Genomic DNA, 57,671 nt, shown 5'->3' with positions numbered 1-57,671 from the left:
CATATAATTCTCCTCTAAAATTAACAAATACATAGTTTAAACTTTTTGTTTATATTACATTATATCATAATTAAATTAGAATAATCTTATAAAATGTGAATTAGAATTTGATAATATTACAATACTATGTTATGATAGGATTTGTTTTGTAATATAAAAAAGAAAGAGGAGTTTTAATGAGTAATATGAATTTCAGCAATTTAAATTTGGAGCCTAAAATACTTCAGTCAATAGATGCTTTAGGATTTGAAGAACCTTCTCAAATTCAAGCAGAATCCATTCCTGTAATATTGGAAGGACACGATGTAATAGGTCAGGCACAAACAGGTACTGGAAAAACTCTGGCATTTGGCGCTCCGATGCTAAGTAAAATAGATCATAATAGCAATCATATATCTACGCTTATACTCACACCTACAAGAGAACTTGCAATTCAAGTAAATGATGAATTAAGTAAACTAGTTAAATTCAGCAAAATACGTCTTATGCCAATATATGGCGGTCAACCTATTGATAGACAAATAAGATCATTAAAAAAAGGAATAGATGTAGTAGTTGGTACTCCTGGTAGAATAATAGACCACATACGAAGACACACAATAGATTTGAGTAAAATACAATTTTTAATAATGGATGAAGCTGACGAAATGTTGGATATGGGTTTCATAGATGATATAGAAAGTATAATAAAAAATACCAATCCTAACAGACAAACCTTATTATTTTCCGCAACTATGCCAAATCAAATAAAAAAATTAGCATCCAAATATATGAGTAAAGACACTAAATATATTAAAATAGAAAAAAATACATTAACTGTTGAAAAAATAAAACAATATTATTATGAAATTAAACACAAAGACAGATTTGAATCTTTGTGCAGGATACTGGACGTAGATGAACCTTCCAGTGCTATAATATTCTGCAAGACAAAAAGAGGTGTTGATGAACTTGTAGAATCCATGCAGGCAAGAGGCTATAATGTAGAGGGTATGCATGGAGATATGAATCAAAATCAAAGAATGAACACTCTTAGAAAATTCAAAGATGGAAGTTTAGAATTTTTAATTGCAACAGATGTAGCTGCAAGAGGTATAGATGTAGAAAATGTATCCCACGTTATAAACTATGACCTGCCTCAAGATACAGAATATTATGTACACAGAATAGGAAGAACCGGAAGAGCAAATAAGGAAGGTATTGCCTACTCCCTTGTAACTCCAAGAGAATATATACTTTTAAAACAAATAGAAAAATATACAAAGAGCAAAATAAAAAGGAAAGAAGTACCTACAGTTGATGACATATTTGAAGCTAAATATAAACATATTGCAGAAAAAATAAAAACTACATTAAGTGAAAATAATTTTAAAAACTTTATTCCTATAGCAACTGAATTAGATGAGGAATATAATCTAGTTGATGTAGCAGCTGCACTTATGAAAATAGTTTTCGACAATGAAATAAGTTTTGACTATAAAGAAAACTCTATAAATAAAAATATAGATGAAGAAATAAGATTGTTTTTGTCCATAGGAAGAATGGATAATATAACTCCAAGAAAGCTAATTAAATTCATAACTGAAACATCATCCGTTGAAGCGCATGAAATCGGTGATATAGATATATTAAACAAATTTACATTTATAAACGTATCTGAAAGTATTGCTTCAATTATATTAAAAAAGACCAACGGGAAAAAATTCCAGGGAAGAAGAGTTTCTGTGGAAGTCGCAAAGAGCAAAAAATCTAAAAACAGATAATTATTCAATACCCACAAATGCATTTTGTGGGCTTGTTATTATAAAGAATTTAAAAAAGGATAGTGAATTTATGAATAAAATTGCTTTTAAGGGAAGCTGCATGCTAAATCCTGTTCCTGCAGTACTTGTAACCTCAAGAAATAAGTCTGGAAAAGTAAATGTATTTACCGCAGCCTGGGTTGGAACTGTGTGTACAAAGCCTCCAATGATTTCAATATCCATAAGACCTGATAGACTTTCATATGAATATATAAAAGAGACTAAGGAATTTTCAGTAAATCTTCCTAGTTCGTCAATGACACGGGTATTAGATTTTTGTGGAGTTAAATCTGGAAGGAATACAGATAAAATAAAGGCTTGTAAATTTAATTTAAAAGATAGTACAAAAATCAATGTACCTTATATTGAAAACTGTCCTGTAAATTTAGAATGTAAAGTAAAAAATATAATTCCTCTAGGTAGTCACCATCTTTTTTTATCTAATATATTGTCCGTTAATGTAGATGAAAATGTTATCTCAAAAAATGGAAAAATACATTTAGAAAAAGCTAACCTTATCTGCTATTCTCATGGAGAATATTTTAAAATTTCTTCAAAACCAAGTGGTAAATTTGGCTACTCAGTGAAAAGAAAAAAATAAAATTATTGTAGAATACGTTATTCTACAATAATTTTTCTACTTTAACATCATAATTTCCATCAGGAGAATCAACTGTAGCCTTTTGACCTACCTTTAGTTTAAATAAAGCCTTACCTAAAGGAGAATCTATACTTATCCTCATATTTTTAACATCAGCTTCTACAGAACTTACCAAAGTAACTTCTTCTGTATCATCTATGTCATAAAATCTTACCAGTGCAGTCTTATTAACATCAAATACATCTGCAGCATCGGAACTTTTTATTATAATAGCATTTTTAAGCTGTTCCTCAAGTTCCTGTATTCTCGTTTCAGTCATAGATTGGTCATCTTTTGCAGCACTATAATCTGCATTTTCACTCAAATCACCCTGTGCACGTGCAGACTTAAGAGCAGCCTTAATTTCAACTCTTTTAACTGTTTTTAAATATTCAAGTTCCTCTTCTAATTTTTTCTTGCCTGATTCTGTTAATGTTAAATTCTGCATAAAACCACCTACTATTCTAAATTTATGATATATTATTCTTAAAAATATGTATACAAATCATCTTACTATATTATAATATTACTATTAAAATAATACAAGGAATTTACTTATGTGTTTAAATTTTGACAGTACTGTACTTTGTTATAATTTAAATTATTGTAAATTTATCCATTATGATATAATCATGTTAATAGCAGCAATTATTATTTTAACTTTTTGGGGGGATTAATATGAGAAAAGAATTTTATCTAAACAATGGAAAAATAATGATAAATTTCACTGAAAAATACTGTGACACATCGGAAAAGTTATTAGAAAGTTCAGCATTTAAAACTGTTTTAGAAAAATATTTAAAAAAATCACAGAGAAAAAACACTTCCATATATAAATATATTAAAAATGCATCTACTATTACTGAGATAAATAAGCTTATCCAGAGTATAACAAACTTGTTTAAATTGCTAATGGTATTTAAATTAGAAGATATTAAAGAAATAGATACAAATTTTAAATCTATTTTTGACAATAAAGACAAACTTATATTATTTATAGAAGACTTATATAAATTTTGGAGGAAAATTGAAAGATATACAATTATACATGACAATAAACCAGGTGATGGATTTCAGGATGCAAGTTTTATAGATTCAAATATTGCATTTTCTCAATTAATATTGGATACTTATAGAAAAATCGAGGAAAATATTATATCACACAAGCCTCAAATATATAGACAACTTCCCGCTGGTGGAAATGCAGGGCTATTATTAAATGATTTGCCACATTTGTATTCAGAAGATTATAAATGTCTTCAAAACATTCCTTTTATTAAATCAATTATGTTAGATCCTCCATTTATAACTTATCCTAAAATGAATACCCGAACAGGTATGTTTACTGAATGCTTTGAAAATCCTTTGAAACAATGCACTATAAAATATGACCACTGGTTTTGTTATCCTGCCAAAGTCGGCGACCTGCTAGCCTATATATATTTTCATAGGAATTTTATGGCTCATGGCATAACCCTTTGTAATCTCTTTGAAATAGCAAGGGAAAGTGAATATAAAAATAAAAAGCCCGATATCGTCTATGTATTTGGGGCAAGGGATTCTTTCAAACAAATGAGAACGATTTTTTATGATGATAAGAAAAACAATATAATGCTTGGGTATATAAATTATAATGAGTCCATAGATTATTTTGGCTATATGAAAAAAATGACTCTTACACTTCACAATCTTATAATGATAAAAAGAGGATACCTTCCTATTCATGGAGCCATGGTCAATATAGTCACAAAAGGCAACAAAACTGCAAATATAATTATAATGGGTGATAGTGGTGCTGGAAAGTCTGAAACTCTTGAAGCATTCAGACAACTTGGGGATGAATATATAAGTGACATGAAAATAATATTCGATGATATGGGAACTGTCAGACTTGATGAAAAGGGTTGCATATCAGCTTATGGTACTGAAATAGGTGCCTTTGTAAGATTAGATGATCTAGATAGCGGATATGCTTTTAAAGAAATAGACAGAAGTATTTTCATGAATCCAGATAAAATAAATGCACGATTAGTTATTCCTGTATCCAGCTATACTGAGATAACTACCGGATATCCTTTTAATTTATTTTTATATGCCAATAATTATGAAGATAAGGGCTCTGAACTAGAATTTTTTAATAATTGTGATACTGCTATAAAAGTATTTAAAGATGGTGCCCGAATAGCCAAAGGAACTACATCGGAAAAAGGCCTTGTTAAAACTTATTTTGCAAATCCTTTTGGTCCTGCTCAAAAATCTAAAGATACAGACAAACTTTTAAATATATATTTCAATCAGTTTTTTAAGTCTGGTATAAAAGTTGGACAAATTAGAACACGCCTTGGTATATCTGGCAAAGAAAAAACAGGTCCTAGAAAAGCTGCCTTAGTACTTCTTGAAGAAATAAAGCATTTACAAAATTGACCAGCTTAATATATTGACATAATCTAATTGTAAACTATATAATATTTTTGTACTAATAAAAAGAAATTCATGCAATGTTTAATTTGTATGTAATTGGAGCATATATAAATCTGAGAAGGATTTTTACTTGGGTTTTTGTATGCTCTTTTAGTTTTGCATAGAAAATTATATAAGGAGGAATTATATGTGATTAAAAATTTAAAAGATATATTCATGCTGCTTTTCGGTTGTCTTCTAGTCGCTTTTGGAACTTATTTTTTTCTGGCACCTAGTCATATAGCTGCAGGTGGAATTAGTGGTGCAGGTATAATTGTTAATACCTTTTTTCCAAATATACCCATAGGACTATTTATGATTTGTGTAGAAATACTTTTATTTATAATAGGGTTCATAATAATAGGACCTATTTTCGGTGGTAAGACAATATTTTGCAGTTTTTCTATATCACTGATGATATTATTGATGGAAAAGATATATCCCACTGTTAAGCCTTTTAGTTCGGATACTCTAATGCAGCTTATATTTGGAGTATTAATATGTGGTGCAGGTATGGGAATAGTCTTTAATAAAAATGCATCTACAGGTGGAACTGATATAATAGCTAAAATAATTAATAAGTATACAAAAATAAGCATAGGTAAGTGCATACTTATACCCGATATTGTTGTAGCTATTGCTGCCTGTGCCGTTCTTGGAATAGACAAAGGTATGTACGCAATGCTTGGAATACTATTAAATGCAACAATTATAGATAGAGTAATTATAAACTTAAATACTTACAAGCAAGTAGCTATAATAAGCTCAAATGGCAAAAAGATAAAAGATTATATAGTTGAAGTTCTAGATCGAAGTGCAACTATATACTATGCAAAAGGTGCTTATAATAATAACAATAATGAAGTTATAACAACTATACTGGATAGAAAACAATTTCTCAAACTTAAAGAATATATAGTAAAAATAGATGCTAAGGCATTTATCACTGTAAATGAAGTAAATGAAGTACTTGGAGAAGGTTTTTCAAGTATAATATAAGCATATTGCCAAATATGGACTTTCGATATTATTGGAAAGTCCATATTTATTTAATTAGTTGTTTATTATATAATATATTATTAAGTGCATTTTACAGATATATACCCACATAAGTATTTTAGAATAACAATTTAATTTTGGGGTATAATTAGAGTTATCATATATAAAGGGGGACAATTTATGAGAATTCCAAAACACATAGGTATAATCCCAGATGGAAATAGACGATGGGCTGCCAAGAATGGAATGAGTAAAGAAAAAGGTTATGAAGCCGGTTTAAAACCAGGCATAGAATTATTCAAGCTCTGTAAAAACCTAGGTGTTAATGAATTAACATATTATGGCTTTACAGTAGATAATACAAAACGGCCTAAAATACAGACCCAGGCTTTTACTGAAGCTTGTATTAATGCGGTGGACATATTGTTAAAAGAAAATGCATCTCTTCTAGTAGTTGGTAATTCAAATTCACCAATGTTTCCAAAGGTGCTTCTCCCCTATACTGAGAGAAAAGATATTGGAAAAGGTGGAATTAGAATAAATTTTCTTGTGAACTATGGATGGGATTGGGATTTAAATAATTTAAGCAATTCACATTCAAAAAACAGAAATTCAATCATATCAAGTTTAAACTCTCATGATATAAGTAGAATGGACCTAATAATACGTTGGGGTGGCAGAAGAAGATTAAGTGGATTTCTTCCAGTACAATCAGTGTATTCCGACTTTTATGTAGTAGATGATTACTGGCCGGATTTCAAGGAGCAGCATCTTTTAGATGCATTAAAATGGTATGACAATCAAGATGTAACACTAGGAGGCTGAATCTTATTTAACCTAACATAAACTTCTTTATAAGTGCATATTTATGTGCTATAATTTATTTTAGCAATTCATAATTAAAAAAAGAATTCTTTAACATATAAGGTGCTTTTACTCATTTGTAAAAGATAATAGGGAATCAAGTTATAATCTTGAGCAGCACCCACTACTGTAATTTGGACGAAAGTTTCTAAACCACTGTTTGTATACGGGAAGGGAAACAATTAGGATGAAGATAAGCCAGGAGACCTGCCTTTTATGTAAAACTGAATCTTTGGGATTGAAGATAAGGAGGAAAATTAAATGAACAAATCAACTATCGTAGGTTACCCTAGAATAGGTGTTAATCGAGAACTAAAATTTGCAGTGGAATCATATTTTAAGGGAAATATAGATTCAAATGAACTATTTTCTACAGGAAAAAAATTGAGGGATGAATACTGGTCCAAACAAAAAGAAAGTGGATTGGATATTATACCGTCAAATGACTTTTCATACTATGACAATATGCTGGATATGGCATTTCTATTAAACATTATACCCCAAAAATACAAGGATCTTGGTCTTTCACCATTGGATACATATTTCGCAATGGCCAGAGGTTATCAAAATAACTCTAAAGATATAAGGGCCTTGCCGATGAAAAAATGGTTTAACACAAACTACCATTATATTGTACCTGAAATAGATCAAAATACCATCTTTTCAATTAATGATACTAAACCTTTTGATCTCTATAGAGAATCAAAAGAATTGAATATAGAAACCAAACCGGTAATAATAGGTATCTTCACTTTTCTCAAACTCTCAAATTTAAAAGGTAATACTACATTTGAACACTGTTTGAATAAACTTGCAAATATATATATAGATATATTAGACAAGTTTCAACAAGAAGGCATCAAATATCTGCAAATTGATGAACCAATTCTAGTAACAGATTTAACTGAATATGAAATAGAACTATTTAAAAATGTATATGATAAGATCTTAAATAAAAAATATAGTTTTAAAACATTGCTCCAAACATACTTTGGAGATATAAGAGATATATACGAAAATTTACAAAACCTAAAATTTAATGGAATAGGATTGGATTTTGTGGAAGGTAAAAAAAACTTAACACTTCTACAAAAATATGGATTTCCCGACAACAAGATATTAATAGCTGGAATAGTCAATGGAAAAAACATATGGAGAAACGACTACAAACACAGTATTCAATTAATGAATAATATTGGTAAATATATTGATACAAATAAAATTTATATAAGTACCTCATGTTCTCTTCTGCATGTACCTTATACTGTGAAACCTGAAGGCCATATTGATGACAAAAATATAGGAAAAGTAGATAACCTTATAAACATGTCAGAATATATAGAGAGCTTATCTTTTGCAGAAGAAAAATTAAATGAACTTTCAGAAATAAAAGAACTATTGAAATGCAAAGATTATGAAAAACAGAGCAAATATATAAAAAATCAGGATATATTAAAAAGAAAAAGGCAAAATCCACTATGCTATAATAAAGAAATTAGAACGAATATAAATAATTTAAAACCAGAAGATTTTACAAGAAAAGACTCTTTAGAATTTAGAAAAAAAGTTCAAAATAATACTTTTAAACTGCCTTTATTACCTACAACTACCATAGGATCTTTTCCGCAAACTCATGAAATTAAAAAACTTAGAAAAGATTTAAGGGGAAATACTATTACCAAGGAAAATTATGAAAATCAGATAATGGAAAAAATTAAAGAAGTACTTAAGCTCCAAGAGGATATTGGTTTAGATGTATTGGTTCACGGAGAATATGAACGTGCTGACATGGTTGAATACTTTGGAAGATTGTTAGATGGTTTTCTGTTTACCAAAAATGGTTGGGTTCAATCTTATGGAACAAGAGCAGTAAAACCACCGATAATATATGGAGATGTAAAGCGCACTGCTCCTATGACATTAGATTGGATTAAATTTGCCCAAGATCAAACTGACAAGCCTGTAAAAGGTATGTTAACAGGTCCCATTACAATTTTAAACTGGTCATTTCCAAGAGAAGATCTTGACTTAAAGCAAATAGCCTATCAAATAGGTTTGGCAATTGGAGAAGAAGTTTTGGATTTAGAATCTGAAGGAATAAAAATAATACAAATTGATGAAGCTGCTTTAAGAGAAAAACTTCCCCTTAGAACTAAAGATTGGCATAAAAAATATTTAGATTGGGCAATATCTGCTTTTCGTTTAACAAACTCAAAAGTTAAGAGTGAAACTCAAATTCATACCCATATGTGCTATAGTGAATTTTCAAGTATAGTACAAGAGATTAAAGATATGGATGCAGATGTATATTCAATAGAAGCTGCACGTTCAGACTTTTCAATACTTGATTTTTTAAAAAATAATAATTTTAAATCTCAAATAGGGCCTGGAATATACGATATTCATTCTCCAAGAATTCCATCCATTGAGGAACTTGAAAAATCAATAAAAATTATGCTGGATAAAATTGATTGTGACAAGCTTTGGATAAATCCTGATTGTGGATTAAAAACAAGAGGCATTGATGAAGTCAAAAAAAGTTTAATAGACATGGTATTGGCAACAAAAAATATTCGAAAAAAACTTAATTAAATTTTTCCACTTATATATTAAGGGTATTTTGAAAATAATATTTATAGAGGTGATTATAAATGTTAGACAACAAAAAATCCCATAAAAAAATACCTATTGAAAATCACGAAACAGCTGCCTGGGCAAATATAAAGAAAACAAAACCTGTATCAAATGTACCTATTGGAGATATAGTAGATATAGATAATGCCAAAAACTGGGTAGAAGAAAATCAAAAATAACTTTTATTAATAAAACAAACCTTGTGTCCAATACAGACACAAGGTTTGTTTTTTATATTTCTAACCTTTTTTCTTATTTTCATAATTTATTTCTGATAATCTCTTATATATAGTATATCTATCTTTTGCATTCTCTTCTGACACCTTATATAATTGCTCGGCTTTCTGAGGAAATATCTTTTTAAGAGATGAAAATCTTATTTCACCATCTATATGTTCCCTAAATGAGGTCTTTGGTTCTTTTGAATCCAACAAGAATGGATTCTTACCTTCAAGTTTTAATACAGGATTAAATCTATATAGTTGCCAATATCCGGCATCTACAGCTTTTTTCTCCTGTGCTATACTAGTTCCCATTCCAGTTTTTATACCATGATTTATGCACGGAGCATATGCTATTATGAGAGATGGGCCTCTATAATTTTCAGCTTCTACTATGGCTTTCAATGCATGATTCATATTGGCTCCAAGAGCTATCTGTGCCACATATACATATCCATAGCTCATAGCCATGAGCCCTAGATCTTTTTTCTTTACTTGTTTCCCAAGTGCAGCAAACTTTGCTACTGCTCCTGTTTGTGTGGATTTAGAAGACTGTCCTCCTGTATTTGAATATACCTCAGTATCCATTACAAACAAATTCACATCCTCACCTGAAGCAAGTACGTGGTCTACTCCTCCAAATCCAATATCATAAGCCCATCCATCTCCACCTAGTATCCACTGAGACTTCTTAACTAGAAAATCTTTTTTCGCTATTATCTCTTTTAATATACTGTCGGTTTCATAAGCATTGGACTGCATGATTGAATCTACAACTTTTTTTGATGATGTTTTAGAAAGACTTCCATCATCCATAGTATTTATCCATTCATTAAAGGATTTTATTATATCATTTTCTTCACTTTTTTCCCTGGAATTTTCAATATAATGCAGCATGAGTTTTCTTATTCCATCTCTCATGTACTTTACGGCCAGATACATTCCATAACCATACTCAGCATTGTCCTCAAATAGTGAATTTCCCCATGAAGGCCCTTTTCCTTCGCAATTTTTTGTATAGGCTATAGAAGGTGCACTAGCAGCCCATATAGATGAGCATCCAGTTGCATTGGCTATCATCATTCTTTCACCAAACAATTGAGTCAGAAGCCTTATATAAGGAGTTTCACCGCATCCAGGGCAAGCACCATTGAATTCAAGCAGCGGAGTTATAAACTGGCTTCCCTTTAATGTATTTCTATTGATTAAGTCTTCCTTTCTAGTTAGACTTATAGCATAATTCCAATTTTCACATTCAGCATCTACTTGTTCTTCCCATGGCTTCATAATAAGAGCCTTGCCTGGGGCAGGACATATATCTGCACAATTTCCACAGCCCGTGCAATCCATAGGACTTATTTGAATCTTAAAATTCAAGTTTTCAAGTCCCTTTCCCAGTGCCTTTTTGCTCTTGAAGCTTTCTGGTGAATTGTTTATCTCATCTTCATTTAGAAGAAATGACCTTATAGTTGCATGAGGGCATACATATGAGCACTGATTACACTGTATGCATTTATCAATCTGCCATTCGGGTACCATTACAGCTATTCCTCTTTTTTCATATGCTGAAGTTCCTACAGGATAAGTCCCATCCTCCATATTTAAAAATGCACTTACAGGAAGATTATCCCCCTCGTTTTTCTCCATTGGTCTCTGAATATTTTTAACAAAATCAGGTTCCTCTATATTATCATTGTATTTCTGTGATTTTTGTTCTGCATTTTTCCACGAATCAGGTATATCTACCTTTTTGACCAACTCTATACCTTTATCTACAGCCTGCCTGTTCATTTCAACAATCTTTTCACCTTTTCTTCCATAGGTCTTCTCTATAGAATCTTTCAAATATCTCACAGCATCATCTATAGGTATTACCTTTGCCAGTTTGAAGAATGCAGACTGCATTACCATATTGATTCTTCCACCTAAACCTATATCCCTGGCAATTTTCACCCCGTCTAGTATATAAAAATTTACATTGTTTTCTGCCATATATCTCTTCATTCCTGCAGGCAATTTATCATTAAGTTCATCTTCACTCCAATGGCAATTCAATAGAAATGTTCCACCTTTTTTAAGTCCTTTTAAAATATCATAATTATATATAAAAGATCTATTATGACAAGCTATATAATCCGCACTATTTACTAGATAAGGTGATTTAATAGGCTTTTTTCCAAATCTCAGATGAGATACTGTAGTTCCTCCTGATTTTTTACTATCATAAGAAAAATACGCTTGTGCATATAAATCAGTATTATCTCCAATTATCTTTACTGCAGATTTATTTGCTCCTACAGTTCCATCTGAACCAAGTCCCCAAAATTTACAACTTATAGTACCTGCAGGAGTAGTTTCTATTTCTTCACCTTGTTTAAGTGACATGTGTGTTACATCATCTTCTATGCCTATAGTAAAATACTTTTTTGGATTATTGCATTTCATATTTTCAAATACTGACAATATATGTGAAGGTGTAGTATCTTTTGAGCCTAAACCGTATCTTCCGGCAAATATTTCAGGTCTCTTATCTGATTCATAGAATATTTTACATACATCCAGGTAAAGAGGTTCACCAACTGAGCCTGGTTCTTTAGTCCTATCCAAAACTGATATCTTCTTTACTGTATCCGGCATGACATTGAAGAAATATCTTTCTGAAAATGGTCTGTAAAGATGTACTTTTATAGTTCCTACCTTTTCACCTTTATCCATAAGATAGTCTACAGTTTCATCTATTGTGTCACAGATAGAACCCATTGCAACTATGATGTTCTCCGCATCTTTGCATCCGTAATATTCAAAAGGTTTGTAGTCTTTTCCTGTTATATTGTTTATTTCATTCATATATTGATCTACTATATCCGGAACCTTGTCGTAAAACTTATTGGATACTTCTCTTCCCTGGAAATATATATCAGGATTTTGAGCAGTTCCCTTGACAGTTGGATGTTCAGGATTTAGTGCTCTACTTCTGAATTCATTTATTGCATCATAATCTACAAGTTTTTTGACTTCACTGTAGTCAATTACATTTATTTTCTGATATTCATGAGAAGTTCTGAATCCATCAAAAAAATGAAGAAAAGGTACTCTTGACTTAATAGCACTTAAATGTGATACAAATCCTAAATCCATTGCTTCCTGAACATTGGATGATGCCAACAGTGCAAAACCTGTCTGTCTGCATGCCATAACATCCTGATGATCTCCAAATATGGAAAGTGCATGAGTAGCAAGTGCACGTGCACTTACGTGAAATACTGTTGGAAGATGTTCTCCTGCTATCTTATACATATTGGGAATCATCAAAAGAAGCCCTTGAGAAGCTGTATATGTTGTTGTTAATGCACCTGCTGATAATGAACCATGTACAGCACCTGCAGCACCTGCTTCCGACTGCATCTCGCTAATTTTAACGGTATCACCAAATATATTTTTTTTCCCCTGGGATGACCATTCATCCACTGCTTCTGCCATAGGTGTAGATGGTGTAATAGGATATATTGCAGCTACTTCAGTAAATGCATAAGAGGCATACGCAGCCGCCTGATTTCCATCCATGGTTTTCATCTTTTTTTCCATTTTAATTCACTCCCTCAATCAAATTTCAAAATATATATCTTTATTTATTATTTGAAATATATAGATTCTCATACACTATAGTTAAAAATAAATTTTTAATAAGCATAAATGTGTCACAAAATCTTAATAAAGGCTCTATTATAATCATGTAAAATAAATTTAATTTACAATTGATTTTTATATTAATTTTCTTTATCAACTGATAATACATATCATATCTGATTTCTATTGACTTATATAGATTATTAGACTATTATAATAATTGTTATACTTTATCAAATGATAAAGTTTGAATTTTATGGGAGATGTTATTATGAATCAAAAAATAAAAACTGCCAGTCTTTCTATTCTTTCCAACAGCAGTTTGATAATAATGAAATTAATAGTAGGTATATCAACAGGATCTGTAAGTATTATTTCTGAAGCTATTCACTCAACTATAGATTTAATTGCTTCTTTAATATCATTTGTTTCTGTTAAGATATCCTCAAAACCTGCAGATACAGAGCATCCCTATGGACATGGTAAATTCGAAGATGTATCTGGAGTAATTGAAGCATTGCTAATTTTTGCTGCTTCCATATGGATAATTATAGCAGCCCTAGATAAACTTATTTTTCCAAAGCAGATTCACCCATCCAGTATTGGATTTTTAGTCATGTTTATATCATCAGCTATAAATTTCTTCGTATCTATGAAGTTATCTAAAGTGGCTAAAAAAGAAGATTCAATGGCTCTTGAAGCAGACGCTCTTCACTTAAGAACTGACGTATATACTTCTCTAGGCGTAGGTATTGGACTTTTCTTAATCTGGATTACTAAGTTAGAAGCATTAGATCCAGTAATAGCTATAGTGGTCTCCATATTTATTTTAAAAGAGGCATTTAATTTGTTGAAAAAAGCATTTGAACCTTTAGTAGATGTAAAATTGTCAGATACAGAAATTGAGACTATAAAAAATATAATATCAAAATATGATTCTGTGTTTTGTGGGTTTCATAAACTTAGAACAAGAAAATCAGGAAACAAGAGATATACAGACCTTCATCTTGTGTTTCCCGGAGATACCCATGTAAAAGATGCACATCATATATGTGATGAAATAGAAGATGAAATATCCAAAAAACTGAAGAGTACAGAAACAATGATTCATATAGAATCTTGTGATAATAATTGCAAGGACTGTAATCTGAGTCATAATGTACAACATAAGGATGAAAAATATTGTGTAGATATGATAAAAAAAATTGATGGACTACTGCAGTAGCCCATCAATTTTTTATTTTTCAACAGCTTCTGAATTCAATGTTTCTATCAGTGCATTAACATCTATGCCATGTACCATAGCAGCTTCTTCTACAGTTTCCGCTAAAGATGCTGGGCATCCAATGCATCCCATTCCGAAACTCATCAATGTCTCTCCATATGCAGGATTGATTTTAAGAACTTCTCCAATAGTCATATCCTTAGTGACTTTAGTCATAATATACAACCTCATTTCCATTTAATATTATATTCTAAATTATGAGATTTAGCTAATATAAATATAACTACTAAATCACATTTATAGATATATAGTATATGATAATACTAAAATTATTACATATCAAGTGGCAACTACCTAGTTTTTTACTGTTATAAATGGATTATTATTGAATACCTCTAAACTATACTATATTACTACATTATATAATAATTTATATCAATTCATCAATTTGTAATCGGAATCTATTATCTTAAAATTATCCTTTAATCCCTTAGTTATATATACTTTTTTATCTTTAGTTATAAATATTCCCTGTAATCCACTTATACTATTTATATAATCAAGGCCCTTGTTAATCCCTAGATAAAATGCATTTTTAGTCATAGCATCTGCATTTATGGAAGTATTTGTAATTAAAGTTACACTAGCCAAATTGTTGTCCATAGGATATCCTGTAAATGGATTTAATATATGATGATATATCTTGCCATCTTTTTTAAAATATCTCTCATATATTCCTGAAGTAACTACAGTTTTGTTGGTTACCTCAAGTGAAGCTACTACATTTCCTCTGCTTTGGAAAGGATCTTGTACACCTATTTTCCATGGTTTACCTTGAGGATTACTATTTAAAGCCAATACATTTCCTCCTAAGTTTATGATAGCATGTTTGACTCCATTTTCCTTAAGTACCCTTGCAGCTTCATCTGCAGCATATCCTTTGGCTATTCCTCCTAAATCAAGAGACATACCTGTTCTAGCAAGCATAACTTTTTTATTTTTTTTATCCAGTAATAAGTCCTTATAATTTACAAGAGCCCTTTTAGCTTGAATTTCCTTATATTCTGGCAGCCTTGCATGATCTGTGCCAATTCCCCAAAGCTTTACAAGAGGTCCAACTGTTATATCAAAACTTCCTCCTGATTGCTGAGAATAATATTTTCCCTTTTCAAGCACATAAAAAGTATCATCTGATACTTTAACATACTTTTTCCCTGAACCTTCCGCTATTGCATCCAATTCTGTACCAGACTTGTTTACACTCATCTTGTCTTCAATTTGTTTAACTCTATTAAAAGCCTTATCGATAACAGATTCAGGTTTATCATCATATAGAGTTATAGTACATATAGTTCCAAGCATATATTCTGTTTTTGAAATTGGTTCTGTATCCCTTTTATATGCACATCCATATAAAGGAATTATACTTAAAATTAAAATACCAATAATAAATTTTCTCATTGTTTAATCCTCTTATAATTTAATAATTAATTAACATCTTTCTTAATATAATACTACACTAGAATAATATTAAAAACTATATTATGCTTAAATACATTACTTTAATTTTAATGGAATTCCACAAAATGATATATATACTTCATCACTATTTTCTGCTATAATTTGATTTACCCGTCCAAGTATATCAGAAAATATTCGACCTAATCTATATTCAGGTACCAAACTCAATCCAACCTCATTTGTAATAATTATTATATCTCCAGTATTTTTTTTGGACTCTGAAATTATATTGTTTATTTCATTCAATATATCATTTTCTAACTCATTTATTTCACTAGAATTCAATTTGTCAAAGTCACTAGAACTTTCAAACATTATATTAGCAACAAGTGTACCAATACACTCCAAAAAAATGTATTTAAAACTGCTCTTTTTTATTATATTGCCGATATTTCTATATCCTTCATAGGTATTCCATCTAGGGTTTCTACGTTCTCTATGTATTCTTATTCTTTCCTCCATATCTTTATCTGTAGCTATAGATGTCGCTATATAGAGAACCTCATCTTCATTTGAAAGCATCTCTTCGGCAAAACTGCTCTTGCCACTTCTGCTTCCCCCCGTTACCAAAGTTATTTTTCCCATACATTTTCACCCCTATTATAAATTGACTATTGCGGCCATAATTATGAACATGAATATCTCCATAATCTCATTATTGGCTCCAAGCAAGTCTCCAGTCAACCCATTAATTTTTTTATTACAGTATAAATTAAAAATATATGACGTAATAATAGATGATAAAGTCAATATACCTGAATATAAAGGATTTATCCTAAGTACAAATAATAATATTACTGCAGTAATTACTATACTTATTAAAAATTGAGGTAATTTTACCGTGCCTATAAAAAGATTTCCCGTTCCCGTATCCTTAGCCGTCTTACCAATAGTAACAATAAATACAGTAGATAATCTGGACAATACAGGGGCTGATATTATGGCCATAGAAAATCTAGGCACTATAAAACACAAAAGACCGTATTTAAAAATCAAATCCAGCACAACAGCTATGCAAGAGTAGGTGCCTACCCTACTGTCTTTCATAATTTCTATTATTTTATCTTTCCCTTTAAATGCAAAAAAGCCGTCACACATATCTCCAAGTCCATCTATATGCATGGCTCCAGTCAACATTATGCCAATCAACAAAACTATTACTACACATACATTAACAGGCAGTACATTTATTAAAATTTTATAGGCAATCCACTGTATTCCACCTATTAAAAAACCTATAACGGGCATAAATACAGCGCCCCACTTAAAATTTTCTTCTCTGCAATCAAGATTTTTATTAATATTAATTCTAGTCAAAAATTGTATCATCAACAAAAAATTATTTGCTATGCTTTTCACTTCTCTAACCTCTTCCACTTATCTATTGAATCCATACATACAATATTATCAATATATAGATTATTGTATTCATATTTTATAAGAGATACTTCCCCATTATGAGAAGAAAACTTCCAGAAAAAATCTATATTTCCACCGAGCACATAACAATAAATAGATCTTATAACCCCAGAATGTGTTACTATCAATACATTTTCACAGTTTAATGTTTTTAAATAATCCATGAAGCTTTTGACTCTTAAATAAAACTGGGTATAACTTTCCCCTCCAGGTGGTATAACATTTTTCCAATCACTGCACCACATCTTCCATTCCCTTGGATAACATTTTTCTATATCTTGATAACTCTTTCCTTCAAAATCCCCCATATCCATTTCATTAATTCTTTTGTCAACTATTATCCTTTTTTCAACATCCTTTACAATTATTCTAGCAGTTTTCAAAGCTCTTTTTTTTTCGCTTGTGTATATCATGTCAAAATCTATACTTCCAAGCAAACCTGATAATCTTTCTGCTTGACATTTACCTTTTTGGGTTAAATTTATATCCATTCTTCCATAATATAATTTTTTTGAATTTGCTTTAGTCTCTCCATGTCTTACAAAATATAAATTCACTAATATCCTCCATGAGTTTGTTAATTTGCTTTTAATGTCCACATTAATTATAATATTTTTATTGAAAAAAAACTATAAAAATAAGAGCAGTTGTTCTGCTCTTAAAATGAATGAGAAACGAATATATTGTTAATTTATTAACATATTAATTTTATCACAATACGCATATAAATCAAGTAGTTTATTAAAAAAAACTAAAAAATAGTATGTTTTAAAATAACTACTATAAAATTACTTTTGACAGTTAATAATATCTATTATATAGTTATAATTGAACAATAAATATTAAGGATGGTGTATATGGATAACTTAACAGGTATATTTAAAGATAAGAAACTGAAGTTAACCCCCCAGCGTATTGCCGTATACAAATATCTAAAATCTACTAATGAGCATCCTTCTGCGGAAACAATATACAAGTCTCTTCTATCAGACTATCCCACAATGAGCTTAGCTACTGTTTATAAAGCACTCAAAACTTTAGTAGAAGTGGACCTTATACAAGAGATAAATGTAGGTGAAGGTAATTTTAGATATGATGGTAATACTGCGGTTCATTCCCATATTCAATGTTTGGAATGTGGGAGGGTAGATGATGTAACTGGTATTTGCTTTTTTGATTTAAATGACAAAATTAAAGATAAAGTTGACTATAAGGTTATGAGTAATCAAGTATATTTCTATGGAATATGCCATGACTGTCAGAACAAACTAAATAATTAGCAATTTAGAGCAGTAATTACTGCTCTAAATTATTATATTGATTTAATAATCATTATTTATTATATCTTTCCACTCATTTCCTGTATACTTTCCAGATAGTATATCATCTATCTTTGAAGATATGCTGCTTACTATTTTTTTAGGAATATTATACACAATAGATATATTGTCATCAGTACTATTTTTTATATGAGATGAAACAATTTGTCTTATACCTGTATTTTTGCTATTTATTTTTTTGTTTCCAGTAATATACCCCATTTTTAATAATTTATTCTGCATATTATCGCCAAAAACAAATTTTATAAAATCACTTATCGCTTCTACATTGGATGCATTAGTTGGAATACTTATCAAAGTATTGGATACTACTGGGACCTTAATATTTTTCATATTTTCATATATGAAATATACATCCTGTGATTTTATATCTTTAATATAATAAGAAGATAGTAAAATCATGGGTATCTCCCCTCTATTAAACTTTTCCAATGTACTTTCATTTCCTATCTCGAATGTATTTTTATTTATAACTTTGTTTCTAACTAGATTATTTATATCACTAAATATGTCTTGCATATATTTTAACTTTTCATATTTCTCCTTATTGCTGCCATATATATTCTCCAAATTTATCATAGAAATAGACTTTTTGCTACCAAGTAAAGAAAATACAGCACTATTTATATCCATATCTTCATTTAACAATACTGGTATTTTTTTAGAACTATTATTAAATGTTTTTAAAATATTTTCAAATTGTCCCATAGTCATTGGTGCCTTTATATTTGCCTCAGTAAAATACTTTTTATTATATAAAAATTCTAAATTATATGGAATTATAGGTATTCCATAATACTTATCGTTAAATCTACCATAAGCTTTTACTACTGAATAATATCTATTTGTAATATTATCTTCTTTATAATAATTTTTCATATCTGAGATAAGGCCTTTTGGTGCTAGATTAAGTAAATCTGATCTATTTATAAAAACTATATCAGTTCCATTAATAATATTATCATCTACTTTATTTCCTATAATATTATTTATATTGATTTTTACATCAGGGTTATTTTTTCTATATTCATCTGTTAATATTTTTATTGTATTTAAAGATTCCTTGTCCTTTACACCTATATACATATTAAGCTGTTTCTCATTGGACTTTTGAGTATTAAAAGAGCATGCAACAAAATTTAATGGAAGAATTAGTATTAAAAAAAATGCTGCTATCTTCTTGCAGTTCATATTACTAACCTCCTTATATAGAACTAAAATTTATTTCATATAAATTTATTTTGTGCATATTAATTAAATATATAATTGTTTTATATAATTTATTGGAGGTGAAATTTATGAAATTAAGAGTAATATTTCTAAAAAAGAAATATTTGTTTTTTTTGATGCCGTTAATTTTGTTCTTGATAATTTTGGTACTCATAATATACAGGAATTATACGACTTCCTCAACTTTCACTACTATATCAAAGGACACAATTTTAAAATCAGATTTAAATGGAGATGGAATAAAAGATTCTCTGTATGTAAAACAAGCCAATAATAAATACCTAATAAAGGTCAAAATAAAGGATAAGATATTTGATATAAACACAGATGATAAAAGCTCCATATTAAGTAACTACTATACATACTGGCCTCTTAGAGTTACTTTAATGGATATATCCAGAGACAGAATCCCTGAAATATTTCTTCAGGGATCTCTTGGTAAAAATTCAGTTCAAAGAATTTTTGTTTTTGATGGCAATAATTTCAAAAATATAATTTCAAATTCAAATAATATATTGGGTTTTATAGATTGTACAAATAATAGAACTCCTAAAGTTATAACAGGTAGATTTCAAGGAGATATTATGCTTCTCACAAATTACATATTCTCAAATTCTAAATTTAAAAACTATAATTTAGAAGATAATCCTGGTTTTCTCGGAAAAGACACTGTCTGTTCATTTATAAATTTTATTCAAACACTACCATCTAGCAGACCATATGAACCTAACAATATATTTTCTTCCAATATATCCAACGATGATATGTATGTATTGGATAAGTTAGCCAAGAGTGATACTGCGTATACATTTCAAGATGCTATATTCAAAGAAAGAAAGTCTGATAAAAACGGAAACAGTGCAGAAGTGCAATGGACATTAAATTTCAAAGGAGTTTCAAACTCTGACACTTCAATAATAAAAAATTATTCTATCAATATAATCCTTGATGCTGATAAAAACAGCAGCTCATCTAATTATTTCAAAATAGTATCTATATATTAATATAATATAAAAGGGACCGCTTATACGGTCCCAAGGGGGATGGGGGGTTATTGTATCAAATAAATAATTATTTGATACTAGGAGAATGTATCTCCGGTTACAATTATTATGCTCTCCAATTTTAAATAATTTATACATAATCTTTAAAATATTTTTCTTTTGTGTCAAATAATATGATATTGAATAATATATAGTATATATGTCTATTATCGAATAGAAAATTATACACATAAAGATGAGAAAATAAAAATCTTAAGGAGGTTTTTAAATGTCCAAACATCATCGTAAATATGAAAATAACGGTTTTAATTTAAGTGATCTGTTGAAAAATATAGATATATCACAACTTATGTCCATCTTATCATCAATGGGTGGAATAGGTGGGCTCGGAGGCGGATCAAGAAATGATAACATTGGTTCAATTTTAAATAACTTAAATCTTGGAGATTTAGGCAATGGTGGAAATAGTGATGATGGTAACTTTAATGATTCCAATATAAAATCTAAACTTTCTTCTTTAGAAAAAAGGCTTTCAAGTTTAGAAAACAGAAATCAAATGCAAAATGACCTACTGGAAAAAGTTAGAGAATTACAAAAATCACCTGATGCTGCCAAATATTTAAATGATTTTATCTCAAACAATAATAAGAGACATAGATGATCTAATAATTCTCAAAAGGCACTGTCTTAATATCCTCAGTGCCTTTATTTTGTTATATTAAAAATTGAATATTATATTTTGGAATAAATAAGAGAAATCATAGTCACAGAGTTAAATACTGCATGATTAATCACAGCATACCAATACCCTTTCTTATGAATCAGATAACAATTATATATCCCTATCCAAAGTATTATAAAAAATACATTTATGTTAAAATGAACTAATGAAAACATCAAACTGCTTAAGAGTGCTGCTCCCAATACTCCCAACCTGCTCTTGAATATTTTTTCAAAAAATATCCATCTGAATACGAATTCTTCAAGCACCGGTGCAAATATTACAACTACAGGAACCATGAAAACAAGTTTATTTAATGACATATTTGTCATATTAGTTACAATCTCCTGCTGATCCAATTTTATCTTTAAACTATTTTCTATTGCATTCTGCAATAAAAGTATTATTATAACGACTAAATATGATATTGCAGCCAATCTTAATGCATCAATAATATTAAATTTTTTAATATCAAATTTATAAAAATCATCTGTAAATCTCATGTATACTATATTTATTATTACAAATATAAATGGAACTATATTTTGGGTATACATGGAAAGACCTATAAATAAAATATTTATAATAAACAAAACCACTTTGTTTCTTTTATCACGAATCCAGTACTTATCAAATACTACAATTGGTGGAATATATGCTATTAAAAATACTATTATATTCTTAATTAAATTAAGATTAATCAATTAATCACCTTCTACTACATGCTCAATTTCATTTAAGAGATCCTCTTTTCCCTGTTTTTTCAAAGAAGAAAATGTTAAAATTTTATAATCCGGTTTTAATCCAAATGAATTTCTTATAATATCCAAATTTTTGTTTAACTGATTTTTAGATATTTTATCTATTTTAGTAGCTACAATTAAAATTTTATATTTATAATACTCTATCCATTTATACATCATAATATCGTCATTAGTTGGTTTATGTCTCGAATCTACAAGTAACACTATAGCTTTTAGTTGATGTCTGCCAACAAGATACGTTTCTATTATCTTGCTCCATTTATCCTTTTCTGATTTTGAAACCTTAGCATATCCATAGCCTGGTAAATCCACAAAATAGAATTCATTATTTATCATGAAAAAATTTACAAGTCTCGTCTTACCTGGGCTAGAACTGACTTTAACAAGCTTTCTTCTGTTTACAATAGTATTTATAAGTGATGATTTTCCAACATTGGATCGACCTACAAATGCTATTTCTTTAAAATTATCATTGGGATACTGATTTTTTTTGACAGCTGATATTATAAATTCAGCCTGTTTTATTTCCACAATCAATCACCTCTTCTTTAAATAATACGTACTATTATATTATGTTATGTTATAAATTTACATTATAATATTAAAATAAATATTTTCCTAACTTCCATTAGAAAAATATTTATTTTAATCAATCAACTAAAGCATTTTCCAATACTGTATCTATATCATCTGCTAGTATATACTGCATTTTATTTTTAATACTTCTAGGTATTTTCATTATATCTTTTGCATTGTCTTTAGGAATTATAACTGTATCTATTCCAGCTCTATAGGCGGCCAAACTTTTTTCTTTAAGTCCTCCAATCGGCAGAACTCTTCCTGTTAAGGTTATTTCACCAGTCATAGCCACATTATGTTTTACTTTTTTATTGCTAAGTGCTGAAACTATAGCTGTAATCATAGTAACTCCAGCTGATGGTCCATCCTTTGGAATAGCACCTTCAGGTACATGTATATGTAAATCACAATTTTTATAGAAATCCTCTCTTATATTGCTATATTTTTTATAATTTGCTCTTACATAACTATATCCCGCCTTGGCAGACTCCTGCATAACATCTCCAAGTTGCCCCGTAAGCTCAAGTTTTCCTTTTCCTTGCATAACTACTGCTTCAACAGGAAGGGTATCTCCACCATAAGCTGTCCATGCCATTCCCATTACCACTCCTACCTTATCATCTTTGTCGGCTTTATCATAAACAAAAATATCAGATCCTAAATAAGATTTAACTTTGGTAGTATTTATAAATATATTTTTTTTATTTTTTTCTATAATCTCTGTAATTGATTTTCTTATTATAGATGATACTTTTCTCTCTAAACTTCTAACACCTGATTCCCTAGTATAATTGTCTATTATAGTATATATGGATGAATCAGAAAATTTAATTTTATCATCTTTTATTCCATTTTCTATTAATTGTCTAGGTATTATGTACTTTTTGCATATATTAAATTTTTCTTCACTAGTATAACCAGATACTTGTATTATTTCCATTCTGTCCATAAGCGGTCTTGGTATATTATCAAGACTATTAGCTGTAGTTATAAATAGTACTTTTGATAAATCAAAATTCAATTCTAGATAATGATCTCTAAATGTATTATTCTGTTCACTATCCAATACTTCCAAAAGTGCATCTGCAGGGTTTCCTCTAAAATCTACACCCATTTTATCAATTTCATCTAATAAAAATAGTGGATTAATAGATTTGGCCTGTTTTATGCTATATATTATCCTTCCTGGAATAGCACCTACATAAGTTCTCCTGTGTCCTCTAATATCTGCTTCATCTCTTATTCCGCCTAATGACATTCTAACAAAATTTCGGTTTAATGCCTTGGCTATTGACTTTGCTATTGAAGTTTTACCTACACCAGGAGGACCTACAAGGCATAAGATGGGGCCCTTTAAAGATTTATTTGTGCTTTTAACTGCAAGATATTCAATTATTCTATCTTTAACATCTTTTAATCCATAGTGATTTTCATCCAATACTTCTCTAGCCTTTTTTATATCCAAATTATCTTTAGTTTTAATATTCCATGGTATATCCAGTATCCAATCAAGATATGTCTTTATTATTCCATTTTCTGTTGAATAACTTCCTAAACTCTTTAATTTGTCCAATTCATAAAGGACCTTATCTTTTACGTATTTTGGCAATTTCTTTTTTGCCATTTTATTTTTATATTTTTTTATTTCTTTGCTGTTTTCACCATCTTCCCCCAGCTGTTCCTGTATAATTTTAAGCTGTTCTTTTAAATAATACTCCTTTTGGGATTTGTCTATATCCTTCTTTATTTCTGATTCTATTTTCTTCTCTACTTTTAAAATTTCCAGTTCATTGATAAGTATAGACAATAGCTTATTTAATCTGTCCTCAACTTTATAACAATCTAGGAGTTCCTGTTTTTTATCTTGTTCTATAAATATATATGAACTTATAATATCAGCTAATCTTCCTGGATTTTTGGTATCATTTTCAGTTACTATAGATTCCCTGGTGGATTCTCCTGATAACTTTAAATATTCCTCAAAATTTTTCATTACTGATTTTATAAGAGCATTGTAAGTAATATCTTCACAAACTTCCTTATTGTCATCAATTAACTCTATATTTACTTTAAAGAAAGGTTTTTCCTGAATATATTCTCTTAATATACCCCTAGTTTCACCTTCTACAAGTACTCTTACTGTATCACCAGGTAATTTTAATATTTGTTTTATATTACAAACTGTACCTATACTATGTATATCTTCTTTATTAGGTTCCTCAACCATATACTCTATCTGGGATGATAAGAATATCTTTTGTCCATTGAGCATTGCATCTTCCAATGCAGTCTTTGATTTTTCTCTACCTACATCAAAGTGCAAAACCATATATGGAAATACAGTGATACCTCTTAATGGGATTAGAGGAATAACCTTTAAATTTTTATCCATATCTTTCTCCTTACTTAAAAAGTTTAAATTCTACAAGAATTATCTATAATATAATCAGACTAGTATATTATAACTATAAAACATGCTTTTTTCAATTATTGAGTTTTTATGATTCATATATAAAAAGGAGCACTGAAATTCAGTACTCCCTTTACACCTATGCAGTTTCAGGCCCTTTTCTAGTTCTTGGTTTTTTAACTTTTATAGGAGTCCTTTTCCCATTTTCAACAGTTATAAGTTCCGGCTTTTTATCTGCTATGGTATTTTTATTTATTATTACCTTTGATATCTCTTCTTTTGAAGGTATGTCAAACATTATATCCTTCATAGTTTCTTCTATAATAGCTCTAAGTCCTCTTGCTCCCGTATTTCTCTTTAAGGCTTCATCTGCAATTGCTTCTAAGGCTTCATCTTTAAATTCCAATTCTACATTGTCAAGTTCAAAGAGCTTTTTGTATTGCTTAACAAGTGCATTTTTAGGCTTTTCAAGTATACTAATAAGCGCCTTTTTATCCAATGCATCTAGTGTAACAACAATAGGAATTCTTCCTGTAAATTCTGGTATAAGACCAAATTTCATAAGATCTCCAGGCATTATATTTTTAAGAAGCTTTCCAATGTCCTTATCCTTTTTGGATTGTATTTGTGCTCCAAACCCTAAGGTACTTACTCTTGTTCTTCTTTCTATTATATTATCTATTCCATCAAAAGCTCCTCCACAGATAAATAATATATTTGTAGTATTTATCTGAATAAATTCTTGATGAGGATGTTTTCTACCACCCTGTGGTGGAACTGAAGCAACTGTTCCCTCCAATATCTTCAAGAGTGCCTGTTGTACTCCTTCACCAGAAACATCTCTGGTGATAGATGGATTCTCAGATTTTCTTGCTATTTTATCTATCTCATCTATATAGACTATTCCATGTTCAGCCTTTTCTATATCATAGTCAGCATTTTGTATAAGTTTTAAAAGTATATTTTCAACATCTTCTCCTACATATCCGGCTTCTGTCAATGTAGTTGCATCGGCAATAGCAAATGGTACATTCAGGAATTTAGCAAGAGTCTGTGCTAAAAGAGTTTTACCTGAACCTGTAGGACCAAGCAAAAGTATATTACTTTTCTGTAATTCTACATCATCATTTTTACTATTTGAATTTATTCTCTTATAGTGATTATAAACTGCTACTGATAATGATTTTTTAGCATCATCCTGACCAATTACATACTGATCAAGATAGTTTTTAATTTCCAAAGGCTTTGGAAGAGACGTTAGATCTGTCTGAACATCATCTTCAAATTCATCGCTTATTATTTCGGAACAAAGTTCTATACATTCATCACAAATATATACTCCAGGTCCTGCTATTAATCTTTTAACCTGGTCTTGTGTTTTACCACAAAATGAACACTTGAGTTGTTTTCTATCATCATTTTTGGCCATATCTACACCTCACCTAAGGTTATTGTTTCTTTTCAATAACCCCATCTATTAATCCATAATTTTTAGCTTCTTCTGCTGACATAAAGTTATCTCTTTCTGTGTCTTTTTCAATTACTTCCAAAGGTTGACCTGATCTATCACTAATTATCTTATTCAATTTTTTCTTTATGTTAAGTATCCTATTTGCATGAATCCCAATATCAGTTGCCTGACCTTGAAAGCCGCCTAAAGGTTGGTGTATCATTATTTCAGCATTTGGCAGTGCAAATCTTTTTCCCTTTGCACCTGCTGTAAGTAAAAATGCTCCCATGGAAGCAGCCATACCTATGCATATAGTAGATACATCTGATTTTATATATTGCATTGTATCATAAATTGCCATACCGGAGGTTATTGAGCCTCCTGGACTATTTATGTATAAATGTATATCCTTGTCAGGATCTTCTGCCTCTAGGAACAATAATTGAGCTACTATAAGACTTGCTGAAACATCATTAACTTCTTCACTCAACATTATTACTCTATCTTTTAGAAGCCTTGAATAAATATCGTAGGATCTTTCCCCTCTATTAGTCTGTTCAACAACTACTGGTACTAAGCTCATAAACTATCTCCTCCTTTTTATAACCATTTTAAATGATTATTATACATAAAATTTAGTTTCTACAAAACATAAAAATATTATTATTTAAAATTAATTGCCGGAAAATTCCAGCAATTAATTCTTACACATTATATTATGCCACTGCTTTACTATTGTCAACTAACATTTTAACAACTTTTTCATTTATCACATCAGTCTCAAGATAGCCTTTTTGACTATCAAGAATTAATTTAGCTGTCTTTTCTGGCTCATTATTTCCATATTGTTTAGCCATTTCAGTAGCTCTATTCAATAATTCCTCATCTTCTGCCTTTATGTTCTCCACTTCGCCAATTTTAGAAATTACCAAATCTGTTCTGACTTTCTTTTGTGCAGTTTCTCTCATATATTCTCTAACTTTTTCTTCTGTATTATTTGTGTATTTATAATATGACTTAAGATCTAGTCCTTGATATTTCAATCTCATTTCCAAATCTTTAAGCATAGCATCAATTTCCTTATCTACCATTATGTCTGGGATATCAATTTTAGCGTTTGAACTAACTGCATCTATAACTGCATCTTCATATTCTCTCTTAGCTCTTAGTTCATTTTCCTCCTGTTTCTTTTTCTTTATATCTGCTTTTACTTCATCTAATGTATCAAATTCAGAAATTTCCTTAGCAAATTCATCGTCTAATTCTGGAAGTTCCTTTATCTTTATTGCCTTAATTGCAACTTTGAATAATGCCTTTTTACCATTTAATTCTTCACTGCCATATTCCTCTGGAAATGTAACTTCTACATCTTTTTGGTCTCCAACTTTTAGTCCTATAAGTTGATCCTCAAAATTATCTATAAATGTTCCAGAGCCTATTTCAAGTTCATAGTCTTTTCCTTCTCCGCCTTGGAACGCTTTGTCATCTACATATCCTTTAAAATCTATTACTGCTATATTTCCCTTTTCAACAGTTCCATCCTCTTTTGTTTCTATTCTAGCATTCTTTTCCTGTCTTGATTTTAATTCCTGTTCTACTTCTTCATCTGTTACTTCATATGTATTTTTCTTAACTTCTACACCTTTGTATTCACCAAGTTCAACTTCAGGTACTACTGTAACATCAGCTGAATATATAAAATCCTTGTTTTCACCAATTTGTACTATATCGATTTTAGGATAATCAACTGGTTTAATATCATTTTCCTTTAAAGCTGTTGGATATGTCTCATCGCAGCAAAAGTTTATAGCATCTTCATAAAATACTCCTTCACCATAATATTTCTTTATTATGTTCATAGGAGCCTTGCCTTTTCTAAATCCAGGTATATTAAACTTTTTAGCATTTTTAGCAAATGCCTTTTTAACTGCTTCATTAAATTTTTCCGATTCTACTGTTATTTCCATTTTTACTACATTGTTTTCTATTTTTTCCACTTTAACGTTCATTATTCATTTCCTCCTAAATTACACTATACACTTATATTAACATTAACCATGATATTATATCATATATTATTATACATTCATACAAATTAACCATCAGTAATTTTTTAAATTATACCTTAAATTATAATTATATCGTCTAAAAACTATATATTATAATTATATACCAAAAATCACAAATTTTATAGCCGATTTTTAGTTTTTCAATATTTTTGCCTATCAAGATATTTTTTAGCCTTTATAAGTTCAGTGTATTCATTATAATTTTCTTTGTATACTTCAATTATGCCTATTCCATTATACCCTATTTCCTTTAATTTACAAAATATTTTTTTATAATTTACATTTCCCTGACCAGGGAGCAGACATATACTATTTTTAGTTCTATCATTTATATGAAAATTAGCTAACTGATCTTTCATTACTTCTATATAATCATCTGGTAATTTTCCAGATTTATATGCTTGTTTTATGTCTAAAGTAAAATATAGAGGTCCTTTACACTTTTCTTTAATTTTATATAAGAATTCAATACTATTTGACATACACCAAAATACGTTTTCCTGACATAGTTTTATTCCATACTCTGCAGCAGTATATGTAAGTTTATCATATACATCAATGATCATATTCATATTAATAGAATCCATATTGCAATAACGCATTCCATGGAAAGTATAGCAATGTGCTCCTACTTTTCTTGCTACTTTACATATCTTTTTAAATAATATAAAACAATCATCTCTTCTTCTTTTGTAGCTGTCAAATAAATATGGTTCAAAAGAAACTGAAAATGCATGTACAGAATTTACTCTAAAATCATTTATCAATTCTTGTTCTAAAATTAATTTTCCAAAATCATCTTCATACTCACTAATACTGTTTAAAAACAATTCCCCTGTATTAAATCCGATGGTTTTCATCAATTCTATACTGTTTTCCGTCCTTACATCAGGATAAAAACAAGCTGATGACATACCTATTATCATAAGAACCTCCTATAAATTACTGTTTTTGCTCTTTGTAATTTTTTGCATTGAAAAAGCCAATAAACCTTAAGTTTTATTGGCTAACTTCACCTGCTGCTGTTAGATACACAGTTGTTCCATCTGAAATAACTGTAAGTCCTTTATCTGTAACATCTCCAAACTTTATGCTTTCTCCTTCTATGGACTGGACCATAACATTGCTCTTATTTTGCAAATTCCGAATCCACACATATTTAGAAGTCTTGCCAATCCATGGAAGCTGGCTTATATATGCAATATTATCATTATCTATAAATTTTGGAGAACTGCACCATATATAACTTGGATTTGATGATAACTGAGATTTCTTTGCTACAACTGTACCATTAGTAGATACATATTGAGAATTAGTTATATCCTGCTTATTTCCATTAATATCAAACAACAGTATACTCTGCGATTTATCATCAAATAAAACTATATTTTTCTTTGAAGGACTTATGCTATAGGCTACATTAGCATCTTTAGGGGTAACATCTTTAAAAGTCTTGTTGTTATTGTTGTTTTCATATGTTAAATTTACACTTTTCCCACTACTTAATTTAACTTCATATTTCAAGTCATTACTTTTATTTTCAGCTTTAGACTCTGTACTCTTAGTTGGCTGTTTTTTAGATACATCTTTTGTATTATTATTCTTTATAGATATACTTTGTTTTTCATTCTTTACATCTTTTAAAGCAGTTTTAAAAGCACCTGTTAAATAAATGCAGAGCAATGCTATAACAACTATACAAATAATAGTTATGGCAAAAATTCGTATTCTTCTCTGCTTCATTTTCTTCTCATATTCCTTACTAAAAATACTTGGCTTTTTTCTCACTATATTTCCGCTGTTTCAGTTTAACAGCAGTACCTCCCTTCTTTTTACTTTATTAATATAATTCATAATGATTAGCATTACTATCACAAAACTCAGTTTTTATTATAACTCAAATACTCATGAAATAATACTAACTTTTTATGAATTTATAGAAGTCAATAAAAAAATAATTCCAGGCGTTCTATTAATTGTCTGGAATTATTAACTTCAATATAGAATTAATATAATTACTTGAATACTCTGCTGCCAGGTTTTTCATAGGCCAAACCTTTTTTACAAAGTGGACAATTGTCTGAATCATATGTATTTATATTCAATTTTACAGCACTGTAAACCGGATATGGTATCTCTACACCATCTGCCCTTCTATCTACTATACAACAAAATGCTACTACTTTTCCTCCAAGTGACTCTATAACCCTGGCAACTTCAAGAGATGATTTTCCTGTAGTAATAACGTCTTCTGATATTATCACCTTTTCACCTTTCTTTATTTCAAAACCCCTTCTTACAGTCATATTTCCATTTTGTCTTTCTGCAAATATTCCAGGCTTTTTAAGTTGTCTTGCCAATTCATATGACACTACTACTCCACCCATTGCTGGTCCAACTATCTTATCAAAATCAACTTCTTTTAATTTATCCGCTACTATACTCAATACTTCACAAGCCTTATCTGGATACTGAAGCAATTTGGCACACTGACAGTATCTATCACTATGTTTACCTGAAGATAGTAAAAAATGTCCTTCCAACAATGCTCCAACCTCTTTTAATTTATCTACAACTATATTATCCATATTTTCCTCCTAATATTCATATAATTTATATTATACCTGTTATTTCTTTCAAACTCTTTATATTTTGATTTCTCATGTAATTTTCCAATCCGTCTATTATATCCAAACATATTGTGGGATTAATAAAATTTGCAGTTCCAACCTGTATAAGACTTGCCCCTGCCATTATAAATTCTACTGCATCCTGCCATGAGCATATTCCTCCAAGTCCGATTACAGGCACATCCACAGCTTTTGAAACCTCATATACCATTCTAAGTGCTATTGGCTTTATAGCAGGTCCTGAAAGTCCTGCTGTTATATTTTCGAATATTGGTTTTCTTCTCTTTATATCAATAGCCATGGCTTTAAATGTGTTTACAAGTGAGACCGCATCCGCTCCAGCTTCACAGCATTTAACCGCCATATCTACAATATTTTCTGCATTTGGAGACAACTTTACTACCAATGGTTTATTACTGCAATGTTTTTTTACACTATTTACAATTTCATAGGCAGTAGAAGATTTTATTCCAAATGCCATTCCTCCACTTTTAACATTAGGACATGATATATTCAATTCAATCATATCTACACTTGAATCACAAAGCAATTCAACTCCACCTATATAATCTTCTAAAGTCCCCCCCCCTAAATTTGCTATTGACACAGTATTAAATTTTTTCATTTCAGGAAGTTCATACTTTAGAAAGTGTTTTACTCCCGGATTCTGAAGTCCTACACTATTTAACATTCCAGATGCAGTTTCAAGGACCCTTTCCCCGTCATTACCAGCTTTTTCACGTAAAGTTAGTCCCTTTGAGCATATACCTCCAAGTTTTGAAACATCAAAGAATCTATTATATTCCTTTCCAAATCCAAAAGTACCTGAAGCTGCCAATACCGGGTTTTTAAAATGCACTCCGCATATATCCATAAATCTCCTCCTTATGCATTAAAGAACTAAATCTTCACCTGAAAATACAGGTCCATCACAACAAGTTCTCTTATTACCATGTTTAGTCTTACAAGTACACACTAAACATGCACCAACCCCACATGCCATGTGATTCTCCATAGAAACATATAAAGGCACCTTCTTGTCCCCACACATGTTTACAACCTTTTTCATCATTGGTTCAGGTCCACAGCATAATACCATATCATAATTTTCCGGGTGAAAAATATCAGTTATATATCCTACTGTTTCTTCACCTTTGCCAACTTCTACGGAATAATAGATATTATCTACAAATTGTTCAAATCTATCCAATATATAAGTATCCTTTTTAAATCCTGCATAAAGGTCTATTTGAATATTTCCTTTATTTAAAGTTTCCTTTATATTTTTTACTAGATACAGCATAGGTGCAATGCCTATTCCCCCTGATACTATTGAAATCTTTCCATTCATTTTATCAATATCAAATCCATTTCCAAGGGGACCTGTTAATTTAACTTCATCACCTTGATGTAATAAAGATAATTTTTTAGTTCCATTTCCAACTACCTGATATAAAAAAGTTATCTTATTTTCATCCAAATAACATATACTTATAGGCCTTGAGAGAAGTGGATACATATTCCAGGATCTCAACATATAAAATTGTCCCGGCTTTCCATTAAAATTACCTTTAAATTCAATTTCATATATATTATCTTTAATTTTAGTGTTTTTATCTACTCTACAGGCAATATACTCTAATTTATCTTCCAAATGCATCTTCTCCATTTCTATAATATAAAAATATATTATAAACTTTTATTTACTTCTTCTAATATACTGTCTCTCATCTTAATTACTTCTAATCTTGCACACTCTGCATAGTCTGTGTAATTATCATACTTTTTATATGCCATTAAAATTCCTCGAGAAGAATTTACTACACCACCATTACCGTCTTTCAAATATACGGCAACATCTTTGGCAGCTCCGCCCTGTGCTCCATATCCCGGTATTAGAAAAAACATACTGTCTAAACTTTTTCTAAGCTCTTTACCTTCTTCAAGATGAGTACATCCCATAACTCCTCCAATGGAACTATATCCACATTGGCCAAGATATTTGTCTCCCAATTCTTTAACTTTTTGTCCTAAAACATTATAAACTTTTCCATTTAGTTTTGTATCTATGTATTGAATATCTCTTGCTCCATCATTGGATGTTCTTATAAGGACAAATACTCCTTTGTCTTTCTTTTGTATATAAGACAAATATGGATCTATGGTATCAAGTCCCATATATGGATTCAAAGTTATGAAGTCACTTTCAAAATCACCTTCAAAATGGGCTTTTGCATACATTTCTGCCGTCTTTTTTATGTCTCCTCTTTTAATATCTGCAATAGCTATGGAATTTTTACTTTTAATGTATTTTAGTGTATCTGAATAGACTTTTAGGCCCTCAATTCCAAGAGCTTCATAATATGCAATTTGTACTTTAAAACAAGCTGCTACATCAAAAGTACTGTCAATTATATTTTTATTGTATTCAAATATAGTATCACAAATATTCTCACTGGACTTTACAATATCATCAGGCATATATTCAACTGCAGTATCCAGGCCTACACATACATTCCCCTTATTGTTTACACTTTCATATAGTTTATCTATTATCATAAAATACAACCTTTCTAAACAGAAAAATCCACATCAGTATAAATTTCATCACAATAATTACATCTATATTCTCCTAACTCTTCATCAGACAAATAAAATTCTTGTGCTAAGTTTTTTTCTACTGAAGTTATACATCTTGGATTTTTGCATTTAATCACATTTTTTATGCTCTTAGGCAGTTTTAGCTTTACTTTTTTATCAATAACTTCATCTTTTATTATATTTATAGTTATATTTGGATCTATGAAACCCAATATAGCAAAATCAATTTCCAGTTTATTTTCTATTTTTATTATATCCTTTTTTCCCAATTTTCCACTTTGAGCATTCATTATGAGCGCTACTGAATAATCCACATTATTTAATTTCAAATAATTGAATATCTTCATTCCATAGCCTGCTTTTATATGGTCTATTACAATTCCATTTTTTATACTATTTATTTGAAGCATATTCTAATCCCCTCCTATAATTCCAAGCCTAAAAGTTTCATTATAAGTGCTTCTCTAGCATAAACCCCATATTGGGCCTGTTTAAAATAACATGCTCTTGGATCATCATCTACTTCACATGCAATCTCATTTACTCTTGGAAGTGGATGAAGGACTATCATTCTTTCAGGAGCCTCCTGCATTTTAAGTTTATCCAAGATATAGCTGTCTTTCAACCTAATATACTCTTCTTCATTAAAAAATCTCTCTTTCTGAACTCTTGTCATATAGAGTATATCCAGTTCCCCTATAACCTCTTCAAGCTTTTTAGTTTCCTTATATACTACATTATTTTTATCTAGTTCCCTTTTTATATATTCAGGTACTTTAAGTTCGCGGGGAGATATTAGAGTGAAACTATTATTTTCATACATGGACATAGCTTTTATAAATGAATGTACGGTTCTTCCGAACTTAAGGTCGCCGCAGCAGCCTATTTTTAGATTTGACAATGATCCTTTAATAGATCGAATTGTTAAGAGATCTGTAAGTGTTTGTGTAGGATGCTGATGGCCACCATCCCCTGCATTTATTACAGGTATTTTCGAGTATATAGATGCCACTTTGGGTGCCCCTTCTTTAGGATGTCTCATTGCCACTACATCAGCATAACAACCTATTATTCTTATAGTATCAGCTATATTTTCACCTTTGGACACAGAAGTAGAATTAGGTTCTGAAAACCCTATTACCTTGCCTCCTAATCTAAGCATTGCGGTTTCAAAACTAAGCCTTGTTCTAGTACTTGGTTCATAAAATAATGTGGCTAAAATCTTTCCATCGCAGCAATGTGAAAAATCTTCAGGATTTTTAACTATCTGGTCTGCTAAATCAAAAATCTCATTTAATTCTTGTTTAGAAAAATCTTTTATATCTATAAGATGCCTTCCATTTAACATTTATAACTCCTCCTTCTTAGCCTCTCAGTGCTAAATTTAAAGGTATAAAAAATGCCCTCATAAAAAGAAGGCATAAATATACTATATAAACTACAAAGTACACCTTCCAAGCCTCTCTGGACTCATTTAAAGGTAATATTTTATTGTATTAAATATAGCATAAGGTACAATTAATGTCAACTAAAAATCTTATAAATAGTTGTACACATTTTAATCATTCTGCATACTATATTAATGTATATTTTATAGAGGTGTTTTCAATGTATAATTTAAAACCTGAAACTTTTGATTTTAGATCCGTAAAAGGTATTTCCCAAAGACAACTTGATGAACATTATAAATTATATAAAGGATATGTAGACAATCTAAATAAAATCTGGAATACGCCGTATATTCCCAATAATTTTAGTGACAGCAATCCAACTTATTCAAAAATGCGAAGCTTGAAACTTGGAGAAACCTATTCGCTGGATGGTGTAAAACTCCACGAGCTCTACTTTCAAAATATGACAGGTGGCAGTAAAAATCCTTATGGACCTGTGCTTAATGCTATAATGGATCAATTTTCATCTTATGATAATTTTATATCTTATTTTACAAATGTAGGATTATCCATGAGAGGATGGGCTGTTCTAACTATTGATTCAATTGACAACAAATTCCACATAATAGGAAGTGACCTACATGATAAAGGGGCGATTTGGCTTTCATATCCAATATTAATACTTGATGTATACGAACATGCCTATTTTATGGATTTCGGAACAGATAGGAAAAAATATATTTCTGAATTTATAAAAAACATAAACTGGAATGTGTTGAATTCAAGATTTCAAAAATATATTTATTTAATGCAGTCTAAAAATGCTAGACAATATGGTCAATATCCCTTTAGATTCTTCTACTAATATCTTAAATGTTTCATATGAAGAATGTGCATAATATACATCATATAGCATAAATTATGCACATTATCCACAATATGTTGTGGATAACTTTATTATATAAGAAAATAAACATCTGGTATCATCCAAATGCCTACTTCCCCCTCTAAGTCTTAATCTTAGGACAAGTTCTATTATATATGTAATTTAATGTAAAATCAAGAATTAATTTCTATATAGAGATATAATCAAATTCTTTTATTAAGTTTGGTAACATTTGATACATATTTTTACTATCAAAAAGTATATACTATATTTAGAAAATAGATGGAGGTTAAAATTATGAATACGCTAATGAAAAATGTGGAATTTTCCAAAGTACTTAATTTAAAAGAACTGGTTTCGTATCAAGAAGGTCAAGTTATAAGCAGAACTCTTGCTCAAACACCTAATGCAAATATTACTTTATTCTCTCTTGATAGAAATGAAGGAATCAGTAAACATATAACTGCAGGAGATGCAATGGTACAAATTCTAGATGGTACAGCAGAGATTACAATAGATAATAATACTTTCACTGTTAAAGCAGGTGAATCTATAATTATGCCATCAAATATTCCTCATTCACTGCAAGCTTGTGAAAGATTTAAAATGTTACTAACTGTTATAAAACACTAGTTTATTCAACTGGTGTTTTATTTTTATGATAAAATAATATATAATATGTGAATAATAATTTATTCAAAATAAGTGGGTGTATTTTTTATGAAAAGAGTAATTTTTCTTGTAGACATGGATGCTTTTTTTACAAGTTGTGAATTAACACGTCATCCTGAAATTTTAAACAATCCTGCTGTGGTAGCTGGTGACCCTAAAAAACGTTCAGGTATTATATTGACTGCAAACTATGAAGCCAGAAAATTTGGCATTAAAACGACCATGCTATTAAATAAAGCCTTAAAACTCTGCCCACACTTGATTATTATTGCCCCAGATCGAAATTTTTACAAACAAAAATCTAAAGAAGTTATTGATATTCTATCATCATATACTCCATTAATTGAACAAAATAGTATTGATGAGGCATGGCTTGATATGACAGGCTGTGAAAAAATATTTGGAAATCCAGAAAAATCAGCAGAACTTATCGGAACATGTCTAAAAAATGAATTAGGGTTAAGTTGTTCCATTGGTATATCTGAAAATAAATTTCTTTCAAAAATGGCTTCTGAGATGAAAAAGCCTTCGGGTATTACAGAGCTTTGGAAAAAAGATATCAGAATTAAACTTTGGCCTCAATCCATTAATTATATGTATGGAGTTGGTAAACACACTGCTGAAAAACTTAAAAATATAAGAATTACAAACATTGGTGAATTAGCTCTTTCCAATAGGGATATTCTTATAAAAAAACTAGGTAAAATGGGTTCTGAACTCCATGCACTTGCCAATGGAATTGACGACTCACCTGTTAGGCCCCATTCTCGTGATGATATAAAATCCATTGGTAAATCTATTACACTTTCCAAAGATACTTTTGATATGGAATATGTAAAAATAGTTTTAATGAAACTTTGTGATGCAGTTGGAATGACAGCAAGAAAATATAATAAAAGTGGTCATATAGTACAATTAAGCATAAAATATTACAACTTTCATGTCATTACAAGAAGAACAACTATACCTTCAACTTGTTTGGTAAAAGATATATACTCAGCCAGCATTAAATTACTTAAAAATAACTGGAGCTCAGATACACCTATTCGCCTTCTCGGAATAAGTCTTAGTGGATTTTCAGAAGAAAATAGTTTTGCTAAACAGATATCTATGTTTGAATTACCTAAAATAAAACATTATACAGAAATCCCAAGTAAATACGAAAAAATAGAAGATGTAATTAGCAGTATAAGGAATAAATATGGTTTTTCAATTATAAATAGAGCTGTGCTAATGAATAAAAGTTCAAAAAATAAGTCATGACACATATATTATATATAACATTTATTTCCTTGTATTAAAATTGTTCTTTAAAATCACACTAATAAACATAAGGGAGGTTTTAATAGATGAGGAAAAAAGAAAAAACAGCTGTAAATAATCAATGGACATCAACACCTGAGAAAACATCTGAAGAATTAGGTGCTGGTCATAGAAAGAAAAAGACAGCCACAGACAATCAATGGACATCAACTCTAAAAAATAATATTGATGAAGATAATAACTAAATATTAAATTATTAAATGAAGAGATATGCATTTGGAGTCAGTAAATACTTATCTCTTCATTTAAACATTTAAAGGAACATTTGACACATAACTATTTATGAAATTAATGATGTTACATTTATTTTAATACTGCTTTATTAAAAAATCAACTATTTTTTTATAATTTTTATTATGTTTTGTTCATTTATATATTTATTTAATTTTTAAACTCAAAGAGGGGCAAAATGTCCCTCCCCGTTTACTTTTTCATTTTCTCAATTATTACTTTGTGATACCGATTTAAAGCTGAATCGAGCATCTGACTTGCAATAATTATTTCTGGATCAAGCAAATCTTTCTTTTCTGCAATCAAAATGTTTAATTTTATCCTCAAATTTTCTAAATCTGAAGATATTTTCTCAATTTTTGACATTATATTACCTCCCCTCCTAAATAAGTATAGGAAAGAAGTAATATCTTGGAAATAAAAAAATAAGTGCACTGCTTGCCAAAATTCAGGCTTACATTTGCACTTTTATAATATTAAATACTATGTTTAGAATTATATATCACATATTATAGAACTGTTCAATTCTTGTATTTGGAAATATCCATTTTAGTACATCATATACTTTATATTGAACTTCTGTTTCATCTTCAATGTTCCAATATTGATGACATAATTCTTCAAGTATAATAGTAATTATTTGAGATTCTTCAAACTTTAAATCCCTCCATCGTTTAACCGCATAAACTGCTAAGCAGAATTGATTGCCAATACTTTCATCTTCCATCTGCAGCAAAAGACTACCCTCTTCTGTAATAACAGCTGTTATTCCCATAAGATCTGAATATTTTTTATGTTCACAATTTAATTGTTTAACGATAGCTTGCAAAGCAATGGAAAAATATTTGGCCTCATTATCATTTAAAGCATATGCAGTAAATATCTCAAATTTGTCTTTTAATTCATCTGGAACTACAGGGACTTTACTTGGGACTAGATTTTTTAAAATCATGACAACACCTCAATCTTCATAAAATATCATTACACTTTATATTAACATTTTATGTAAGTATATTAAAACACTTTATAAAAATTTGTGTTAAAAAAATAAGCATTCAGATTATTTTCCAAATGCTTATTTACATGGGGAACTATTATGTTACTTTTTTATCTCTTACATGTATTATTGTATATTGCTTTTGTTACGATAATGTGCCAATTTTATTAATTATTTATTTATTTTGTTAACAATATAAAAACTCAAGCACATTTAACTAATAACTTTGAGCAATATGCGGAGTTTTAAAACTTGAATACAGATGAGATACAACAGAATTGTAGTAGTCTTTTTTATCTTTTGGATATTCAATAGTAAAAGTATTTTTAGAACCTTCCCCAACTACTATATCCTTATAGATTATTTTATCTCCATGAACCCATGAAAATACAACTTCATTATCTACCTTCTTTTTATATGACGCATTTGGATGCTCTTTAAGTAAATCATTATATATGGAAGTAGGAGTATCCTTTGATACATTATTACTGCCGTATACAGTGAATTTTGCACTACTATCATAAGTCTCCATTGAAATACCATCCCCATTTGTCGGTGATTCCAATTTTGTCTTTAACACATTCGGATATTCTATAGAAAATCCATATCTTTCATTTTTATAAAATATGTATGAAATCTGCTCCTTTGAATTGTTTTCATTGATATTACTTGTGTATTTACTATAAGACTTATTATTTGTATTTGAATTAACATCCTTCTTATTATTGGAATTTTTAATCTTATTTTGTTTTAAACTCTCAGCAAAATTAATACTATCTTTAATATTTGAATCTTGCTTATAATTTAAACACTGTTTATATAGAGCTATAGCTTCATCATATTTACCTGAATCCATGTATTTATTCCCTGCATTTATTAGTTCATTATAGGATTGAATTTCATTATATCTATTTATCCCAAAAACTATTGCCATAAGTGCTATAAACAATGATATAATTATAAAAATCTTTTTCTTGAATTTAGCCTTACTCATCTCCATTTTCCACCTTTATTTACATAAATTAAGACTATCCAATTTCGAATAGTCTTTTTTACTATATCATAATATTATAATTAATGGCAATAGCCCAAATGCTGGAATATAATGAAAATCAAAATAACTTTATTTATACAAAACTGCTATTAAATTCTATGTATATTGTTTTTAAATTTTACTTTTTTCATTTCTTAGTTTTTTGTTTGGTAAGAAAATTATCAACAGTTGTAGATTATACAGATAACAACTTTGTATTTATATAATATTCAAATTTATTAAAATATCAATAAGTTTACATATTACATAATATAGTCATATATTTGGGCTCTTTTTTCCAGTTTGCTTAAAATTAGATTGATTCGGAATTAAAATTGAAATTAAAACCATAATACAACCAATTATCATCCTAAAAGAAACACTTTCCCCTAATATAAAATAAGAAAAAATACATGCTGTTATACTTTCCAAAGACATGATCAAACTTGATATTGCAGGTGAAATAATTTTTTGCCCCTTTAATTGGAATAAAAAACCTATTCCCAATTCAAAAACCCCACAATAAAAAGTTCCAAACATAGCTTTTCCACTTACGCTTTTTGGGAAAGGTTCCAATAAAAAAGCAAAAATAATCGCCAAAATACCGCATGTTAGAATCTGAATCGTATGGATTCCTGCTGATGGTACTTGTTTTGGAATATCATCAATTTTTATAATATAAACTGTATAAATGATTCCACAAATCAAGCACAATATATCACCTGAACTAATACCAATTCCTTTATCCAAAGTAATAAACCCAATACCTGACATGCAGATAACTGCAGCAATTATATCCTTCAAACTTAGTTTTTTGCTTTTCCAAAAGAACTCAGTAAATGGAATTAATATTACATATATATTTGTAATAAATGAACTTTTCCCCGCAGTTGTTCTATTAATCCCTTCACTTTGAAAAAACATTGCACAAAATAGAATACTCCCCAGTATTATTCCATTTTTTATACTTCTCTTTGAAAATCCCTTTAAACCTTTATGACAATATAAAATCATAAAAATTGAAGCAAATATAAATCGTATTGCTAAATTCCAAATTGGAGTCAATGATTTTAGAGAATCTTTTACAACTGCAAAGGAACTTCCCCATATTAAACTGCAAATTAATAAATATCCAATTCCCTTAGCCTTCATATTTTTATCCATAATATTACCTTTCTAAAAAATTGGGACTATTACAAAATGTAATAGTCCAGATTTTTTAACTTTATCTTGAAGACTTTACCCTTGTCATAACATCTACCATTGCAGATGTTGAATTTGCATCGAAATCATTAATATAAAACAACTGCTTTTTCATTTTATCCGTTAATACACAAGCTGTATTTTTCGCAAGACTATCAGGTAGCTGTGAAACTGCCGCTTTATTCAAGCATACATATTTATATTCCTCCGTGAGTTTTGCTGATACATCAGGTCTTAAACAATAATTAATGAATAATTCTGCTTCCTTCTTATGTTTGCTTCCTTTAAGCAATACAAAATTATCAATAGAAAACGATTTTTTCTCATTATCCATCACAACTTGTAAATCCTTATTCTGATCCATTGCCTGAAGTGCATCTCCGCTATATACATTAGCTACAGAAATTTCACCTCTTGCAAGCATTGTCCTGGCATCACTTACATCTGAAATTGATTTAACATAATCTTCCATATTATTCCAATAATTTATTGTTGACTTAATTGTATCTACATCATGAGTTGTTGGATCCTTACCCATGGCAGTTAATGCAATAGATATATCATCCTGTGGATCATCTGTTAAAACAATATTATTTTTCAATGCATTATTTTTTAAATCACTCATTTTATTTATAGTTACACCTGATTTATCCAGCATTTTTTTATTTCCAACCCATAAGCTTACAGTTCCCATATATGGTACTGTATATTGATTATTCTCATCATATTGTAAATTTTTATAACTTGGATCTATGTTTTTAAGATTTGCAATTGCATTTTTATCATAAGGCTCAAGAAGTCCTTTTTCTTTCATTGATTTGATATAATAATTGGTTGGAACAGCTATATCATATTGTCCTTTTTTCCCTGCAATTAATTTAGCCATCATTTCATCATTTGATTCATATGTGGACTGTACAACTTCAATTCCATATTCCTTTTTAAAACCATCAAGCACATCTTGTGTCATATATTCAGACCAATTATAAAGATAAAGCTTATCTGCATATCCATTTTTCTTTGCTTTAGAATCTTGACATCCTGAAAAAAGTGTTGCCAGAATTATACAGCATATTAGAACAACCAAAGTTTTCTTTTTCACAATTATTCCCCCTTATTGAATACTAATTTTCCATTTATATATGTTTGACATATTTTTGTCTTATAAAGCTCAAAAGCGTCGATAGACAGCACATCTTTATCCAAAACAACAAAATCGGCATCTTTTCCAACTGAAATTGTCCCCTTTCTACTCTCAAGGTTACTTTCATAAGCTCCATTTACTGTAAGCACCATAAGTGCTTCTTCTACAGAAATTCTTTCGTTAGGATTAAGTGCTTCCACTCCTTTCTTGCCAGTTTCAACACGATTTACCATGAGATGAAGACTTGTCATTGTATCTGCAGGAACGGTAACTGGCCAATCACTTGCCTGACTTGTAACAATACCTTTTTTTATGAAAGAAGCTGCCGGATATTCCTTGTCTGCACGTTCTTGTCCAAGAAATGGAACCTCCAGGTTTCTATAATAAATTGGATTTTTAAAATGCCAATATGGATTTATTACTGCTACTATGTGTAACTGTTTCATACGATCTATTTGTTCTTCTTCAACAACTTGCAAATGTGTAACTGCATTTCTCCTATCAAAAATTGCCGTTTTATTTTGTGCATACTCATACGCATTTAAAATACAATCAAGTGCCGCATCTCCTATCGCATGTGTATGGACTACATATCCTTCTTTTATGGCCCTTGTTACCAATTTGTTAAGCTGATCCTGATCAAATAAACTTTCTCCAAAATCTCCTGGTGCATCATTATACTCTTCTCTTAAAAAAGCAGTATGAGCTTCAACCACACCATCTATAAATATTTTCAATGTTGTAAGACGTACTTTGTCATAATTAATTTTATTTTTGAGAATCTTTGCTTTTTTAAATACTTCTTCATAATCATCATTTGGTTCTAATGTATACGCCTCTGTGAAGGTAATTTTTAGTTTTCCTTCCCTGGCAAGTTCTGCATAAGCTTCATATCTCAAATCATAATCTTTTCTCTTGTCAAGCATCGGTTCGAATACATTAGTTACTCCTGTAGAAAGCGCCATACTCTGATATGCCAATATACCTTTTTTGTAATCATCTTTGGTATAAGCCGGCATAATATTTTGTATTAAACTTCCTGCCAGTTCCTTCAGCCATCCCGTAGGTTTTCTGGTACATGGATATCTTACTATTATTCCCCCGTCAATTTCAGGAGTTTTTTCATCTATTCCAGCCATACTCATAGTTTTAGAGTTAATCCAAAAAGTATGCTCGTCTTCACTTACCATTATAATTGGAATTTGATTTGAAACTTTATCCAGCATAGCTGCTGTAGGTCCAATTTCATCAAAAACCCCATTTTGGTATCCCTGACCAAAAATTATATTAATATCATCATTATTTTGATAAAATTGTTTTATTTTTTCCAGGTATTCTTCAGCAGTCTCTACTTCATGAAGATTTACTCCAAGTACAAGATCAGTAGTACTTGTAACATGTGCATGGCCATCAGTCATTCCGGGTATGATAATTCCCTCTTTATTTTCGATAATTTTGGTGTTATTTCCAAAATATTTTGAAATTTCACTTTGCTTTCCAACAAATACTATTTTGCCATTCTTTACTGCAAATGCCTCTGCCAGCGGCAGCAGTTTGTCTGCAGTAAATACTTTTCCTTTCACAATAAGATCTGCTTTCATAGTCAAGCCTCCCTTTTTTTAAGAAATACCTTCTTCACTAAAAAATACATTAAATATGTAAATATAATTACAAACATAATTAGTGAAGATAGTGCATATACATCAGTGGATATTTTTCCTCTTACCATGCCATATACCTTAATTGGGAATGTAATTTGTCCAGCTCCACAAACAAAATAGCTTATAATAACATCATCAACAGATAATGTTATTGACAAAAATGCCCCTGAAATAATACCTGGAACTAGCATTGGAAGTGTAACCCGTTTTAATGTATGCCATTGATTGGCTCCTAAATCCATTGCAGCTTCCTCAATTGACCGGTCAAAATCAGCAATACGAGCCCTCAAAGTAATAATTACAAATGGCACACAAAATGTAACATGTGCAAAAACCAAAGTAGCAAATCCCATGCTAAAACCCATTAATGTAAATGCTGCCAGAGAGGCTATACCTATTACTAATTCTGGAATTACAATTGGTATATAAAGAAGACTATCAATAAATTTTTTCAACTTAAAATCATATCTGTACATACATATAGTTGCAAGTGTACCTAAAACAACTGAAATGATCGTACTCACAGCTGCCAATTCTATCGTTAAAATCATATAGTCTATCAATTGATCTCCTTGAAATAAATGCTTGTACCATTCCAATGTAAAGCCTTTAAATACAATATTACTGTCATTTGTATTAAATGAATAAATTATTACCATTATAATTGGAAGATACAAAAACAAATACACTAAAAACATAATAGCATAGGAGAAAAATCCTAATTTTTTCTTTTCTTTTCGCTTAATATTTTTCATTATCTTCCCCCTTATGCCAATTCATCCATATTTCCAACTTTAGAATACAATTTTATGATCACCAAGGTAAACACAATTAATAATACGGAAAATGCTGCACCAAAACACCAGTTACGTGCTACCATAAATTGATTTTGAACTAGATTTCCAAGATAAGTTGAATTTCCTCCACCCATGACATCCGATACATAAAATGCTCCCAGGCTTGGAATAAACACTTGAATTGTACCTGCGAAAATACCAGGCAAAGTCAGAGGAAAAATAACTCTGAAAAACGTATGCACTTTTTTTGCCCCCAAATCATTGGCAGCTTCTATTAAAGTAGAATCTATTTTTGAGATAGATGTTTGAAGCGGCAAAATCATAAATGGGAAAAATTCATATATCATACCAAACAATACAGAATTATCTGTATATAGCATTTTAATTGGGGAAGAAATTATGCCAAATTTCATTAATATGTTATTTATTATCCCAGAATCCCTTAATATATTTGCCCAACCATTTAACCTTATTAAACCATTTACCCAAAATGGAAGCATAATAAGCAGAAGCAAAAACGCCCTCTTTTTAGGTTCTACCTTACTTACTAAAAATGCAAAAGGATACGAAATAACAAGACATATCCAGCTGCTATTAAATGCTAAAACTATAGACTTCCATACTACTTTCATATATAGTGGGTTAAATATCTGCTTGTAGCTGTCTAGAGAAAACTTCCATTCTACACCTCCATATTGACTACGTGTTGCAAAACTTATAGCAAGCACATAGATAAGCGGCAGCAGGAGAAATAAAAAAAGCCATATTCCTGTAGGACCTACCATGGATAATATTGTCAATTTATTATTGCTTTCCTTATTCTCCTTGTTTTGTAAAACCATATGTCTTCCCCCCTTCTACTTAAATACTGCGTCGTTAATTATATTATAAAGTGAGTCATCTTTAGTATGCATTACAACTGCTTTTTCCAAATCCCAATAAACATTTACAAGTGTACCTTTAGAATTAAGCTCCGTATCAGGGTGGTTATTTAATTTTATACACTTTCCGCTAGGTAATTGAACTACTGTCTTTATATTGGAGCCTGTGTATATATGTTCCTTAATAACACCATTTAAGCAAAATCCTTCTATTGGTTCTTTTGACAACTTCATATGTTCCAAACGAACCGATATACTGACTATTTCATTCTTTTTAAATTCATTTCCAATTGCTGATACAGATCCATCTTCTATAACAAGTTCAAGATTTTTTCCAATTTTCTTTGAAACTGTTGCTTCAAATATATTTGATTCTCCAATAAAGTCTGCTACAAACTTTGTCTTAGGTTGTTCATAAATCTCTTTTGGAGTTCCAATCTGTTCGAGAATACCCTTGTTCATAACTCCAATACGGTCACTCATAGTAAGAGCTTCTTCCTGGTCATGTGTAACATAAACAAAAGTAACTCCTAATTGCTGTTGAAGATGTTTTAACTCCAGCTGCATTTGTTTCCTAAGTTTTAAATCAAGTGCCGCCAATGGCTCATCTAGGAGCAGTACCTTGGGATTATTTATAAGAGCCCTTGCTATGGCAACACGCTGTTTCTGTCCACCAGACATTTCACTTGGCTTCCTTTTTTCAAAATTATTTAATTGTACCAGTTCCAAAATTTCTTCAACTTTTTTCTTAATTTCACTTTTTTTTATCTTTTTTTCTACCAATCCAAATGCTATATTATCAAAAACATTCATATGGGTAAATAGTGCATAACTTTGAAAAACTGTATTTACATCCCTATTATATGGCTGCAAGTTAGTTGCATCTTTATTCGCAATTACAACGCTTCCTTCTGTTGGAATTTCGAAGCCTGCTATAATACGGAGAGTTGTAGTCTTGCCACAACCTGATGATCCAAGCAAGGTTAAAAATTCCCCTTTATAAATATCAAGATTTATCTTTTTCAAAACCTGATTGTCTCCAAAGTATTTGCTCACATTTTTTATTTGTACAATAGGAACAGCATTTTCATAATCCACATAAACCACTCCTTATATTATTAGACTAACACCAATTTATAAAATGTCTCTGCCTCGTTCACCTGTACGAATTCTCATTACATCTTCTATATCTGATACAAATACTTTTCCATCTCCAACACTACCTGTTGACAATTTTTCTACCATTTGAGACAATATGCTCTCCAGATCTTCATCCCAGACAATTGTCATAACATATAACTTTGGAAGCAAATTAATACTTAATCCCAATTTTTCAAACTCCGGGTTTTTAAATCCTTTTTGATGACCACATCCCATAGCAGACATTACTGTAAGACCGCTATATTCATTTTTAGATAAAATTTTTTTTAAATCATCTAATTTTTCCGGTCTAATAATCACTTCAATTTTTTTCATAGCACTACCTCCTTAATAATATTTCTACATTTATTTTTATAATGATGATTATAAACTATTGTATAATACCATGGTCAATACAATATTTTATCTATCGTAAACTTTTAAATCTGTCATATCTTAGTGCTGTAATATCAACTGCTGTCTTTTTACCCTCTACCATTTGTGCAAGCATATATCCAACTGCAGGAGCTGTTCCAAAACCATGTCCTGTAAATGCACATGCCAGTATCAATCCAGGTACTTCATCGATATGACTGATAACCGGTACTCCATCAATGCTTAAGTCTAACCAACCGCCCCAGCTTCTTACAATATTTGCGTCTTTTAAAACAGGGATATATCCCATAACGGCACGGCAACCGGCAGACATAGTAAGAGAAGACGTCCTCAAGTCATCCAATTTCATGTCGTTTGCCTCCTCAAGTCCAGACTCGGAGCCAAATACAAAAGATCCGTGCTTACATTGGTGTCCGTAAAAATCTGCATCGGCTGTTCCAAGCATCATATCAAACATTGAAATCTGCATTTCAGTTACAAGTGCCTCTTCAAAATATCTGGTCATTGGTATGTCAATTCCCACTGTTCTTGCTATTTCACGACTTTCATAGCCTGCAGCTAAAATAATATTTTCTCCTTCAAAAATTGTACCGTCTTCCAATATTACCTGACGTGCCTTCCCATGGAATTTTTTAATTGCTGTAACTTTAGCTTCTGTATAAAATTCAACTCCTAATTCAATTGCTCTCTTGTAATATGCCAGAGTTGCCAGCATTGGATTTGCATGGCCGTCTGTAGGACACCAACTTGCTCCAATAATATCATCAGATAAATACGGGCATAATTCTTTTACTTCTTTTCCATCAATCATTCTTACATCAAGTCCCAGTTTTTGTGCCTTATCCACGAGATTTTGCAGTTTTTTCATATGTGCTTCTGTCTTGCCAAGCCTTAAATTGCCCGATTGAAAATACTCTACATCCATCCCAAGTTCTTCCGATAAATTAGGCCAGAATTTTTCAACACTGTATATTGCATATGGAAGTTCGCGTTCATCTCTGCCTGACTGCCTGACTCCCCCCCCATTTCTGCTTGAACCTCCATGCCCTATACTTTTTGATTCTTCAAGTACAATTACATTTTTAATGCCTCTCTTGGCAAGGTAATATGCTGCTGAATTTCCAACAATACCACCGCCAATTATGACAACATCCGCATTTTTCTTCATCACAAATTTCCTCCGTCATTTCCTAATATTTTCATCTCCATCGGCCTCATTGGAGCTCGTGAAACAGCTGGCTCGACTTCAAGTGAAGGCATTTCTAGTTCCTTTGCCATTATAGATTTTACTAATCTCTCACAAGTCTGTCCCTGACATAATCCCATACCTGTTCTTAAATACCGCCTCATCTCTTCAATTGTAAAAATTCCTTGATGAACTGCCTTTCTTATCTCACCTTTTGTCACTTCTTCACACCTGCAAACCACAATATCATCATCTGCATCTGGAACGTAGTCTCCAATTCTCTTCAAGTTTTCACTTATATCAAACATTTTAGGACCTCCCCGTTTTATAAAATCTTGCTTTCATTGCCATATTTTTAGGTACTTTTATTGTAAGAAGATTTGTATGATCAAATAGCATTGCAGTTTTAACTCCAATTACTTCCGCTTCACAAACTACTTTTCCACTTCTATCCATCGCTTTTCCCTTTTCACCTTTTTCAGGCAGTGGTAAAAATTCATATGGAATCATTACACTTGCATATTTCTCTTCAAAATCTTCATCTACTAAAAAAATAGCTTGTCCGGGACACGAGGCTACACACATACCACAACCAATGCATATCTTGTCTAAATCAACAATTGGCAAAGACGTTATATTTTCGCCAATTGTTATGCACCCTTTGGGACATGCGTCTTGACATGGATTACACGGAATATTTTGCGTACATTCCATTACAGGATGTATGCCTGATTTTTTAACTATCCCTGGATAACGAAAAATTTCATCATCTGATATGTAACCTCTATGCAAAAGATTCATGGATATATCAATATTCTCATCTGTCTTCTTTAATAATTTTCCGCGATTTTCCGGACCAAACATACCTTTTCTCAAATTTTCCAGGTCACACTTCAATTTTGTATAATATTTCTCTCTTTTTTTATTACTTAAATAACCTAAAGTATATGCAATATCTATTCCTGAGATTCTCCCTTCAATCATAGCTGAACTGGCTTCTTCAATTGATGAAACATCTCCCGCAGCAAAAATACCGCCAATAGAAGTTTCACCATATTCATTACAAACAGGAATATACCCGCCTTTAGTGCTCATCATCTCGCATCCGGCCTGTTTTAATAACTGTGACATTGGTGAAAGGCCTACTGCAGTACAAATGGTATCAACATCAAAATGTTTTTCTGTTCCAGGTTTGATTTTCCAGTTTTTATCTACTTCGCCAATTACAGCACCTGTCACACACTCTTTGCCTTCCGCCTGTATAATTGTATGAGAGGGATAAAATTGCACTCCACATCTTGCTATCTTTGCAGCATGTACACCATATCCGCTTATTCTAGGCAATACATCTATTAATGCAGTAACTTCACAACCTGCCTGCATCAATTGATAACTTACAACCAAACCCACATTGCCTGTTCCAACCATCAGTACTTTGTTTCCTGGTTTAACATGGTGTAAATTCATTATTGTCTGTGCAGCTCCTGCACCTATTACTCCAGGCAAAGTCCACCCTCTAAAATTTAATGCATTTTCGCTGGCACCTGTTGCAATTAAAATAGCATCACCTTTATAATGAAATACTACATCATCCATTTTGACTGTAATTTCTTTTTCTGGATACAAACCGATTACCACAGCATTTAATTTTACCTCAACTCCATATTCTTCTGCTTTTTTTAATAATTCTTCTCCTATTTTAAATCCGCGAACTTTTGCCCTGTTTTCTTTTGAACCAAAGAACTTATGAATCTGTTTAAAAAGTTGTCCTCCTGGTTTTGCATTTTCATCAAAAACAATTGTTGTCATACCTGCCTTTGAAGCTTCTATAGCAGCAGACAAACCTGCCGGACCTGCTCCTACAACGATTAAATCATATCTTTGCATATCAATCACTCCTCAAATGAACTTTTTTCTGTTTCCACACCATACTGTGTCTGTACTACCATTCCCTCAACAAGGGGAGTAATGCATGTGCGAACATTAGGTTTTCCATTTACAATCATTACACAATCGGTACACCTGCCAATAGCACAAAAGATTCCTCTTGGCTCATGTCTCTTTTTGGTGTATCTGTGTACCATAACTCCTGCAGCTTTTAATGCAGCTGCAATAGGCTCCCCTTCATATCCTTCCAAACTTTTTTTATCAAAAGTAAATGAAATCTTTTTTTTCTTTGTATTCCCTCCAAAAATCGGATGCTTGTCTATTCTAAACATATAATTATCTCCTTCTTTATAATCATTTAAATTATAGCTGACCTGTCCCAAAGATTAAGTTTTATACCCAAACCCTTCTTCAATGCATTTTGATAACATTCATATCCCCATGCAACATCTTCTATAGGAAGTCCTTCAATTGCCACAAGTATAACTTCATCATCGGATGTTCTGCCGGGAGCTTTTCCAGTAACAATATCACCTAAATTAATAATACTTTTTCTCTCTATCAAACCATCTTTAACCATGTTTACAAAGTCTTCACCCATACATCCAGTTGGCTTTCTATTTAAATTTTTATCGAATACTACAGGATCTTCATTGGAATAATCTTCATACATACTATAATCATCCACTACTTTCTTGATATCCATAATACTTTTATGTTCCATATTAAAAGTGCTGGCTGAAATAATTACAGCTCCCGGCTTGAACCATTCCCTTTCATATTTTGGCCACTGTCCTTCTTTAACAGAGGCAGCTTCACTAACTATATCTGCACCTCTGATTGCTTCTTCCAAAGTACTGCAAATTTTAATGTTTTTTACATTAAAATATCTACTTTCAACAAATTTTTTCATTTTTTTGGCTGTTTTTGATTCAGGTGAACTTCCCTTTATTTTCACAGTCTCAATATTCGGAAAGCATGACATAATCGCCATTGTACATGCCTTATTAATGGCACCAGGCCCAACAATAGATAATACTTTGGAATCTTTTCGAGCAAGAAGCTTGGCAGCAAGTCCCGGCATAGCTCCTGTTCTCATTGCACTCAATAGATTTGCAGACATATATGCTATTGGGATCCCTGTTTCTACATCATTTAAGGAAACCATCAGTATAGATCGCGGCAAACCATGTTGAGCGTTTCTTCCATTAGAGCCATACCACTTCTGCCCTGCTATATGAAATCTTCCTCCCAGATAAGCAGGCATGGCAATAAATCGTCTATCTCTAGAATTATTTAATGGAAAGTTCGGAATATAAGACTTCTTAGGGAACTCCAACATAATTCCATGCGCATTATGATTAGGACCCCCCATTATATAATCCCCCTTACTAAGCAATGCCATTGTCTCTCCCATTACCTGTATACACATAGAAGCATCCAATACACCAGCTTTTATCATATCCTGCTCGTTTAGATACAAAAAATCAATTTTAGTACTTTCCATAAATATCTCCTCCGATTTTTATGCACTTCAAATTATTTTTATAATTTTATGTCTTATATAAATACTGTTTTAAGATGTATTTCCTTACATGCCTACATTATATTGTCTAGTATGATACTAATGTCAACAATATTAAATATATTTTTGTATACATAATAAATCTCATATTTAGGAATAAAACTTATTGACAAAATAATATATTATGATATATTATTTATTAAATTGTTAAATAATAATAGTACAAAATACCAAATAGTTATTTTTCTTATGCAATATTTATAAATTTGAAATATTATTTGTAATCTATATATTAAAATTATTTTCTGGAATCCATAGTATGATACCACTTTATTGTGAAAGGAAGGATTAGTTTTATGATCAATGAAAATTGTTATAAAATTGGAGAAATATCTAAGTTGTTCAATATAGGATTAGATTCTCTACGTTATTATGAAAGAGTCGGAATCGTGTCCCCCAAGAGAGATCCTATAAACAACTACCGTATTTATAGTCTTGATGACATTCGCGAAATTGCTATAATTCGTGAACTTATGGAACTACGTTTTCCATCAAAACAAATAAAAGAATTAGGTAGGAACAGAAACTTAAGCACATCCATGGAATTATTGGAACGAGAAATAAATATTGTAAATGAATCTATTGTAAATCTATATCAGACAAAGGAAAGCTTAAATACTAGGCTATCATCCATTAAAGCAATCTTGAAAAATTCCATTGAATTTTACCAGATTAAGATTTTAACTTTTCCAGAAAGATCCTGTGTTATGATTAGTGAAACAAATATTCCAGATCGTATGGTTACATATACAGCTACAAAGTATATGCATAAAACGAAACAAAAATTTCCTATAATAGGTTCATGTGACTGTTATACCCTTGATTTAGAAAATAGCAACCCAGATTCGGATTATTATAAAACAGAAAATGTATTTTTTTATTCTGAAAGTTCTAATTATGTAGGTAATTATTTTCTTCCTCCTGGAAAATATTTATCTTTGTTTTATAGAGGAAACTTAAAACAAACTAAAAGATATGTCCCTAAAATGCTGGATTTTGCAAAGGAACATAACTTTGAAGTTATTTCGCATCCTATTGAAATAGGACATATAGACTGCTATGAAACTTTAGATGAAGAGGAATTTATAACTGAAATACAAATACCTGTAAAGCCACTAAAAAAGCGTGTAAAATTAAATACAAATTAAAAAATTTAACTGTCTCATGTCAGAAAGACAAGAGGCAGCTAAATTTTGAATACATATTTTGTTCAATTTAATAACTATAATAAATGTGGCTCGTTCCACAAATTTAATTTTGTTCCTTTTCCAAGCAACAATGCTTTTCTATAACATTCATATCCCCATGCAATATCTAAAACCGGCATACCTCCAGAGCTTATTAAAAACATCTCGTCTTCAGACATTCTTCCTGGGGTAACACCTCGAATAATATCACCTAATGAGCGAACATCATCCTTGGTTATCTTACCATCTTGTATCATATCAACAAAAAACATTCCCGGTGTACCAGTAGATATCCTTTTACCAGTTTTCTCATCATGATGTTCATAAGTAGTAATATAATTCTCATACATATGAATATTATCAACTACTTTAGTCATATTATTACAAATAAACTCCCGATCTATTTCCATTGTTCCAGAAGAAATAAGTATACAGCCTGGTTTTAACCAATTACTGTCAAATGCAGGCCATTCACCTTGTTTTGAAGATACAGCTTCACTAATAATATCGGCATTTTCTACTGTTTCCTGTAAAGTACTACAAACTTCTACACTCTTTATCCATGAGTAATTTTTACAAATAAATTCTGATAAATCTTTAGCCGTCTTTGATGTTATAGAACTGCCTTTTATTTTAATCTTCTCAATATCTTTAAAATATGGTAGAATACTTACAATGCAAGCCTTATTTATTGCTCCTGCACCAACTAATGCAATAACCTTTGAATTCTTTTTAGCTAAATGTTTTGCTATAATTCCAGACATGGCACCAGTTCTCATTGCACTTAACAGATTAGCCGACATAATTGCCAATGGTTTACCTGTTTCTACATCATTCAATATCATTAGCAATATAGAACGTGGTAATCCTTTTTCATTATTGCCTCCATTGGAACCGTACCACTTTTCTCCTGTAAGATGAAATCTTCCACCAAGATAAGCTGGCATTGCCATAAAACGTCTATCCCTTGTATCTGCAATTGGGAATTCCTTTATCTTAGATTTTTTAGGAAATATTACTTCAATACCATGTTCATTGTTATCTCTACCTCCCATTAAATAATCACCTTTACTTAATAAGATGTTTACTTCTTCCATAACTTCTACACAACGTTCAGCTTCCAAAACACCAGAATCTATCATATCTTCTTCACTTAAATATAAAAATTCAATCCTTTTTTCCATTGTTTACACCATCCATTCAAAATCAAAAGCATAATTTATAAATTTTTATAATGTCCTTTTTATATAAAGACACCATACATTCTTCAGTTCCTGATTCGCAAGCCTTTTCAGCCATTATTTCAAATTTATCCCTTGTATTAATGCCTAAATCCCTCAATCTACACTTTAATCCCATGTCTTTAAATAATCTTTTGGTTTTATCTATAGCTATCTCTGCAATTTGCATATTAGACAGATCTGAATTTATTCCAAATACATTTTTCCCATAATTTGAAAATATTAATGCCGTTTTTTCATTTAAAATGTATTTCATTAAAGCAGGAATAATTACTGCAAGTCCATGTCCATGTGTAACGTCATAATATGCACTTAACTGATGTTCCATGGCATGAGCCGGCCAGGGTCCCATTTTTCCACATGCTATAAATCCATTAATAGCCCAGCTTGCTGTCCACATTAAATTAGCCCTGGCATCATAGTCATCAGGTTTTTTACATGCTATAGGACCATAATGAACACAAGTTTTTAGCATTCCTTCAATTATACGTTCCTGAAAATATGTATCTTTTACACCATTAAAATATACTTCAAATAAATGCGAAATAATATCAACAGTTCCACAAGCAGTCTGATATGCTGATACTGAAAACGTATTTTCCGGATCCAAAATGGAATACTTGGGATATAACAAATAATTTTCAATTTCCATCTTGTCATTAGTTTCCTCATTAGAAATTACAGAAAAACAATCCATTTCAGATCCAGTGGCTGCTAAGGTCAATACAGTAATAATTGGAAGAACATTTTTAACCAAACTATTATCCAGTACCAAATCCCACACCTTTCCATTATAATAGTACCCTGCTGCTATAGCCTTTCCACAATCTATACTGCTTCCGCCACCGATAGGTAAAATTACATCAATACTATTTTCTCTACAAATCTTAATTCCCTTTTCTACTGTATTTACACGTGGATTAGGTTCTACACCTGATAAATCATAATAAGTAATACCATTATCATCTAAAAGTTTAATAATACGGTCGTATAATCCTATTCTTTTTATGCTTCCTCCACCATATACCAATAAAACTTTACTGCCAAATTCATTAATGAACTTTGGAAGTTTATTTATCATTCCCTTTCCAAATGCTACTTTCGTTGGAATGGAATATATAAAATTTTGCAAAATATCACCTTCCTAAAAGAAGTAATTTTTTATTATAATAATTACTATATACTTTGGTATAATACCAAGGTCAAGTGGACTTTATAAAATAAATGAGTATAGATTGGATGATAGGCTTCAATAAATAGAATAACTTTTTAGTGAAATGATATAATAGAATAATTATGGAAAAGAAGAAATTAATCATGTCTTAATCAATGGTGAATAGATATATAATGCAGTCTGAAACTATGAAAGTGTCTAAATAAAAGAATAATTAGAGTAGAAAAAAACCAGCAGAAGTCCATATAACTGCTTAAGAAAAATAAACAACTTATTATTGCGAAGAATGATATTTTAAAACAGGCAGCGCTGATTTCTGGAAAAGAGTAGTTGAATAAATCAAAAAATAATTTTGTCCATATATAACCATATAAGAACACAAAAATACAATAATGGACTAACTCACTTTGAGGGAAGGTATGGAAACTAAAAGATTAGGTTGTTATGTTAAAAAATGATTGACCATTACAAGTTTATAATCCCAAATTTCAATTTTATGCACACTGTTGATAACTTCTAAATACTTGGATTTTAAAAAATCTATATTGTCAGTTAAGAGATCAATAAAAAGTGTTTATTCGTTTCAATAATAATGAAAAATACCTTCTTATAGAACAGAACGAAGAAAAACTTAAAGTTGGATCAGCTTATGTTAAAAATGATTATATTTTTTCTAATCCATTAGGAACTGCAACTGATCCTCAAAATCTCAGGAAAATATATAAAAGGATTCTAGTAAATAATAACATTCCATATAAAAAATTTCACAGCTTAAGACATACATATGCAACAAGATTGTTTGAAAAAGATGTTCCAATAAAAACAGTTCAGATGCTTTTAGGACATTCCGATATTTCAACTACCTCAAATATATATGTTCATGTAATGCCTGAACAAAAAATTGAAGCTGTTAATAAAATAAATACTCTTTTTAAAGTAGAATAAAATGAAATAATTTCCATTAAAAACTTTGGCGGGAATATCAAATTTAGAGGAAAATAAAAAACACTGAAAGTCAGTGTTATCAATGTTTTATGGTGCACCCAGTGGGATTCGAACCCACGGCCTCTGGATTCGAAGTCCATCACTCTATCCAGCTGAGCTATGGGTGCTCAAAATATAAAATTTCCTTATAAACAAAATGGAGCGGGTGAAGGGAATCGAACCCTCATAACTAGCTTGGAAGGCTAGCACTCTACCACTGAGTTACACCCGCATACAGTATTTAATTATGGTCGGGGTGACAGGGATTGAACCTGCGACCTCATGGTCCCAAACCACGCGCGCTCCCATCTGCGCCACACCCCGAAAGTACAATATTTATATTATAACTAATGGTGCGCCATCGGGGATCCGAACCCCGGACAACCTGATTAAGAGTCAGATGCTCTACCAACTGAGCTAATAGCGCAATCATGGTGCGTCTTAAGGGATTCGAACCCCCGG

General features: G+C 30.5%; 57 protein-coding genes, 4 tRNA genes and 1 riboswitch (1 of these 62 running past the window's edge). Of the genes, 17 read left to right on the top strand and 44 right to left on the bottom strand.

All coding sequences use genetic code 11. From position 1 onward, the window contains the following. Positions 1 to 3, bottom strand: the 5' end (the start) of a protein-coding gene (locus J418_RS0104920) for a M16 family metallopeptidase (protein WP_017894948.1). The gene continues 1,230 nt to the left of window position 1, outside the view; only the first 3 of its 1,233 coding nucleotides appear in the window; its start codon is at positions 1 to 3; its stop codon lies off the left edge, out of view. Between the two features lie 173 nt (positions 4 to 176). On the opposite strand from J418_RS0104920, the gene J418_RS0104915 reads away from it, so the two are divergent. Beyond that, the gene (locus J418_RS0104915; protein ID WP_017751154.1) at positions 177 to 1,763 is read left to right on the top strand and encodes a DEAD/DEAH box helicase; all 1,587 of its coding nucleotides are present in this window, start codon (positions 177 to 179) and stop codon (positions 1,761 to 1,763) included. A gap of 70 nt (positions 1,764 to 1,833) precedes the next feature. After that, the gene (locus tag J418_RS0104910; protein WP_017751153.1) at positions 1,834 to 2,403 is read left to right on the top strand and encodes a flavin reductase family protein; all 570 of its coding nucleotides are present in this window, start codon (positions 1,834 to 1,836) and stop codon (positions 2,401 to 2,403) included. A 22-nt stretch (positions 2,404 to 2,425) separates the two neighbouring features. Here J418_RS0104910 and greA read toward each other — a convergent pair whose 3' ends face one another. Beyond that, positions 2,426 to 2,890: a transcription elongation factor GreA gene (gene greA / locus J418_RS0104905; RefSeq protein ID WP_017751152.1), complete on the bottom strand. Its 465-nt coding sequence runs from the start codon at positions 2,888 to 2,890 to the stop codon at positions 2,426 to 2,428. A gap of 230 nt (positions 2,891 to 3,120) precedes the next feature. Between greA and J418_RS0104900 the strand changes: the two genes are divergently transcribed. The 5 genes from J418_RS0104900 (at position 3,121) to J418_RS16030 (ending at position 9,578) form a co-directional block, all read left to right on the top strand. Further along, the gene (locus J418_RS0104900) at positions 3,121 to 4,866 is read left to right on the top strand and encodes a phosphoenolpyruvate carboxykinase (ATP) (RefSeq protein WP_017894947.1); all 1,746 of its coding nucleotides are present in this window, start codon (positions 3,121 to 3,123) and stop codon (positions 4,864 to 4,866) included. A gap of 186 nt (positions 4,867 to 5,052) precedes the next feature. Further along, positions 5,053 to 5,901, top strand: coding sequence for a YitT family protein (locus tag J418_RS0104895; protein WP_017894946.1), 849 nt, complete (start codon positions 5,053 to 5,055; stop codon positions 5,899 to 5,901). Between the two features lie 180 nt (positions 5,902 to 6,081). Beyond that, positions 6,082 to 6,726 carry a polyprenyl diphosphate synthase gene (gene uppS / locus J418_RS0104890; protein WP_017894945.1) on the top strand — a complete coding sequence of 215 codons (645 nt, stop codon included), beginning with the start codon at positions 6,082 to 6,084 and terminating at the stop codon, positions 6,724 to 6,726. A gap of 83 nt (positions 6,727 to 6,809) precedes the next feature. Then, positions 6,810 to 6,994, top strand: a riboswitch (cobalamin riboswitch). A gap of 32 nt (positions 6,995 to 7,026) precedes the next feature. Beyond that, positions 7,027 to 9,357 (top strand): 5-methyltetrahydropteroyltriglutamate--homocysteine S-methyltransferase, encoded by a 2,331-nt coding sequence (metE, locus tag J418_RS0104885; RefSeq protein ID WP_017894944.1) that lies wholly within the window; start codon positions 7,027 to 7,029, stop codon positions 9,355 to 9,357. A gap of 59 nt (positions 9,358 to 9,416) precedes the next feature. Further along, entirely contained in the window at positions 9,417 to 9,578 is a 162-nt protein-coding gene (locus tag J418_RS16030) for a CDIF630_02480 family spore surface protein (protein ID WP_017751147.1), read from the top strand. 60 nt (positions 9,579 to 9,638) lie between these two features. Here the strand turns inward: J418_RS16030 and nifJ are convergent, their stop codons facing one another. Beyond that, positions 9,639 to 13,205 carry a pyruvate:ferredoxin (flavodoxin) oxidoreductase gene (gene nifJ / locus J418_RS0104875; RefSeq protein WP_017751146.1) on the bottom strand — a complete coding sequence of 1,189 codons (3,567 nt, stop codon included), beginning with the start codon at positions 13,203 to 13,205 and terminating at the stop codon, positions 9,639 to 9,641. A gap of 313 nt (positions 13,206 to 13,518) precedes the next feature. Here nifJ and J418_RS0104870 point away from each other — a divergent pair, with 313 nt between their 5' ends. After that, the gene (locus J418_RS0104870) at positions 13,519 to 14,472 is read left to right on the top strand and encodes a cation diffusion facilitator family transporter (protein ID WP_017751145.1); all 954 of its coding nucleotides are present in this window, start codon (positions 13,519 to 13,521) and stop codon (positions 14,470 to 14,472) included. Between the two features lie 12 nt (positions 14,473 to 14,484). Here J418_RS0104870 and J418_RS0104865 read toward each other — a convergent pair whose 3' ends face one another. From J418_RS0104865 to cobC, 5 genes are all read right to left on the bottom strand, one after another. Beyond that, entirely contained in the window at positions 14,485 to 14,688 is a 204-nt protein-coding gene (locus tag J418_RS0104865; RefSeq protein WP_017751144.1) for a DUF1858 domain-containing protein, read from the bottom strand. A 219-nt stretch (positions 14,689 to 14,907) separates the two neighbouring features. Beyond that, positions 14,908 to 15,933, bottom strand: a complete 1,026-nt coding sequence (locus J418_RS0104860) for an FAD:protein FMN transferase (RefSeq protein ID WP_017751143.1) — start codon at positions 15,931 to 15,933, stop codon at positions 14,908 to 14,910. Positions 15,934 to 16,029: 96 nt separating this feature from the next. Next, on the bottom strand, positions 16,030 to 16,578 hold the full coding sequence (cobU, locus tag J418_RS0104855; protein WP_017751142.1) for a bifunctional adenosylcobinamide kinase/adenosylcobinamide-phosphate guanylyltransferase: 549 nt from the start codon (positions 16,576 to 16,578) through the stop codon (positions 16,030 to 16,032). A gap of 15 nt (positions 16,579 to 16,593) precedes the next feature. Further along, positions 16,594 to 17,352 (bottom strand): adenosylcobinamide-GDP ribazoletransferase, encoded by a 759-nt coding sequence (cobS, locus tag J418_RS0104850; RefSeq protein ID WP_017751141.1) that lies wholly within the window; start codon positions 17,350 to 17,352, stop codon positions 16,594 to 16,596. After that, positions 17,349 to 17,969 (bottom strand): alpha-ribazole phosphatase, encoded by a 621-nt coding sequence (gene cobC, locus J418_RS0104845; RefSeq protein WP_017751140.1) that lies wholly within the window; start codon positions 17,967 to 17,969, stop codon positions 17,349 to 17,351. Before cobC ends, cobS begins: the two co-directional genes overlap by 4 nt. A 300-nt stretch (positions 17,970 to 18,269) precedes the next feature. Here cobC and perR point away from each other — a divergent pair, with 300 nt between their 5' ends. Next, positions 18,270 to 18,692: a transcriptional regulator PerR gene (perR, locus tag J418_RS0104840; protein ID WP_017894943.1), complete on the top strand. Its 423-nt coding sequence runs from the start codon at positions 18,270 to 18,272 to the stop codon at positions 18,690 to 18,692. A 42-nt stretch (positions 18,693 to 18,734) separates the two neighbouring features. Here the strand turns inward: perR and J418_RS0104835 are convergent, their stop codons facing one another. After that, the gene (locus tag J418_RS0104835; protein WP_017894942.1) at positions 18,735 to 19,943 is read right to left on the bottom strand and encodes an ABC transporter substrate-binding protein; all 1,209 of its coding nucleotides are present in this window, start codon (positions 19,941 to 19,943) and stop codon (positions 18,735 to 18,737) included. Between the two features lie 107 nt (positions 19,944 to 20,050). On the opposite strand from J418_RS0104835, the gene J418_RS0104830 reads away from it, so the two are divergent. Together J418_RS0104830 and J418_RS0104825 are read left to right on the top strand one after the other, a co-directional pair. Further along, the gene (locus J418_RS0104830; protein ID WP_017751137.1) at positions 20,051 to 20,986 is read left to right on the top strand and encodes a hypothetical protein; all 936 of its coding nucleotides are present in this window, start codon (positions 20,051 to 20,053) and stop codon (positions 20,984 to 20,986) included. Positions 20,987 to 21,254: 268 nt separating this feature from the next. Continuing rightward, positions 21,255 to 21,647 carry a hypothetical protein gene (locus tag J418_RS0104825; protein WP_017894941.1) on the top strand — a complete coding sequence of 131 codons (393 nt, stop codon included), beginning with the start codon at positions 21,255 to 21,257 and terminating at the stop codon, positions 21,645 to 21,647. Between the two features lie 71 nt (positions 21,648 to 21,718). Here J418_RS0104825 and J418_RS0104820 read toward each other — a convergent pair whose 3' ends face one another. From J418_RS0104820 to pyrB, 14 genes are all read right to left on the bottom strand, one after another. Then, a complete protein-coding gene (locus J418_RS0104820) occupies positions 21,719 to 22,411 on the bottom strand; it encodes a CPBP family intramembrane glutamic endopeptidase (RefSeq protein WP_017894940.1) in 693 nt (230 codons plus the stop codon). Then, entirely contained in the window at positions 22,412 to 23,008 is a 597-nt protein-coding gene (gene yihA, locus J418_RS0104815) for a ribosome biogenesis GTP-binding protein YihA/YsxC (RefSeq protein WP_207736313.1), read from the bottom strand. A 112-nt stretch (positions 23,009 to 23,120) separates the two neighbouring features. Next, positions 23,121 to 25,442 carry an endopeptidase La gene (gene lon / locus J418_RS0104810; protein WP_017894939.1) on the bottom strand — a complete coding sequence of 774 codons (2,322 nt, stop codon included), beginning with the start codon at positions 25,440 to 25,442 and terminating at the stop codon, positions 23,121 to 23,123. Between the two features lie 157 nt (positions 25,443 to 25,599). Continuing rightward, entirely contained in the window at positions 25,600 to 26,889 is a 1,290-nt protein-coding gene (clpX, locus tag J418_RS0104805) for an ATP-dependent Clp protease ATP-binding subunit ClpX (RefSeq protein ID WP_017751132.1), read from the bottom strand. Between the two features lie 19 nt (positions 26,890 to 26,908). Further along, entirely contained in the window at positions 26,909 to 27,493 is a 585-nt protein-coding gene (clpP, locus tag J418_RS0104800) for an ATP-dependent Clp endopeptidase proteolytic subunit ClpP (RefSeq protein ID WP_017751131.1), read from the bottom strand. Positions 27,494 to 27,626: 133 nt separating this feature from the next. Continuing rightward, positions 27,627 to 28,919: a trigger factor gene (gene tig / locus J418_RS0104795; protein WP_017751130.1), complete on the bottom strand. Its 1,293-nt coding sequence runs from the start codon at positions 28,917 to 28,919 to the stop codon at positions 27,627 to 27,629. A gap of 200 nt (positions 28,920 to 29,119) precedes the next feature. Next, positions 29,120 to 29,905, bottom strand: a complete 786-nt coding sequence (locus J418_RS0104790; RefSeq protein ID WP_017751129.1) for a sugar phosphate isomerase/epimerase family protein — start codon at positions 29,903 to 29,905, stop codon at positions 29,120 to 29,122. A gap of 73 nt (positions 29,906 to 29,978) precedes the next feature. Continuing rightward, positions 29,979 to 30,767 carry a hypothetical protein gene (locus tag J418_RS0104785; RefSeq protein WP_017751128.1) on the bottom strand — a complete coding sequence of 263 codons (789 nt, stop codon included), beginning with the start codon at positions 30,765 to 30,767 and terminating at the stop codon, positions 29,979 to 29,981. A gap of 227 nt (positions 30,768 to 30,994) precedes the next feature. Further along, on the bottom strand, positions 30,995 to 31,567 hold the full coding sequence (pyrE, locus tag J418_RS0104780) for an orotate phosphoribosyltransferase (RefSeq protein WP_017751127.1): 573 nt from the start codon (positions 31,565 to 31,567) through the stop codon (positions 30,995 to 30,997). A 25-nt stretch (positions 31,568 to 31,592) separates the two neighbouring features. After that, positions 31,593 to 32,483: a dihydroorotate dehydrogenase gene (locus J418_RS0104775; protein WP_017751126.1), complete on the bottom strand. Its 891-nt coding sequence runs from the start codon at positions 32,481 to 32,483 to the stop codon at positions 31,593 to 31,595. A gap of 18 nt (positions 32,484 to 32,501) precedes the next feature. Further along, complete coding sequence (locus tag J418_RS0104770) at positions 32,502 to 33,269, bottom strand: dihydroorotate dehydrogenase electron transfer subunit (RefSeq protein WP_376701666.1); 768 nt, start codon at positions 33,267 to 33,269, stop codon at positions 32,502 to 32,504. Between the two features lie 29 nt (positions 33,270 to 33,298). Then, positions 33,299 to 34,168, bottom strand: coding sequence for an orotidine-5'-phosphate decarboxylase (pyrF, locus tag J418_RS0104765; protein ID WP_017894938.1), 870 nt, complete (start codon positions 34,166 to 34,168; stop codon positions 33,299 to 33,301). 14 nt (positions 34,169 to 34,182) lie between these two features. Beyond that, the gene (locus J418_RS0104760) at positions 34,183 to 34,620 is read right to left on the bottom strand and encodes an aspartate carbamoyltransferase regulatory subunit (RefSeq protein ID WP_017894937.1); all 438 of its coding nucleotides are present in this window, start codon (positions 34,618 to 34,620) and stop codon (positions 34,183 to 34,185) included. A gap of 14 nt (positions 34,621 to 34,634) precedes the next feature. Then, positions 34,635 to 35,558 carry an aspartate carbamoyltransferase gene (gene pyrB / locus J418_RS0104755; protein WP_017751122.1) on the bottom strand — a complete coding sequence of 308 codons (924 nt, stop codon included), beginning with the start codon at positions 35,556 to 35,558 and terminating at the stop codon, positions 34,635 to 34,637. A 260-nt stretch (positions 35,559 to 35,818) separates the two neighbouring features. On the opposite strand from pyrB, the gene J418_RS0104750 reads away from it, so the two are divergent. From J418_RS0104750 to J418_RS16565, 4 genes are all read left to right on the top strand, one after another. Further along, positions 35,819 to 36,466 (top strand): superoxide dismutase, encoded by a 648-nt coding sequence (locus tag J418_RS0104750; protein ID WP_017751121.1) that lies wholly within the window; start codon positions 35,819 to 35,821, stop codon positions 36,464 to 36,466. Positions 36,467 to 36,784: 318 nt separating this feature from the next. Next, positions 36,785 to 37,120 (top strand): cupin domain-containing protein, encoded by a 336-nt coding sequence (locus J418_RS0104745; protein WP_017894936.1) that lies wholly within the window; start codon positions 36,785 to 36,787, stop codon positions 37,118 to 37,120. An 87-nt stretch (positions 37,121 to 37,207) separates the two neighbouring features. Then, complete coding sequence (dinB, locus tag J418_RS0104740; protein WP_017894935.1) at positions 37,208 to 38,422, top strand: DNA polymerase IV; 1,215 nt, start codon at positions 37,208 to 37,210, stop codon at positions 38,420 to 38,422. Positions 38,423 to 38,508: 86 nt separating this feature from the next. Continuing rightward, positions 38,509 to 38,667 (top strand): hypothetical protein, encoded by a 159-nt coding sequence (locus J418_RS16565; protein ID WP_017751118.1) that lies wholly within the window; start codon positions 38,509 to 38,511, stop codon positions 38,665 to 38,667. Between the two features lie 238 nt (positions 38,668 to 38,905). On the opposite strand, the gene J418_RS15445 is transcribed toward J418_RS16565, so the two are convergent. The 15 genes from J418_RS15445 to J418_RS0104660 all read right to left on the bottom strand — a co-directional run bounded on the left by J418_RS15445 (position 38,906) and on the right by J418_RS0104660 (position 52,545). Continuing rightward, entirely contained in the window at positions 38,906 to 39,079 is a 174-nt protein-coding gene (locus J418_RS15445) for an aspartyl-phosphate phosphatase Spo0E family protein (RefSeq protein ID WP_017751117.1), read from the bottom strand. A 136-nt stretch (positions 39,080 to 39,215) separates the two neighbouring features. Beyond that, on the bottom strand, positions 39,216 to 39,665 hold the full coding sequence (locus J418_RS0104725; protein WP_017894934.1) for a hypothetical protein: 450 nt from the start codon (positions 39,663 to 39,665) through the stop codon (positions 39,216 to 39,218). A 262-nt stretch (positions 39,666 to 39,927) separates the two neighbouring features. Next, positions 39,928 to 40,704, bottom strand: coding sequence for a tetratricopeptide repeat protein (locus J418_RS0104720; RefSeq protein ID WP_017751115.1), 777 nt, complete (start codon positions 40,702 to 40,704; stop codon positions 39,928 to 39,930). A 315-nt stretch (positions 40,705 to 41,019) separates the two neighbouring features. Further along, entirely contained in the window at positions 41,020 to 41,907 is an 888-nt protein-coding gene (locus J418_RS0104715) for a DMT family transporter (RefSeq protein WP_017894933.1), read from the bottom strand. A 61-nt stretch (positions 41,908 to 41,968) separates the two neighbouring features. Beyond that, entirely contained in the window at positions 41,969 to 43,048 is a 1,080-nt protein-coding gene (locus J418_RS0104710; protein ID WP_017894932.1) for a polyamine ABC transporter substrate-binding protein, read from the bottom strand. Between the two features lie 2 nt (positions 43,049 to 43,050). Further along, positions 43,051 to 44,691, bottom strand: a complete 1,641-nt coding sequence (locus tag J418_RS0104705; RefSeq protein WP_017894931.1) for an amidohydrolase — start codon at positions 44,689 to 44,691, stop codon at positions 43,051 to 43,053. Positions 44,692 to 44,693: 2 nt separating this feature from the next. After that, complete coding sequence (locus J418_RS0104700; protein ID WP_017894930.1) at positions 44,694 to 45,506, bottom strand: ABC transporter permease; 813 nt, start codon at positions 45,504 to 45,506, stop codon at positions 44,694 to 44,696. 11 nt (positions 45,507 to 45,517) lie between these two features. Next, complete coding sequence (locus tag J418_RS0104695) at positions 45,518 to 46,390, bottom strand: ABC transporter permease (protein ID WP_017894929.1); 873 nt, start codon at positions 46,388 to 46,390, stop codon at positions 45,518 to 45,520. A 15-nt stretch (positions 46,391 to 46,405) separates the two neighbouring features. Continuing rightward, positions 46,406 to 47,527: an ABC transporter ATP-binding protein gene (locus J418_RS0104690; protein WP_017894928.1), complete on the bottom strand. Its 1,122-nt coding sequence runs from the start codon at positions 47,525 to 47,527 to the stop codon at positions 46,406 to 46,408. A gap of 36 nt (positions 47,528 to 47,563) precedes the next feature. After that, positions 47,564 to 47,905 (bottom strand): P-II family nitrogen regulator, encoded by a 342-nt coding sequence (locus J418_RS0104685; protein WP_017751969.1) that lies wholly within the window; start codon positions 47,903 to 47,905, stop codon positions 47,564 to 47,566. A gap of 91 nt (positions 47,906 to 47,996) precedes the next feature. Then, positions 47,997 to 49,133, bottom strand: coding sequence for an NAD(P)/FAD-dependent oxidoreductase (locus J418_RS0104680; RefSeq protein ID WP_017751968.1), 1,137 nt, complete (start codon positions 49,131 to 49,133; stop codon positions 47,997 to 47,999). Continuing rightward, entirely contained in the window at positions 49,133 to 49,459 is a 327-nt protein-coding gene (locus tag J418_RS0104675) for a (2Fe-2S)-binding protein (RefSeq protein ID WP_017751967.1), read from the bottom strand. The genes J418_RS0104680 and J418_RS0104675 overlap by 1 nt, the downstream gene beginning before the upstream one ends. 1 nt (position 49,460) lies before the next feature. Continuing rightward, a complete protein-coding gene (locus J418_RS0104670) occupies positions 49,461 to 51,038 on the bottom strand; it encodes an FAD-dependent oxidoreductase (protein WP_017894927.1) in 1,578 nt (525 codons plus the stop codon). Positions 51,039 to 51,043: 5 nt separating this feature from the next. Next, the gene (locus J418_RS0104665) at positions 51,044 to 51,370 is read right to left on the bottom strand and encodes a (2Fe-2S)-binding protein (protein WP_017751965.1); all 327 of its coding nucleotides are present in this window, start codon (positions 51,368 to 51,370) and stop codon (positions 51,044 to 51,046) included. A gap of 26 nt (positions 51,371 to 51,396) precedes the next feature. After that, positions 51,397 to 52,545, bottom strand: coding sequence for a tyramine oxidase subunit B (locus J418_RS0104660; RefSeq protein ID WP_017894926.1), 1,149 nt, complete (start codon positions 52,543 to 52,545; stop codon positions 51,397 to 51,399). A 374-nt stretch (positions 52,546 to 52,919) separates the two neighbouring features. Here J418_RS0104660 and J418_RS0104655 point away from each other — a divergent pair, with 374 nt between their 5' ends. Then, complete coding sequence (locus J418_RS0104655; protein ID WP_017894925.1) at positions 52,920 to 53,771, top strand: MerR family transcriptional regulator; 852 nt, start codon at positions 52,920 to 52,922, stop codon at positions 53,769 to 53,771. A gap of 74 nt (positions 53,772 to 53,845) precedes the next feature. On the opposite strand, the gene J418_RS0104650 is transcribed toward J418_RS0104655, so the two are convergent. Then, entirely contained in the window at positions 53,846 to 54,994 is a 1,149-nt protein-coding gene (locus J418_RS0104650; protein ID WP_017751962.1) for a tyramine oxidase subunit B, read from the bottom strand. A gap of 22 nt (positions 54,995 to 55,016) precedes the next feature. Then, the gene (locus tag J418_RS0104645) at positions 55,017 to 56,183 is read right to left on the bottom strand and encodes an iron-containing alcohol dehydrogenase (RefSeq protein WP_017894924.1); all 1,167 of its coding nucleotides are present in this window, start codon (positions 56,181 to 56,183) and stop codon (positions 55,017 to 55,019) included. A 612-nt stretch (positions 56,184 to 56,795) separates the two neighbouring features. On the opposite strand from J418_RS0104645, the gene J418_RS0104640 reads away from it, so the two are divergent. Continuing rightward, positions 56,796 to 57,170: a tyrosine-type recombinase/integrase gene (locus J418_RS0104640; protein WP_017894923.1), complete on the top strand. Its 375-nt coding sequence runs from the start codon at positions 56,796 to 56,798 to the stop codon at positions 57,168 to 57,170. A 90-nt stretch (positions 57,171 to 57,260) separates the two neighbouring features. Here J418_RS0104640 and J418_RS0104635 read toward each other — a convergent pair. The 4 genes from J418_RS0104635 to J418_RS0104620 all read right to left on the bottom strand — a co-directional run bounded on the left by J418_RS0104635 (position 57,261) and on the right by J418_RS0104620 (position 57,636). Beyond that, a tRNA-Arg gene (locus tag J418_RS0104635) sits at positions 57,261 to 57,337 on the bottom strand. A 30-nt stretch (positions 57,338 to 57,367) separates the two neighbouring features. Further along, positions 57,368 to 57,441 (bottom strand) — tRNA-Gly (locus tag J418_RS0104630). A 16-nt stretch (positions 57,442 to 57,457) separates the two neighbouring features. Continuing rightward, positions 57,458 to 57,533: transfer RNA gene (locus tag J418_RS0104625), tRNA-Pro, on the bottom strand. A gap of 27 nt (positions 57,534 to 57,560) precedes the next feature. After that, positions 57,561 to 57,636: transfer RNA gene (locus J418_RS0104620), tRNA-Lys, on the bottom strand. Between the last annotated feature and the right edge of the window lie 35 nt (positions 57,637 to 57,671).

It is taken from the genome of Clostridium tyrobutyricum DSM 2637 = ATCC 25755 = JCM 11008, assembly GCF_000359585.1.
GTDB classification, from domain to species: domain Bacteria; phylum Bacillota; class Clostridia; order Clostridiales; family Clostridiaceae; genus Clostridium_B; species Clostridium_B tyrobutyricum.
The sequence above is the reverse complement of the archived record's forward strand: the minus strand, read 5'-3'. Positions and strand labels throughout refer to the sequence as shown.

Excerpts from the sequence above, each read along its gene's own strand:
- clpX (WP_017751132.1), bottom strand. The coding sequence starts at position 26,889 with ATGGCCAAAAATGATGATAGAAAACAACTCAAGTGTTCATTTTGTGGT.
- J418_RS0104760 (WP_017894937.1), bottom strand. The coding sequence starts at position 34,620 with ATGCTTCAAATAAATAGTATAAAAAATGGAATTGTAATAGACCATATA.
- J418_RS0104715 (WP_017894933.1), bottom strand. The coding sequence starts at position 41,907 with ATGGATAAAAATATGAAGGCTAAGGGAATTGGATATTTATTAATTTGC.
- pyrF (WP_017894938.1), bottom strand. The coding sequence starts at position 34,168 with ATGATAATAGATAAACTATATGAAAGTGTAAACAATAAGGGGAATGTA.
- J418_RS0104865 (WP_017751144.1), bottom strand. The coding sequence starts at position 14,688 with ATGACTAAAGTCACTAAGGATATGACTATTGGAGAAGTTCTTAAAATC.
- J418_RS0104725 (WP_017894934.1), bottom strand. The coding sequence starts at position 39,665 with ATGATTTTAAAAAATCTAGTCCCAAGTAAAGTCCCTGTAGTTCCAGAT.
- J418_RS16565 (WP_017751118.1), top strand. The coding sequence starts at position 38,509 with ATGAGGAAAAAAGAAAAAACAGCTGTAAATAATCAATGGACATCAACA.
- J418_RS0104910 (WP_017751153.1), top strand. The coding sequence starts at position 1,834 with ATGAATAAAATTGCTTTTAAGGGAAGCTGCATGCTAAATCCTGTTCCT.
- J418_RS0104900 (WP_017894947.1), top strand. The coding sequence starts at position 3,121 with ATGAGAAAAGAATTTTATCTAAACAATGGAAAAATAATGATAAATTTC.
- greA (WP_017751152.1), bottom strand. The coding sequence starts at position 2,890 with ATGCAGAATTTAACATTAACAGAATCAGGCAAGAAAAAATTAGAAGAG.
- J418_RS0104825 (WP_017894941.1), top strand. The coding sequence starts at position 21,255 with ATGTCCAAACATCATCGTAAATATGAAAATAACGGTTTTAATTTAAGT.
- J418_RS0104745 (WP_017894936.1), top strand. The coding sequence starts at position 36,785 with ATGAATACGCTAATGAAAAATGTGGAATTTTCCAAAGTACTTAATTTA.
- pyrE (WP_017751127.1), bottom strand. The coding sequence starts at position 31,567 with ATGGATAATATAGTTGTAGATAAATTAAAAGAGGTTGGAGCATTGTTG.
- dinB (WP_017894935.1), top strand. The coding sequence starts at position 37,208 with ATGAAAAGAGTAATTTTTCTTGTAGACATGGATGCTTTTTTTACAAGT.
- J418_RS0104705 (WP_017894931.1), bottom strand. The coding sequence starts at position 44,691 with ATGAAAGCAGATCTTATTGTGAAAGGAAAAGTATTTACTGCAGACAAA.
- J418_RS0104665 (WP_017751965.1), bottom strand. The coding sequence starts at position 51,370 with ATGTTTAGAATAGACAAGCATCCGATTTTTGGAGGGAATACAAAGAAA.
- uppS (WP_017894945.1), top strand. The coding sequence starts at position 6,082 with ATGAGAATTCCAAAACACATAGGTATAATCCCAGATGGAAATAGACGA.
- nifJ (WP_017751146.1), bottom strand. The coding sequence starts at position 13,205 with ATGGAAAAAAAGATGAAAACCATGGATGGAAATCAGGCGGCTGCGTAT.
- J418_RS0104790 (WP_017751129.1), bottom strand. The coding sequence starts at position 29,905 with ATGATAATAGGTATGTCATCAGCTTGTTTTTATCCTGATGTAAGGACG.
- pyrB (WP_017751122.1), bottom strand. The coding sequence starts at position 35,558 with ATGTTAAATGGAAGGCATCTTATAGATATAAAAGATTTTTCTAAACAA.
- J418_RS0104680 (WP_017751968.1), bottom strand. The coding sequence starts at position 49,133 with ATGAAGAAAAATGCGGATGTTGTCATAATTGGCGGTGGTATTGTTGGA.
- metE (WP_017894944.1), top strand. The coding sequence starts at position 7,027 with ATGAACAAATCAACTATCGTAGGTTACCCTAGAATAGGTGTTAATCGA.
- J418_RS0104720 (WP_017751115.1), bottom strand. The coding sequence starts at position 40,704 with ATGAGTAAGGCTAAATTCAAGAAAAAGATTTTTATAATTATATCATTG.
- J418_RS0104670 (WP_017894927.1), bottom strand. The coding sequence starts at position 51,038 with ATGCAAAGATATGATTTAATCGTTGTAGGAGCAGGTCCGGCAGGTTTG.
- J418_RS15445 (WP_017751117.1), bottom strand. The coding sequence starts at position 39,079 with ATGTCAAAAATTGAGAAAATATCTTCAGATTTAGAAAATTTGAGGATA.
- J418_RS16030 (WP_017751147.1), top strand. The coding sequence starts at position 9,417 with ATGTTAGACAACAAAAAATCCCATAAAAAAATACCTATTGAAAATCAC.
- tig (WP_017751130.1), bottom strand. The coding sequence starts at position 28,919 with ATGAACGTTAAAGTGGAAAAAATAGAAAACAATGTAGTAAAAATGGAA.
- J418_RS0104915 (WP_017751154.1), top strand. The coding sequence starts at position 177 with ATGAGTAATATGAATTTCAGCAATTTAAATTTGGAGCCTAAAATACTT.
- J418_RS0104750 (WP_017751121.1), top strand. The coding sequence starts at position 35,819 with ATGTATAATTTAAAACCTGAAACTTTTGATTTTAGATCCGTAAAAGGT.
- J418_RS0104835 (WP_017894942.1), bottom strand. The coding sequence starts at position 19,943 with ATGAACTGCAAGAAGATAGCAGCATTTTTTTTAATACTAATTCTTCCA.
- cobU (WP_017751142.1), bottom strand. The coding sequence starts at position 16,578 with ATGGGAAAAATAACTTTGGTAACGGGGGGAAGCAGAAGTGGCAAGAGC.
- J418_RS0104870 (WP_017751145.1), top strand. The coding sequence starts at position 13,519 with ATGAATCAAAAAATAAAAACTGCCAGTCTTTCTATTCTTTCCAACAGC.
- J418_RS0104775 (WP_017751126.1), bottom strand. The coding sequence starts at position 32,483 with ATGGATATATGCGGAGTGCATTTTAAAAACCCGGTATTGGCAGCTTCA.
- J418_RS0104700 (WP_017894930.1), bottom strand. The coding sequence starts at position 45,506 with ATGAAAAATATTAAGCGAAAAGAAAAGAAAAAATTAGGATTTTTCTCC.
- J418_RS0104675 (WP_017751967.1), bottom strand. The coding sequence starts at position 49,459 with ATGTTTGATATAAGTGAAAACTTGAAGAGAATTGGAGACTACGTTCCA.
- J418_RS0104695 (WP_017894929.1), bottom strand. The coding sequence starts at position 46,390 with ATGGTTTTACAAAACAAGGAGAATAAGGAAAGCAATAATAAATTGACA.
- J418_RS0104685 (WP_017751969.1), bottom strand. The coding sequence starts at position 47,905 with ATGAAAAAAATTGAAGTGATTATTAGACCGGAAAAATTAGATGATTTA.
- J418_RS0104830 (WP_017751137.1), top strand. The coding sequence starts at position 20,051 with ATGAAATTAAGAGTAATATTTCTAAAAAAGAAATATTTGTTTTTTTTG.
- J418_RS0104650 (WP_017751962.1), bottom strand. The coding sequence starts at position 54,994 with ATGGAAAAAAGGATTGAATTTTTATATTTAAGTGAAGAAGATATGATA.
- perR (WP_017894943.1), top strand. The coding sequence starts at position 18,270 with ATGGATAACTTAACAGGTATATTTAAAGATAAGAAACTGAAGTTAACC.
- J418_RS0104655 (WP_017894925.1), top strand. The coding sequence starts at position 52,920 with ATGATCAATGAAAATTGTTATAAAATTGGAGAAATATCTAAGTTGTTC.
- J418_RS0104660 (WP_017894926.1), bottom strand. The coding sequence starts at position 52,545 with ATGGAAAGTACTAAAATTGATTTTTTGTATCTAAACGAGCAGGATATG.
- J418_RS0104860 (WP_017751143.1), bottom strand. The coding sequence starts at position 15,933 with ATGAGAAAATTTATTATTGGTATTTTAATTTTAAGTATAATTCCTTTA.
- lon (WP_017894939.1), bottom strand. The coding sequence starts at position 25,442 with ATGGATAAAAATTTAAAGGTTATTCCTCTAATCCCATTAAGAGGTATC.
- clpP (WP_017751131.1), bottom strand. The coding sequence starts at position 27,493 with ATGAGCTTAGTACCAGTAGTTGTTGAACAGACTAATAGAGGGGAAAGA.
- J418_RS0104770 (WP_376701666.1), bottom strand. The coding sequence starts at position 33,269 with ATGCATTTGGAAGATAAATTAGAGTATATTGCCTGTAGAGTAGATAAA.